52 protein-coding genes and 1 pseudogene (1 of these 53 only partly in view) are annotated in these 56984 nt (G+C 56.2%); 32 read left to right on the forward strand and 21 right to left on the reverse strand.

All coding sequences use genetic code 11. From position 1 onward, the window contains the following. On the forward strand, positions 1-440 hold the 3' end of the coding sequence (locus AC1ME2_RS27660) for a DMT family transporter (protein ID WP_480438423.1). 445 nt of this gene lie to the left of the window's left edge; only the last 440 of its 885 coding nucleotides appear in the window; the start codon falls outside the window, past its left edge; the stop codon is at positions 438-440. A 25-nt stretch (positions 441-465) separates the two neighbouring features. On the opposite strand, the gene AC1ME2_RS27665 is transcribed toward AC1ME2_RS27660, so the two are convergent. The 3 genes and pseudogenes from AC1ME2_RS27665 to AC1ME2_RS27675 all read right to left on the reverse strand — a co-directional run bounded on the left by AC1ME2_RS27665 (position 466) and on the right by AC1ME2_RS27675 (position 3548). Further along, the gene (locus AC1ME2_RS27665) at positions 466-1329 is read right to left on the reverse strand and encodes a methyl-accepting chemotaxis protein (protein ID WP_480442366.1); all 864 of its coding nucleotides are present in this window, start codon (positions 1327-1329) and stop codon (positions 466-468) included. Beyond that, positions 1324-2088, reverse strand: a pseudogene (locus AC1ME2_RS27670) (MCP four helix bundle domain-containing protein); the annotation flags it as partial. The gene AC1ME2_RS27665 and the pseudogene AC1ME2_RS27670, both read right to left, overlap by 6 nt. 131 nt (positions 2089-2219) lie before the next feature. After that, entirely contained in the window at positions 2220-3548 is a 1329-nt protein-coding gene (locus AC1ME2_RS27675) for an MFS transporter (RefSeq protein WP_480438425.1), read from the reverse strand. Positions 3549-4215: 667 nt separating this feature from the next. Here AC1ME2_RS27675 and quiC point away from each other — a divergent pair. Next, a complete protein-coding gene (gene quiC, locus AC1ME2_RS27680) occupies positions 4216-6123 on the forward strand; it encodes a 3-dehydroshikimate dehydratase QuiC (RefSeq protein ID WP_480438426.1) in 1908 nt (635 codons plus the stop codon). 99 nt (positions 6124-6222) lie between these two features. Here the strand turns inward: quiC and AC1ME2_RS27685 are convergent, their stop codons facing one another. After that, positions 6223-7932, reverse strand: coding sequence for an FAD-dependent oxidoreductase (locus AC1ME2_RS27685; RefSeq protein ID WP_480438429.1), 1710 nt, complete (start codon positions 7930-7932; stop codon positions 6223-6225). Between the two features lie 260 nt (positions 7933-8192). Here AC1ME2_RS27685 and AC1ME2_RS27690 point away from each other — a divergent pair, with 260 nt between their 5' ends. From AC1ME2_RS27690 to AC1ME2_RS27700, 3 genes are all read left to right on the forward strand, one after another. Next, positions 8193-8969, forward strand: a complete 777-nt coding sequence (locus tag AC1ME2_RS27690) for an IclR family transcriptional regulator (RefSeq protein WP_480438432.1) — start codon at positions 8193-8195, stop codon at positions 8967-8969. Positions 8970-9185: 216 nt separating this feature from the next. Next, positions 9186-10001, forward strand: coding sequence for a sugar phosphate isomerase/epimerase family protein (locus tag AC1ME2_RS27695; RefSeq protein WP_480438435.1), 816 nt, complete (start codon positions 9186-9188; stop codon positions 9999-10001). 92 nt (positions 10002-10093) lie between these two features. After that, positions 10094-10765: a TetR/AcrR family transcriptional regulator gene (locus AC1ME2_RS27700; RefSeq protein WP_480438437.1), complete on the forward strand. Its 672-nt coding sequence runs from the start codon at positions 10094-10096 to the stop codon at positions 10763-10765. Here the strand turns inward: AC1ME2_RS27700 and AC1ME2_RS27705 are convergent. From AC1ME2_RS27705 to AC1ME2_RS27755, 11 genes are all read right to left on the reverse strand, one after another. Continuing rightward, entirely contained in the window at positions 10707-12458 is a 1752-nt protein-coding gene (locus AC1ME2_RS27705) for an FAD-dependent oxidoreductase (protein WP_480438439.1), read from the reverse strand. The two genes, AC1ME2_RS27700 and AC1ME2_RS27705, sit on opposite strands and share 59 nt — an antisense overlap. 58 nt (positions 12459-12516) lie before the next feature. After that, entirely contained in the window at positions 12517-12837 is a 321-nt protein-coding gene (locus AC1ME2_RS27710) for an NIPSNAP family protein (protein WP_480438441.1), read from the reverse strand. 2 nt (positions 12838-12839) lie between these two features. Further along, positions 12840-14591, reverse strand: coding sequence for an FAD-dependent oxidoreductase (locus AC1ME2_RS27715; RefSeq protein ID WP_480438443.1), 1752 nt, complete (start codon positions 14589-14591; stop codon positions 12840-12842). Positions 14592-14624: 33 nt separating this feature from the next. Continuing rightward, positions 14625-15434: a shikimate dehydrogenase family protein gene (locus tag AC1ME2_RS27720; RefSeq protein WP_480438444.1), complete on the reverse strand. Its 810-nt coding sequence runs from the start codon at positions 15432-15434 to the stop codon at positions 14625-14627. Between the two features lie 338 nt (positions 15435-15772). Continuing rightward, positions 15773-16630 carry a shikimate dehydrogenase gene (locus tag AC1ME2_RS27725; RefSeq protein ID WP_480438447.1) on the reverse strand — a complete coding sequence of 286 codons (858 nt, stop codon included), beginning with the start codon at positions 16628-16630 and terminating at the stop codon, positions 15773-15775. A gap of 5 nt (positions 16631-16635) precedes the next feature. Continuing rightward, complete coding sequence (aroQ, locus tag AC1ME2_RS27730) at positions 16636-17076, reverse strand: type II 3-dehydroquinate dehydratase (protein ID WP_480438449.1); 441 nt, start codon at positions 17074-17076, stop codon at positions 16636-16638. 328 nt (positions 17077-17404) lie between these two features. Next, a complete protein-coding gene (locus AC1ME2_RS27735) occupies positions 17405-18175 on the reverse strand; it encodes an IclR family transcriptional regulator domain-containing protein (protein ID WP_480438451.1) in 771 nt (256 codons plus the stop codon). 358 nt (positions 18176-18533) lie between these two features. Further along, positions 18534-18935 carry a DoxX family protein gene (locus AC1ME2_RS27740; protein ID WP_480438454.1) on the reverse strand — a complete coding sequence of 134 codons (402 nt, stop codon included), beginning with the start codon at positions 18933-18935 and terminating at the stop codon, positions 18534-18536. 17 nt (positions 18936-18952) lie between these two features. Then, the gene (locus AC1ME2_RS27745; RefSeq protein ID WP_480442368.1) at positions 18953-19624 is read right to left on the reverse strand and encodes an alpha/beta hydrolase; all 672 of its coding nucleotides are present in this window, start codon (positions 19622-19624) and stop codon (positions 18953-18955) included. After that, on the reverse strand, positions 19617-20462 hold the full coding sequence (locus AC1ME2_RS27750; RefSeq protein ID WP_480438456.1) for a DODA-type extradiol aromatic ring-opening family dioxygenase: 846 nt from the start codon (positions 20460-20462) through the stop codon (positions 19617-19619). Before AC1ME2_RS27750 ends, AC1ME2_RS27745 begins: the two co-directional genes overlap by 8 nt. 20 nt (positions 20463-20482) lie before the next feature. Beyond that, positions 20483-21112 carry an NADPH-dependent F420 reductase gene (locus tag AC1ME2_RS27755; protein WP_480438457.1) on the reverse strand — a complete coding sequence of 210 codons (630 nt, stop codon included), beginning with the start codon at positions 21110-21112 and terminating at the stop codon, positions 20483-20485. Positions 21113-21221: 109 nt separating this feature from the next. Between AC1ME2_RS27755 and AC1ME2_RS27760 the strand changes: the two genes are divergently transcribed. After that, on the forward strand, positions 21222-22121 hold the full coding sequence (locus AC1ME2_RS27760) for a LysR family transcriptional regulator (protein WP_480438458.1): 900 nt from the start codon (positions 21222-21224) through the stop codon (positions 22119-22121). Positions 22122-22331: 210 nt separating this feature from the next. After that, on the forward strand, positions 22332-22712 hold the full coding sequence (locus tag AC1ME2_RS27765; RefSeq protein WP_480438461.1) for a nuclear transport factor 2 family protein: 381 nt from the start codon (positions 22332-22334) through the stop codon (positions 22710-22712). A gap of 177 nt (positions 22713-22889) precedes the next feature. Here AC1ME2_RS27765 and AC1ME2_RS27770 read toward each other — a convergent pair whose 3' ends face one another. After that, the gene (locus tag AC1ME2_RS27770; protein ID WP_480438463.1) at positions 22890-23813 is read right to left on the reverse strand and encodes a LysR family transcriptional regulator; all 924 of its coding nucleotides are present in this window, start codon (positions 23811-23813) and stop codon (positions 22890-22892) included. Positions 23814-24216: 403 nt separating this feature from the next. On the opposite strand from AC1ME2_RS27770, the gene AC1ME2_RS27775 reads away from it, so the two are divergent. The 23 genes from AC1ME2_RS27775 (at position 24217) to AC1ME2_RS27885 (ending at position 49400) form a co-directional block, all read left to right on the forward strand. Continuing rightward, entirely contained in the window at positions 24217-25875 is a 1659-nt protein-coding gene (locus AC1ME2_RS27775) for a DUF1302 domain-containing protein (RefSeq protein ID WP_480438467.1), read from the forward strand. 33 nt (positions 25876-25908) lie between these two features. Further along, positions 25909-27264: a DUF1329 domain-containing protein gene (locus AC1ME2_RS27780; RefSeq protein WP_480438469.1), complete on the forward strand. Its 1356-nt coding sequence runs from the start codon at positions 25909-25911 to the stop codon at positions 27262-27264. Positions 27265-27396: 132 nt separating this feature from the next. Further along, positions 27397-28512, forward strand: a complete 1116-nt coding sequence (locus tag AC1ME2_RS27785) for a WD40/YVTN/BNR-like repeat-containing protein (protein ID WP_480438471.1) — start codon at positions 27397-27399, stop codon at positions 28510-28512. After that, positions 28512-30911: an efflux RND transporter permease subunit gene (locus tag AC1ME2_RS27790; RefSeq protein WP_480438473.1), complete on the forward strand. Its 2400-nt coding sequence runs from the start codon at positions 28512-28514 to the stop codon at positions 30909-30911. Before AC1ME2_RS27785 ends, AC1ME2_RS27790 begins: the two co-directional genes overlap by 1 nt. A 446-nt stretch (positions 30912-31357) precedes the next feature. Continuing rightward, complete coding sequence (locus AC1ME2_RS27795) at positions 31358-32422, forward strand: methyl-accepting chemotaxis protein (RefSeq protein ID WP_480442370.1); 1065 nt, start codon at positions 31358-31360, stop codon at positions 32420-32422. A gap of 122 nt (positions 32423-32544) precedes the next feature. Beyond that, the gene (locus AC1ME2_RS27800; RefSeq protein ID WP_480438474.1) at positions 32545-34242 is read left to right on the forward strand and encodes a sigma 54-interacting transcriptional regulator; all 1698 of its coding nucleotides are present in this window, start codon (positions 32545-32547) and stop codon (positions 34240-34242) included. Between the two features lie 436 nt (positions 34243-34678). Further along, the gene (locus AC1ME2_RS27805) at positions 34679-35608 is read left to right on the forward strand and encodes a catechol 2,3-dioxygenase (RefSeq protein ID WP_480438476.1); all 930 of its coding nucleotides are present in this window, start codon (positions 34679-34681) and stop codon (positions 35606-35608) included. A 10-nt stretch (positions 35609-35618) separates the two neighbouring features. Then, positions 35619-35912 (forward strand): phenol hydroxylase subunit, encoded by a 294-nt coding sequence (locus AC1ME2_RS27810; protein WP_480438477.1) that lies wholly within the window; start codon positions 35619-35621, stop codon positions 35910-35912. 47 nt (positions 35913-35959) lie between these two features. After that, positions 35960-36952: an aromatic/alkene monooxygenase hydroxylase subunit beta gene (locus AC1ME2_RS27815; RefSeq protein WP_480438478.1), complete on the forward strand. Its 993-nt coding sequence runs from the start codon at positions 35960-35962 to the stop codon at positions 36950-36952. 9 nt (positions 36953-36961) lie between these two features. After that, entirely contained in the window at positions 36962-37231 is a 270-nt protein-coding gene (locus AC1ME2_RS27820; RefSeq protein WP_322179320.1) for an MmoB/DmpM family protein, read from the forward strand. 15 nt (positions 37232-37246) lie between these two features. Beyond that, on the forward strand, positions 37247-38767 hold the full coding sequence (locus AC1ME2_RS27825) for a YHS domain-containing protein (protein WP_480438480.1): 1521 nt from the start codon (positions 37247-37249) through the stop codon (positions 38765-38767). A gap of 66 nt (positions 38768-38833) precedes the next feature. After that, positions 38834-39190 (forward strand): phenol hydroxylase subunit P4, encoded by a 357-nt coding sequence (locus AC1ME2_RS27830; protein WP_480438481.1) that lies wholly within the window; start codon positions 38834-38836, stop codon positions 39188-39190. A gap of 14 nt (positions 39191-39204) precedes the next feature. Continuing rightward, complete coding sequence (locus tag AC1ME2_RS27835) at positions 39205-40266, forward strand: 2Fe-2S iron-sulfur cluster-binding protein (RefSeq protein ID WP_480438482.1); 1062 nt, start codon at positions 39205-39207, stop codon at positions 40264-40266. Between the two features lie 215 nt (positions 40267-40481). After that, complete coding sequence (locus AC1ME2_RS27840; RefSeq protein ID WP_480438483.1) at positions 40482-41942, forward strand: 2-hydroxymuconic semialdehyde dehydrogenase; 1461 nt, start codon at positions 40482-40484, stop codon at positions 41940-41942. Between the two features lie 7 nt (positions 41943-41949). Next, positions 41950-42747: a 2-oxopent-4-enoate hydratase gene (dmpE, locus tag AC1ME2_RS27845; protein WP_480438484.1), complete on the forward strand. Its 798-nt coding sequence runs from the start codon at positions 41950-41952 to the stop codon at positions 42745-42747. Then, positions 42744-43547, forward strand: a complete 804-nt coding sequence (gene dmpH, locus AC1ME2_RS27850; protein WP_480438486.1) for a 2-oxo-3-hexenedioate decarboxylase — start codon at positions 42744-42746, stop codon at positions 43545-43547. The genes dmpE and dmpH overlap by 4 nt, the downstream gene beginning before the upstream one ends. Positions 43548-43571: 24 nt before the next feature. Beyond that, positions 43572-43784 carry a tautomerase family protein gene (locus AC1ME2_RS27855; RefSeq protein WP_480438487.1) on the forward strand — a complete coding sequence of 71 codons (213 nt, stop codon included), beginning with the start codon at positions 43572-43574 and terminating at the stop codon, positions 43782-43784. Then, entirely contained in the window at positions 43781-44695 is a 915-nt protein-coding gene (locus tag AC1ME2_RS27860) for an acetaldehyde dehydrogenase (acetylating) (RefSeq protein WP_480438489.1), read from the forward strand. The genes AC1ME2_RS27855 and AC1ME2_RS27860 overlap by 4 nt, the downstream gene beginning before the upstream one ends. Further along, on the forward strand, positions 44695-45750 hold the full coding sequence (gene dmpG / locus AC1ME2_RS27865) for a 4-hydroxy-2-oxovalerate aldolase (protein ID WP_480438490.1): 1056 nt from the start codon (positions 44695-44697) through the stop codon (positions 45748-45750). The genes AC1ME2_RS27860 and dmpG overlap by 1 nt, the downstream gene beginning before the upstream one ends. Before the next feature lie 58 nt (positions 45751-45808). Beyond that, positions 45809-46564 (forward strand): SDR family oxidoreductase, encoded by a 756-nt coding sequence (locus tag AC1ME2_RS27870; protein ID WP_480438491.1) that lies wholly within the window; start codon positions 45809-45811, stop codon positions 46562-46564. Positions 46565-46623: 59 nt separating this feature from the next. Further along, positions 46624-47052, forward strand: a complete 429-nt coding sequence (locus tag AC1ME2_RS27875) for a tautomerase family protein (protein WP_480438492.1) — start codon at positions 46624-46626, stop codon at positions 47050-47052. Positions 47053-47144: 92 nt separating this feature from the next. Then, entirely contained in the window at positions 47145-47441 is a 297-nt protein-coding gene (locus AC1ME2_RS27880; protein ID WP_480438493.1) for a 2Fe-2S iron-sulfur cluster-binding protein, read from the forward strand. 189 nt (positions 47442-47630) lie between these two features. Next, complete coding sequence (locus AC1ME2_RS27885) at positions 47631-49400, forward strand: acyl-CoA dehydrogenase C-terminal domain-containing protein (RefSeq protein ID WP_480442372.1); 1770 nt, start codon at positions 47631-47633, stop codon at positions 49398-49400. Positions 49401-49462: 62 nt separating this feature from the next. On the opposite strand, the gene AC1ME2_RS27890 is transcribed toward AC1ME2_RS27885, so the two are convergent. Together AC1ME2_RS27890 and AC1ME2_RS27895 are read right to left on the reverse strand one after the other, a co-directional pair. Beyond that, entirely contained in the window at positions 49463-50179 is a 717-nt protein-coding gene (locus AC1ME2_RS27890; RefSeq protein ID WP_480438494.1) for an NAD(P)H-dependent oxidoreductase, read from the reverse strand. A gap of 37 nt (positions 50180-50216) precedes the next feature. Beyond that, entirely contained in the window at positions 50217-51464 is a 1248-nt protein-coding gene (locus AC1ME2_RS27895; RefSeq protein ID WP_480438495.1) for an acyl-CoA dehydrogenase family protein, read from the reverse strand. 128 nt (positions 51465-51592) lie between these two features. On the opposite strand from AC1ME2_RS27895, the gene AC1ME2_RS27900 reads away from it, so the two are divergent. Next, positions 51593-52600 (forward strand): GlxA family transcriptional regulator, encoded by a 1008-nt coding sequence (locus AC1ME2_RS27900; protein ID WP_480438496.1) that lies wholly within the window; start codon positions 51593-51595, stop codon positions 52598-52600. Positions 52601-52729: 129 nt separating this feature from the next. Here AC1ME2_RS27900 and AC1ME2_RS27905 read toward each other — a convergent pair whose 3' ends face one another. From AC1ME2_RS27905 to AC1ME2_RS27915, 3 genes are read right to left on the reverse strand one after another with little or no spacing between them, the layout of a single operon-like run. Continuing rightward, positions 52730-53350: a TetR/AcrR family transcriptional regulator gene (locus AC1ME2_RS27905; protein WP_480438498.1), complete on the reverse strand. Its 621-nt coding sequence runs from the start codon at positions 53348-53350 to the stop codon at positions 52730-52732. Further along, the gene (locus AC1ME2_RS27910) at positions 53337-54188 is read right to left on the reverse strand and encodes a 3-hydroxybutyryl-CoA dehydrogenase (RefSeq protein ID WP_480438500.1); all 852 of its coding nucleotides are present in this window, start codon (positions 54186-54188) and stop codon (positions 53337-53339) included. The genes AC1ME2_RS27905 and AC1ME2_RS27910 overlap by 14 nt, the downstream gene beginning before the upstream one ends. Positions 54189-54198: 10 nt before the next feature. Further along, positions 54199-55380 (reverse strand): acetyl-CoA C-acyltransferase family protein, encoded by a 1182-nt coding sequence (locus tag AC1ME2_RS27915; protein WP_480438501.1) that lies wholly within the window; start codon positions 55378-55380, stop codon positions 54199-54201. 184 nt (positions 55381-55564) lie between these two features. On the opposite strand from AC1ME2_RS27915, the gene AC1ME2_RS27920 reads away from it, so the two are divergent. Further along, positions 55565-56566, forward strand: coding sequence for an AraC family transcriptional regulator (locus AC1ME2_RS27920; protein ID WP_480442374.1), 1002 nt, complete (start codon positions 55565-55567; stop codon positions 56564-56566). Positions 56567-56984: the final 418 nt, after the last annotated feature.

Below are 56984 nucleotides of genomic sequence, written 5' to 3' on the forward strand. Positions count from 1 at the left end.
ACCCGGGCGGCGAGTTGTTCACCCCGGCAGTCCTGCTGCCCCTGGGGTCGGCCATGTGTTTTGCCTGCTACCAGTTGCTGACGCGACTGGTCAGCGCCCACGACAGCCCGACCACCAGCAACTTTTTTGCAGGCTTGTTCAACAGCCTGCTGATGAGCACGCTGGTGCCGTTCTTTTGGCAAACCCCGCAGCTCAAGCACTTGCCATTGATGCTGGCACTGGGCACCTGCGGGATGGTCGCGCATTTGCTGTTGACCCAAGCATTCCGTTTCGCAGCCCCGGCGATGCTGGCGCCATTCGGTTATTGCCAGATCGTCTTTGCCGGACTGTTGGGCTTTCTGGTGTTCTCCCATGCACCGTCGCTCACGGCTCAGTTCGGCATCGTTGTGATTTGCCTCAGCGGTCTGGCCGCTGCATGGCAGCAGCGCCGCAAAGGTTGATCGGGAGTGGCGTGATGGGGTGTTTTCACAACTGGAAGCGCTCGATCATCCCCTTTAACTCATGGGATAACCCGGATAACGACTGGCTAGCAGAATCAATCTGTACGGCGCCCCCAGACGTCTGGATTGATAGGTCGCGGATGTTCACCAGATTGCGGTCGATTTCACGGGCCACCTGCGCCTGCTCCTCACAGGCGCTGGCTATCACCGTATTACGCTCATGGATCAGCAAGATAGCGTCGGCGATTTCATCCAGCGCATTGCCGGCAGTCTGGGCGGTATCCAAGGTTTCCAGAACCTGCTCATTATTGGCCTGCATGGTTTCAACGACTTTCGCGGTGCCAGCGCGGATCGCTACCACCATGTTCTCGATTTCCTGAGTAGAGTTTTGCGTACGGCCAGCCAGCGCCCGCACCTCATCGGCGACTACAGCAAAACCACGACCGGCTTCACCCGCTCGCGCCGCCTCGATCGCTGCGTTCAGCGCCAGCAGGTTGGTTTGTTCTGCAACGCCGCGGATGACGTCAAGAATGTTACCAATGTCCTGAGAGTGAGCAGCCAGTTCTTCGACTTGTCGAGTAGCATCTTCGACATGGTGTCCCATGCGTCGAATTGCCTGAACGGTCAGGTCGACTCGCTGACGGCCCAGCTGCGTGGTAGTGGTGGAGGTATTGGATGCGTCGGCGGTCGATACCGCGTTACGTGCCACTTCCTCAACAGCCGCAGTCATTTCGTTGACCGCTGTCGCTGCTTGCTGGATCTCGGCGTTCTGGTTGTTGAGATCGTTGGAAGTCTGGTTCGTCACTGCCGTCATCTCTTGTGCAGCAGCAGCCAGTTGATGGGAAGAATCGCCAATCAGACGCAACGTATCGATCAGGCTGTTCTGCATCGCGGTTAAAGAACGTTGCAGGTTGGATACTTCGTCCGCCCCCGTGATCTCGATATGGCTGGTCAGGTTGCCCTTGGCAATATTTTCGGCAAACTCGGTGGATTTACGTAGCGGATTGGTGATGCTGCGAACCAGGGTCCAGGCCAGCACCAGTGTGACAATAAACACCAGTATCAACATGCCTACGGTGGTCTGCATGGCGTTGTCATAGACCCCCTTGGCCCCACGGGTGTAGAGCGCGGCCTGCTCGGCATTGATCTTAACCAGTGCGTTGAACAGGTCACCTGTCTGGTTGGATAAATCCTGGATCCCGCCGTTGAGCAATTGAAGCATCGCCGCTGAATCATTCTGCTGAGAGAGCGCCAGGTACTGGGTCAGTTTGTCGTTGTAGCTACGGACCACGCTGTCCATCTTGCTGAACGTGTCAGCGGCTTCCGGCGGCACGATAGGGCGATACTCGGCCATTGCTTTGTTCAACTCGCCGCGAAGAAAATTCATGCGCTCTACTGACAGTTTGAGCAGTGCCGGGTCGCGGTTTAGCATCATCCGCAGGGTAATGACACGGATGCTCAGGGAGTTGTCTCGGATCCTGGCAATGGCGCTGGTGCCAGCGTGTGAAACTTCTTCTGTATGGATGACGGCTTCGCGCATCTTGGATATCTGCGCCATGGAAAAAAGACCTAGCCCTAGGACAAGCAGCAGAACAATGGTGAAACTCAAAAAAGCTCGGGTTGAAAAACGCAGATTGCGGATATTCATTGGGGGGCCTGAAGAGGGAGGGTTTGGTTTTTTTTGCGGGAGTTCAGGATTTTCGAATGTTTTTTTGCGAGTAATGCACCAAAAAAAAGAGGCCTGAATGAAGGCCTCTTTTTTGAATGCTCAAGGGTTGATCAGTCCTTGATAGTTTCGACATTGCGCGGGGCCATGAAGTACATCCAGATCAAGGCGATGAAGTACATCGCAGGGATCATCATGAACAGCACGTTGTAGTTGTTATTCGTAGCGGTCAGCACTGCGCCAACGACCTGGGTCATGAACATCCCGCCAACCGCTGCGCACATGCCACCGAAGCCGAACACGGTACTGATCAGGTGCTTGGGCGTGTAATCCATCACCAGGCTCCAGATATTCGCAGTCCAGGCCTGATGTGCGCCGACGGCCAAGGCGATGGCCAATACTGCGATCCATAATCCGCTGGCGTTGGCGGCGAAAATTACGCTGATAATGGTGACTGCGAATATCAACATCGACAGCAACCGCGACGTAGTAGCGCGCATTCCGCGCCCGATCAGCCAGGAAGACAGGATGCCGCCGCCGATGCTCCCGAAGTCTGCCGTCAACCAGATCAGCATGAGCGGAATACCCATTTGGGTAACGCTGATGCCCAGGTTGTATTGCTGATTGAGAAACGGCGGCAGCCAGTACAGGTAGAACCAGAACACGGGTGCAGTGATCGCATAGGCCAAGGCAAACGCCCAAGTGCCGCGCATACGCAGGATGCGGGAGAACGGTACTTTGACCGGTGCGGGCTCGACGTCCTTGTTGATGTAATCCAGCTCGCTTTGGCGCACGGTTGGATGATCTTCAGGGTTGTAGTACTTCAAGCTCCACAACACCGTCCAGATCAGGCCCAGCAGACCCATGCAGATGAACGCAGCTTGCCAGCCCCACACAGACAGGATGAGCGGAAGGAGGGCAGGGGTCATCATCGCGCCAACGTTGGTCCCGGCATTGAATATTCCGGTCGCTACGGCACGCTCACCGGCAGGGAACCAAAGTCGTGTGGTCTTCACGCATGATGGATAGTTGGCGGCCTCGGTCAGGCCGAGAATGAAACGGCACACCATGAAGCCGACGGCCGAGGTCGCCAAGCCATGAGCGCCTGTGGCGAAACTCCACAGCAACACGGCCAGGAAAAATGCACGCTTGACGCCGACCCGATCAATGAAGCGGCCTTGCAATACAAAGCCGATGGCATAACCGACCTGGAACCAGAAGTTGATGTTGGCGTAATCCATCGCCGTCCAGCTCATCTCTTTGGCGAGAAACGGTTGCATGATGCCCAGGGCGGCGCGGTCGATGTAGTTCAGTGTGGTGGCAAAAAACACCAGAGCGAGCATGCCCCAGCGGGTTTTACCTACAGCCATGGCTCCGCGGATTTTTCCGCCGATACCCGTGTGCGCCACAGCGGCGTGGGAAGTTACTTCTGTATGAAACATGGGTAAGCCATCCGTTCCAAGACTGCGCCGTGAGCGTCAGTCGAACTGAAGATGCAACTCGAATCGAGCGTGAGCCTTGCGCTGTGGGGCCGTGACGAAATCGAAGACTCGATTCTTTGACGCAGGGTCAAGAATGTCGAGGCGACTTATCAGCGGAGCAGGACAAGGAGCCAGCTTTCGAGCGCTGGGTTTAATCAGGCAACAGCGGATCCAGTCCCCGAAAGGTCTGAAGGCAGTCGTCTCCCCAGAGGTTCAGTAATGATGGCGATGGCAGGCAGGAGGCGTTGGTACGAAAGACGTGATGCGCAGGTGAGTGAAGCCGCAAGTGAGTGCATGAGCATTGACCCTATTCTTGAAATTGTTATGAGCTAGCGGGTGACACGACCGCAGACGACTAAAACCCCAAGCTACTGGTTAACGGTGTTTCGGGCTCGTCCTACAATGTGCGGCTAGTGTTGAGCAATGAGCGAAACAGCGTCAATTGGCAAAGGTGGCTTTTGTTCGATAATCGAACACAAAACTAACCAGTTAGTACATGAGGGATTGTCGTGGTAATTTCACAAGCGAATAATTCACCGCAGCACCCACCATGGTCTCGAACAGGCTGATCAATCCGGTGCTTTTACAGTGCGGCCCGCAGAGGTCGCGGTCTTCCAGGAGCTGAAGCATGCAGCGTTCGATTGCCACCGTTTCCTTGAGCGGTACCCTGCCAGAAAAACTGGAAGCCATTGCCGCCGCCGGTTTTGACGGTGTGGAAATATTCGAGAATGATCTTATTTATTACGACGGCAGCCCGCGAAACGTGCGCCAAATGTGCGCCGATCTGGGCATCGCCATCACCTTGTTTCAACCGTTTCGTGACTTCGAAGGCTGCCGTCGTGATCGCTTACAGCGCAACGTCGACCGCGCCGAGCGAAAGTTCGACTTGATGCAGGAATTGGGCACTGACCTTGTTCTGGTGTGCAGTAACACCGCTACGGATTCCGTGGGCGATGAAAATATCCTTCTTGATGACCTGAGCCTGCTTGCCGATCGCGCTGGAGCCCGAAACCTGCGGATTGGCTACGAAGCTCTGGCGTGGGGTCGTCATGTAAACACCTGGCAGCAGGTGTGGAGTCTGGTGCGGCAGATCGATCATCCAGCGCTCGGGGTACTGCTCGACAGCTTTCACACCTTGTCACTCAAGGGTGACCCCAGCGCCATTGCGCAGATTCCCGGCGACAAGATTTTCTTCGTGCAGATGGCCGATGCGCCGCTGTTGGCCATGGATGTTCTTGAATGGAGCCGGCATTTCCGCTGCTTCCCCGGCCAGGGTGAGTTTGATCTGGCAGGCTTCCTCGCGCCAATCCTGCGCAGCGGTTACACCGGCCCGTTGTCGCTGGAAATCTTCAACGATGGCTTTCGCGCAGCACCGCCCCGCGCCAACGCTGCGGACGGCCTGCGCTCGCTGCTGTACCTGGAAGAAAAAACTCGCAAGCTGCTGGAGAAGGACGCCGAGCCCATCAACACCGATATTCTGTTCAACCCGCCGCCTGCGAGCAGCTATAACGGCGTCGAGTTTCTCGAGTTTGCGGTAGACGAAGCTCAGGGGGCGCGGCTGTCCACCTGGCTGGAGAACCTAGGCTTCGCCCGTCTCGGCCAGCACCGCTCCAAAGCGGTAAGCCTGCTGCGTCAGGGTGATATCAAGATCGTGCTTAACGCCGAACCCTATTCCTTCGCTCACAGTTTTTTCGAGGCGCACGGCCCGTCTTTATGCGCCATGGCGTTGCGGGTGGATGACGGCAGTTCTGCGTTGGAACGCGCACGGGTGTTCAGGGGCCAGCCTTATCGTGGCTTAGTCGGCCCCAATGAACGCGAAATTCCCTCCGTGCGTGCGCCGGATGGCAGCCTGATTTACTTGGTGGAGCCGGCTGAGCCGGGCCAGTCGATATACGACAGCGATTTCAAGGTAGATCCGCAAGCGGTTGCCGGTGGGGGGTTGCAGCGTATCGACCACATGGCAATGGCGTTGCCTGCGGACAGCCTCGACAGTTGGGTGCTGTTCTATAAAAGCTTGTTGGATTTCGAGGCCGACGACGAAGTGGTGCTGCCCGACCCCTACGGTCTGGTCAAAAGCCGTGCGTTGCGTAGCCGTTGCAGTACGGTGCGTTTGCCACTGAACATCTCGGAAAACCGTAACACGGCGATTTCCCACGCACTGTCCAGTTACCGCGGCTCAGGGGTGCACCACATCGCATTTTCTTGTGAGGATATTTTTGCTGAAGTTAGCCGCGCCAAGGAGGCTGGCGTGCCGCTGTTGGATATTCCGCTCAATTACTATGACGACTTGGCGGCGCGCTTCGATTTCGACGATGAGTTCCTCAGCGAGCTGGCCTACTTCAACGTGCTCTATGACCGCGACGCCCAAGGTGGCGAGCTGTTTCACGTCTACACCGAGTCATTCGACGACCGTTTCTTCTTCGAGATTCTGCAACGCAAGAATGGTTACGTCGGCTACGGTGCGGCCAACGTTGCAGTGCGTCTCGCGGCGATGGCCAAGTCCCGCACTGGCGCTGCGCGACTGGCCAGGCTTTAGACTTCTATGCCCCGGCCGGGTCCCGTTGCGGGGCAAAGTCCGGGATGACCACCCGCAAGCCGTAACGGGGATGGAGGATCGGTCTGCAAGTCTCCCTCGTCATTGTTCGTAGGTGCTGGCGCCCGCGATATGACGTGCGGCAATGTAGCCAAACGTCATTGCCGGGCCAAGATTGATGCCGCCGGACGGGTAGCAACCGCCCATGATGCTGGCCATGTCGGTGCCTGCAGCGTAAAGGCCAATGATGGGCTGACCGTGGGCATCAAGGACCTGGGCATTACCGTCGGTCTTCAATCCGGCAAAGGTGCCGAAACTGCCGGGTTGCACTTTGACGGCGTAGAACGGGCCTTGTTCAATAGGCGCCACACAGGGGTTACTCCCCGGATAAAGTGGGTCGCCCTGTTTGCGATTGTAGGGCGTTGAGCCGCGGCCGAAAGCGGGATCTTGCCCTTGAACGGCATGCTGGTTGTACACCGCGATGGTATTGACTAAGGCCTGCGGATCAATGCCGCAGGCCACGGCCAGATGCTTGATGCTTTCGGCGCGCTTGAGATAGCCGGAGCGCACCAATGGCCCGACAGGGACTGGCGTGGGACGCGAAAAGCCCAGGCCATAACGACGCTGGAAGCGATGATCGCAAATCAGCCAGGAAGCGACCTCCTGGTCGACAGGTGCTTGCTCGACCATGGCTGCCACGTAGTCATAGTAACCGCCGGCCTCATTGACGAAGCGCTTGCCATTGGACAGCACCCCGATAATGCCGGGCTTGGCGCGGTCGATGATGTGGGGGAAGTGCCCGAAGCTGCCGTTGCGGTAGGGCACTTTGGACACTGGCGCCCACGCCACCGGGGACTTGAGATCGTTGGCCACCTGACCGCCTGCCGACTCGCCGAGGCGCAGCCCATCACCGGAACAGGATTGTGGCGGCAGCGCGAGGTGCTCAAGGCCCGTTGGGGTGCGCGGGAACAGCTCTTTGCGCCGTGCAATGTCATTGGGGAATCCACCCGCGGCAAGAATGACCGCCTTGGCGCGAACGATCACCTCGCCGCTGGCGGTGTTCAGCACTGCACCACGGACCTGACCGTCTTCGATGATCAGTCGCTGCGCCGGTGCGGATTCGAGCAGGCGCACGCCGAGATTTTCTGCTGATTTGGCCAAACGCGCGACCAATGCCACGCCGTTGACCAGATGCATAGCGCGGCCATAGCGCAGAAGGTGATAGAGGTGGCAGCTGAAGCGTTTGACCACATGCAGCGCCGAACGCGGCGAGCGGGTCATGTTGAGGAAGGCGCCGAGGTCGCTACCGGCCATGATCGGCATGCCCATGAACGAGGTTTCGCGCATCGTCTTGCGCAGACGCTGCAACAGCGGACCCACTTCGCGACCGTCATACGGTGCGGCAATCACCTGATGCCCTTGTGTCGCAGCGCCCGGCACATCGCCGTGGATATCGGGGATAGCGTTGCCATCGACAAACTGCAGTGCGGTGTGCTGTTCGAAGAAGGACACCATGTGCGGGCAGGCTTCAAGAAACGCTTCGATTCGCTCGGGCTCATAACGCTCGCCCAATTCGTTGCGCAGGTAAGTCCGGGGTTGTTCAATGTCTTCGACAATCCCGGCGCGCAGGGCCAACGGATTGCGCGGCACCCACATCCAGCCGCCGGACCAGGCCGTGGCGCCACCGAACACCGCTTCCTTTTCCGCCACGACAACCTGTAAACCATGCCAAGCGGCCGTGACGGCGGCGGACAGACCTGCCGCGCCGGAGCCAATAATCAGCACATCGCATTCTTGGGGGGCAGCGGACATCTTGAACTCCTGAGGCGATTTATAACCGGCATGAGAAGAATAAATACCAGTGATTATTTTTATTGGAACGTGGTTCTAGTTTATGAGTATAACGTTCAGGAACCAAGCCAATGTCGGTGCTGAATCGATCGTTTGCCTGGGTGGTCGGAAAAGACTGGTCGATTACCGGTCATTTTGTTTGGCTTCCGGAGTTGGGACTTGCGGTTTCACGAAGCCTCGATTGCCTTTAGAATCCGCGCAACTTCAAAGGGACCACGACCATGGCCGGTAGTCAGATCGAACGCGCATTGAGCCTTCTTGAAAGCCTTGCCCAGGAACCGCACGGGATGCCGATGCAGACCTTGGCTGATAACCTGCAAATCCCCAAAAGCGCCACCCATCGAATGCTGGGTGAGCTTGTTCGTCTCGGTTATGTGCGGCAGAACCCGGAAAACAGCCGTTATCAGTTGTCGACCAAGCTGGTCGCCATGGGCTTTCGCTACCTATCCTGTGCCGGGACGGACATCGTCCAGTCGGTCCTGGATCGACTGGCTCAGGAAAGCAAAGAACTCGTGCGCCTCGGCATCATCAACGACTCCCGCCTAACCTGGATCGTCAAATCCCAGGGCGCACGCTCGGGTCTGCGTTACGACCCTGATATGGGCCGCGACGCACCGCTGTTCTACACGGCGTCTGGGCACGCCTGGCTGGCGCAACTGAGCGACAGCGAGGCGTTGGGAATGGTCGAGCACCAGGGCATCGCTGATCCCGCAGAATTCGGTCCCAACGCGCCGCGCTCGACTGACGACCTGCTCACCTGTCTGCGCCAGGCTCGGGAATACGGCTATGCATGGGTGGAGGAAAGCTCGGCGGTGGGGACTTCGGCGCTCGCCGCCATTGTGCTCAGTCCGGTCGATGGCCGGTGCATTGGGGTCCTGAGCATCGCCGGACCCAGTGCGCGTTTGCCCTTAAGCCGCATCCATGAACTGGCTCCCTTGTTGCTAAGCGCGGCCAGGGAGCTCTCTGCAGCCAGCCAGGCGTCTGAACTGTTCGCCTGACATCGTCCCTGGAGCGCGCTTGCCCGCGATCGGTCGGGGGGTCGCAGGGAAGCCAGCGCCTACGACGATCTCAATCAGGCTCCCTTGGGTCTTACCTCTTGATTAAAAGTAGAACTGAGTTCTAAATATAGGAGTGCGCGATTAAGAAGAGATCACCTGCAGCTCAGCGGGTATCCCAATCCGCGCTCCCTGAACTGATCAATGAGAGTGACAACCATGAGTGAGCAGATCTTTTCCCTTGCGGCCTTGACTGTTCTTGAGCTGTCCCCGCCGGAAACGGTGGAAGTGGCAGCACGCGCGGGATACAGCCATGTCGGCCTGCGCCTGGAGCCGGCAACTCCCGAGGAGCACCATTTTCCGTTGGTGGCCGATGCCGATCTACGGCGGCAGACCCTGCAACGCTTGCAGGACACCGGCATCAAGGTGCTGGATATCGAGATACTGCGCCTCAAACCACTGACCCAGGTCGCGGATTTCGCGGCAATTCTTGATGTCGGTGCCAGGTTTGGCGCCAGCGAATTACTGGTGGCCGGCAACGACCCTGACGAAGCGCGGTTGATTGATAACTTCGCCGCACTGTGCGACCTCGCCAAGCCGTATGGCGTTTACCCGCACTTGGAATTCATGCCGTGGACCGACGCTCGTGACCTGACGCAGGCGCTGCGTATCGTCAAGCAGGCAGGGCGCAGTAACGGTTGTGTGTTGGTCGATGCTTTTCACTTCAATCGTTCAGGTTCGTCGCTGGAGGAGCTGGCTGCAATAGATCCGGCCCGCATGCGTTACGCGCAGCTGTGTGACGTGGCGGGTCCACGCCCGAACGACATGGACGAGATACTCCGTCAGGCGCGCAACGAACGGCGTTTTCCCGGCGACGGCGATTGTGATTTGATCGGCCTGCTGCGGGCGCTGCCGGCAAATATTCCGCTGAGTCTGGAAATTCCCACGCGCCAGTTGATGGAGCAGGGTGTGAGCGCGCTTGAACGGGCGCAATGGGCATTGGACAAAACACGTCAGGTTTTGCTTCAGCGTTGATTCCCGAATCCCGCGATACGCTGGGCTGAGACTTCCTTCCGGAAGGCGCTCAGCCCATAATCGGGCGATTCCAACGTGGTCGTGAGCCCAGAATGACGAAATTCGCAGATCCCCGTACAGCTGGACCTCTCGATGCACTGCACAAGGGCCGCAAAAACAACCCGGAACAAACCCGTAAGGACATCCTCCAGGCGGCCATTGTCGAATTCGTCAGCCAAGGCTTGTCCGGTGCGCGGGTCGACGCCATCGCCGAACGCACGAAAACCTCGAAGCGCATGATCTATTACTATTTCGGCAGCAAGGAACAGCTCTATGTCGAAGTCCTGGAGAAACTCTACGGCGACATTAGGCGGACTGAAAGTCAGCTGCACCTGGCCGAGCTGGAGCCACAGCAAGCCATCCGGCGCCTGGTGGAATTCACGTTCGACCACCATGACCGCAATGTCGATTTTGTACGCATCGTCAGCATCGAAAACATCCACAACGGTGCCAACGTCAAGCAGTCCTCGGTGATCCGCTCGATGAGCCACAACGTCCTTACGGCGCTTGAGGAGACGTTACTTCGCGGTGAAGCCCAAGGTGTTTTTCGTCAGGGTTTGGAGGCAATCGATGTGCATCTGCTGATGACTTCTTTCTGTTTCTATCGGGTATCCAACAGGCATACCTTCGGTGAGATTTTCCAGATCGATCTCTCTGACGAACAGGTCAAGCATCGGCACAAGGCGATGATTTGCGAGGCGGTGCTGCACTACTTGCAAGCCTGACAGTGTCTGCGGCCAGCGCCAGGCCTGCGAGATAGCCGAACGTCATGCCAGGCCCGAGGGTGATGCCGCCGCTGGGGTAATGGCCGGCCATTATGCTGTTCATATCATTGCCCACGGCATACAGCCCTTTGATTGGCGTGTCCTGGTCGTCCAGCACGCGCGCCTCGGAATCGGTGTGTAAACCGGCAAAAGTGCCCAAGCTGCCCGGTATCAATTTCACCGCATAAAAGGGTCCTTGCTCCAGCGCACCCAACGATGGGTTAGGGCTGTGCCGGGCATCACCCTGGCTACGGTTGTAAGGAGAAGCACCACGGTTGAACTGCAAGTCTTCGCCGCGTGCAGCGTACTGGTTGAACGCCTCGACCGTAGCTTGCAGCGGTTCGGCGTCGATCCCACAACGTGCGGCCAGTTCGGCCAAGGTGCGACCCTGGTACAGGTAGCCCTTGTTCACGTAATACCGTGTTGAGAACGGAAACGGCTTGGCCCAACCAATGCCGTAGCGCCGCTGCGCCCGATAATCGCAAATCAGCCAGGCCTCGGCTGCTTCGCCGGTAGGGGTCGCCTGGAACAGGGCGTTCATGAAATCGTGATAGCAGTCGGCTTCGTTGCTGAAACGCTGACCGTTCTTGCGCACGGCAATAAAGCCTGGCTTGGCCCGATCCAGCAGATGCGGGAAGTTTCCAAGGCTGCCGTCCCTGCGGGGTACTTGAGAAACTGGCGCCCAGGCTCCGGCATGGGCCAAGTTGGTTGCGATCCTCCCGCCAACCTGTTCGCCCAGGCGCAGACCATCGCCGCTGTTGCTTGATGGCGCGGCGGAATGATGTTCGGTGCCGCCCGGTGCATGGGCGATCAGTTGCGTGATGCGCTGAGCATCATGCGGGAAACCGCCGCACGCCAGGACCACGCCGCGACGGGTATGAATTTCCACTGGATTGCCAGCCTGCAGCACGACAGCACCGATAACCCTGTCGTCGTTGCTGAGCAAGCGCGACACGGGGCTGTCGATGAGCAGTTCAACATTGCGGTCCAGGGCACTGCGCAGCAGGCGCGCAACCAAGGCGTTGCCGTTGACCAATTGCAGGCCACGTCGGTGCAGAATCAGATCGCGAGCATGCCGCAACAGACGCTTGCCTACATACCAGGTCGAACGTGGAGAACGGCTGGCATTGAAAAAGTGTGCCATGTCCGCGCCACCAGCGATGCCCAAGCCCGCCAGACTGACGATATCCAGTGGCGGGCGCAGTTTGTTGACCCAGTCGCCGAGTCGACGGCCATCAAAGGGCAGTGCACAGAGCGAGCGTCCGCCGCGTGCGGCACCGACAGATTCGTGCATGTCCGGCAGGGTGCTGCCGGAGTAGAACTGCACGGCAGTGTTCTGCTGGAAAAACGCGACCATTTGGGGTCCCTGTTGCAGATAGACGCGTTGACGCTCGTCCAGGGTGTTGGTGTGCAGTTGTTCGCGCAGATAACGCTCAGGTGCGTCGTCGTGCTCAATGTTGCCTTCGGCTATTGCCAGTGGATTACGCGGAACCCATAGCCAGCCGCCGGACCAGGCGCTGGTACCGCCGAGCAGACTTTCCTTCTCCACGACGATCACCTTCAGCCCATGCTGAGCAGCGGTCACCGCAGCGGCCAAGCCGGAGGCCCCGGAGCCGACCACCAAAACATCGCAAGAAATTGTCTCGTGATTCATGCAGGTATTCCGCAGACGTTGATAAGCGCGGCGGCCAGAAACCGCCGCATGGCGTGACCTATTGCAGCGGCGAGAAACCTGTCGGACGCAGTAGGCTCGACTCCAGGCGGACGACTGCGTCGAGTTCCTTGTTCTTGCGACCGAATTCCGCCCAGCGCGGGTCTGCAGCCATGGTGCCGCGTCGGGTGATGCGGTCATCCAGGCTTTCATAGGCCCAGATATGTACCACTTGGTTGGCTTCGCCAAACTCGGTGGTGAAGAAGCCCACCAGATTGCCCAGATGCTCGGTCTGCACAGCCAGGGCATCGCTCTGGTAGAGGGCCAGCCAGGCAGCCAGTTTGGTCGGTTTGATGGTGTAAGTGCGCAGTTCGTAATACACGTTTAATGCTCCACGGTGGTTTTAAGAGGGGCCGTCAGCTTCAGGCGTTGAGCTATGTGGCTGGCGGCGATGTAGCCGAATGTCAGGCCAGGGCCGATGGTGATGCCGGGGCCGGGGTAGGTGCCGTCCATCAACGAGTTCATGTCATTGCCCGCGGCATACAGCCCTGGAATCGGTGCACCGCTGCGGTCCAGAACGTTGGCGTTACGGTCAGTTACCAGGCCGCGTGCGGAGCCGAGATCGCCGGTGTGCAACTGGACGGCGTACCAAGGGGCTTTGCTCAATGGCGCCAGGCACGGATTGGGCAGGTGATCCGGGTCACCCATGTAGCGGTTGTAGCTGTTGCTGCCCTTGGCAAACGCTTGGTCGACACCTTCTCGGGCGTCGGCGTTGTAGCGTGCCAGGGTTTGGCCCAATGCCTGTGGGTCGACGCCAATGGCACGGGCCAATTGCTCTGCGCTGTCGGCACGGTGCAGATAGCCGGCGTTGACCAGTGCCGAGTTGTCGACCGGACTCGGTCGCGCCAGGCCCATGCCGTATCGACTCAATGCCTCGCTGTCACAGATCAACCAACAAGGGGTGCTGCCGGTGGCGAACATAGCTTGAACAAAATGATGGTAGGAGTTGGCTTCATTGACGAAGCGCTGGCCCGCCTGATTTACGGCGATCACGCCTGGCTTGGCGCGGTCGGTCACCAAGTGCGGAAAACGCTCGCGCTCGCCGTTCTTGTGTGTCAGTTCCGAGACCGGCGCCCAGAAAAAGTTGGCTGCCATGTTGTGTCCGAACGCGGCATTGACCGTTTCGCCCAAGCGTATGCCATCGCCGCTGTTACTCGACGGCGACATGCTCAGGTGCGGGCTGCCGGTGTCCGGGCGAAAGTTGGCGGCAAGCTTCCCGGCAGCAAAACCGCCCATGGCGCAAATCACGCCGCCGCGCGCGAGCACTCGTTGCTGCACGCCGTTGCGGGTCACCAGAACACCGGTGACAGTGCCATTTTCAACGATCAGTGAGTCGGTATTGCTGCTCAGCCACAGCGCCACGCCCTTGGCAAATGCCGTGGTGGCCAGACGAGCGATCAAGGCATTGCCGACGGTCAACCGCGTACCGCGATGATGACGGAGGCGATCAATGCCGTAGCGGGCCATTAACTTGAGGCAATGCCAGAGTGACGCTGGCGAGCGCTTGAAACTGAGGAAGTGCTGGATGTCAGCACGGTTGACCATCATGCCGCCGAACAGCAGCATCCCCGCGGGTGGCATCTTCAGCGTCTTGAAATGTTCGCCAAGGGAGCGCCCGTCGTACTCGACCATTTCCAGCGCCCGGCCGCGGTCAGTGCCACCTTGCTCGTCCGGGTAATAGTCGGGCGACAGCGGGCGTATGGCGTAGGCCAGTTCAGTATGCTTTTCGAGCCAGCGCAGTGCTTCATGCCCGCGCTCGATGTATGTGTCCACCAGCTCGGCGTTGTAGCCAGCACCGATGGTCTGCTTCAGGTAGGTACGCATGGCCTCGGCACTGTCATCGAAGCCCGCAGCCTTTGCCTGATCAGTGCCGTAGACCCACACGGCACCCCCGGAAATCGCCGAGGTGCCGCCGAAGGTCTCAGCTTTTTCGATCAGCAGAACCTTGAGCCCATCGCATGCAGCCGTGGTGGCGGCGGCAAAACCGGCGGCACCGCTGCCCAGCACGATGACGTCATAGTGATGAGTCGCAACCTGCAGCGCGGCGGTCGTTGGCGGTTGGGTAAAACTGTTCATGCTGCAAACCTCTTATAGGAATGGTGCTGCGGATCAGATCTGCAGGGGGGTCACACCCATAAAGTGGCCGAGGTTGCCGAGCTGGGCATATGCCATTTCAGGGCCCGTCTGGATCGGACATTGACGGTCACGCGCAAAGGCCAGCAGCGGTGTGATTTCCGGCGAGGTCACGACATCCGCGACCAGGGTTCCGGCCTTCAGGCTGTTCAGCAGGTCAGTCGACAGAGGCAGCTCGCCGCTGCCGCCCATGCCAACCGGCGAGGCGTTGACCACCAGCTCGAAACTGTCCAGCGAGTCGAATTCGGAACTGATGGCGATAGACGGGAAGGCGTTACGCAGCAGATCGACCAGGGCCAGGGCGCGTTCGGCGCTGACGTCGGTGATCGTCAGTTGGCTGACCCCCGCCTGGCACAGCGAATAAGCAATCGCGCTACCGACGCCGCCGGAACCGACCACCAGGGCGCTTTTGCCTTCGGCTTGAAATTGGTGCTGGCGAGCCGCATTTAGGAAACCCTCGCCATCGACGTTATCGCCGAGCAAGCGGCCATCGGGCTCACGACGGATGACATTGACCGAGCGCAATGCAAGAGCCCGTTCACTGACTTCGTCCAGACGTGTCGCGAGCAGTTGCTTGTAAGGCACAGTGACCACGCAGCCGCGCAGATTTTGCCAGCCACGCAGGCTGTCAACGAACGCATCCAAGGCCTGTTCGCGCATGTCGATGGCAATCATCGCCAGGTTCAGCTCATGCCTGGCGAACCAGGTATTAAAGTTTTCCGGGGACTTAACCTGCGAAATGGGCGAACCCACAATTGCCACCAGTTGCGTAGCTCCACCAATCATGCTGATCTCCAAATTGTTGGTGTTGTTGTGGGGCTAAGCGTGCGGGCAGGGGGCAAGACGGACAAGGTGTTTGCGGGCGGATATGGTTGTTTATCGCTTCATTGACGCGATAATCGCATTAAACAGGCAAAATTTTGAGTAGCTCGCTTGAGGTCAGCGAGTTATCGATGTCGGGCAAGAGAGGCGTTTTGAAAGGCTGGCGTAGTGTGCATGCAACGTTAGGCGCGCAAGAACTGCGAGGGCGGGGATTGGAAGGAAGAGGGGAAGGGAGCGTTTCAATCGACGCTGATTGAAACAGGTCGAGCCGAGATGGAAAGCACCGCCTCGGCTCGTTGGGCTCAGCTGTTCATGCTGTGAAAGTGCGCCTGCATGCGCTCGGCGTTGGCGGGGCAATCACTGAACAGTTCAAAGGCCTTGACCGCCTGGAACACCGCCATGGTGCCGCCATCCAGCGTGCGGCAACCCAAGGCGCGAGCATGCTTGAGCAGCTCGGTTTCGAGGGGGAAATAGATGATCTCGGCCACCCACAACTCGGCGTGCAGAAGCGCCACTGGCAGTGGCGTGCCCGGCAGTTTTGCCATGCCCACCGGGGTGGTATTGACCAAACCATCAGCCGCCGCGACCGCAGCGGGCAGATCCAGCCCGACAATCGCACGCCCATGGCCGAAGTGAGCATTGAGGTTATCCACCAGACCCTGAGCGCGACTCGGATCGACTTCAAACACCGTCAGTTGCTCGACCCCCTCAGAAAGCAACGCATGCGCCACTGCCGCACCTGCGCCACCGGCCCCCATCTGTACCACACGGTGACGTGCAGCCTGGGCAAGACCCTGGCGAAAACCTTCGGCAAACCCAAGGCAATCGGTGTTGTGGCCGATGCGCTTGCCATCCTTGAGCACTACCGTGTTGACCGCGCCAATGCCGCGAGCCTCGTCAGAAAGCTCATCGAGCAATGGGAGGATGGCCTGCTTGCAGGGATACGTGATGTTGAGGCCGGTGTAACTCATCTGTTCGGCACTCTTGAGCAGTTCGGGCAAGGCGTTGATGTCCAGTTTCAGGGCATCGAGATCGATCAGCCGATACAAATAACGAATGCCTTGGGCATCACCTTCATGCTCGTGCATGGCAGGTGTGCGCGAGGCCTTGATACCGGCACCGATTAGGCCCGCTAGTACGGATTTTTTGTTCTGGTTCATGGTGATCAGGCTTTCAATAAGTGGGCGAAATGTTCGAGGGCGAGGTGGTAGCCGTTGGTGCCCATCCCGCAAATCACGCCGACAGCAACTGCCGACACAAATGAGTGATGGCGGAATTCTTCACGCTTGTGCACGTTGGACAGGTGCACTTCGATCACCGGTAACTCCGCTGCGGACAAGGCGTCACGGATGGCTACTGAGGTATGGGTCCAGGCCGCCGGGTTGATTAGGATGCCAGCACAGCGACCGCGTGCTTGGTGAATCCAGTCGATGAGTTCACCTTCATGATTGGTTTGCCGGAATTCGATTTGCAAGTCGTGCAATGCGCCAGTGCGTTCACACAGATCAGCGACATCGGCCAGGGTTTCGTAGCCGTAGGTGGCCGGTTCGCGAGTGCCAAGCATGTTCAGATTGGGGCCGTTGAGCACCAGAATTGTATGAGTCATTACAATGACCTCCATTGTTTTTTCGAGCATCGGCAGAGGTAGCCAATCATAGGATGTGAAAATGTACCAGATGGTTAATTTCGTCAACGACCTGCAAGACTGCCTTGAGCGCAAACCAGGGTCATAAATGTATGAGGGCGTAGGGGAGTTGGCTGCAAAGCCTTGAGGACAGAGGTGTTTGGCAGAGTTATTCGGTGTAAGAGAGAGGTTTAATCCATGGAAATTTTGTTCGGTTATCGCCCGCTTTCCCCAACATTGCGCTGCTGGGAAGCTGTGGCTGGATGAAAACCTGCAACTTGATGGAATCAAGAACAGGTTCTTGGCTGTGTCAATCCAGTACCGGTTTGAGCAAAGCTTGCGCTTCGTAAAGAGGCGTGAGATAGCGCCCGCGCATTCCCTCGGCATTCATGCGTGACGAGTGGGTGGTAACCGCCAAGGTGGCCTTGAGCTGACCCGCGCGATTGAGCAGTGGAACACCCAGTACCAGCATTCCCGGCTCGAACTCCTGATCAACACAGGAAAATCCCTGGAGGGCCACTTGCCGTAACTCGGCTCGTAATGTGTCGATATCCACGCAGGTATAGGGCGTCAGCTGCTGCAAGGGAACACGGGTGAAGTAGGCGTCTAGCTCGGTTTCACTCAGCGTAGCCAGCCAGAGGCGACCGCTGGCGGTGCAATACATAGGCACCCGCGAACCCGGGCGGATAGACAGCGAGGTGATGTGGCTGTAGCGACTACGGACGATATGCACGACCTCGTCGCCGTCGCGCGTGCCGACGGACACATGCTCCTGGGTGGTGCGCGCCACTTGCTCGACAATGGGCCGGAGCATGCGCGGCATCTGCGCCGAGTCGACGTACGCCTGGCCGATGCGCAGGGCTTTTGCGGTTAGCCAGTAATGTCGGCCATCGGTCTCGGCAAATTCGTCGTGGACCAACGTCAGCAGAAAGCGCCGCACAGCGCTTGATGTCATCCCGGACAATTTGGCCGCTTGCGGCACGCTCAAACGGGGTTGATCAGCGCTGAACAATTGCATCAGGGCCAAGCCTTTTTGCAGACCGACGATCAGGTCACGCTGATGAATAATTGGCTGGGTCATGACAAGGACTTCCGTTGATTTGCCGCAAAGGGGCGATTATCGCAGCGTCAGCGGGATGCGTCAGATATAAAGCCAGCCCGCGAGACGTCGCGGTGGTTTGGTGTTCTCAAATGAACATTATGATTGGCGCACGTTCTAGGGATTCTCGAACACTCAGGACACTAGGCAAGCGATAACCTCCAAGGTTGTCACAGCCTCTACGCTCCAATCCTTCACAGCGTTTCAGCTACTTAAGCTCTGAGCCTCGAGCAAGAAGACTTGAGTTGCCGGTGGAAGTGGCGCGGGTGAAACCAAGGCAAACACGCCGAAGCGTTAGACTATTACTCTAACGCTTCGGCGTATTCTTTGACGGCGGCGGTTACGCTTTGGAAGAGGACTTTGCAGCAAAAATACCATCACCCAGCAATGCCACAACCAGTGCAGTCACAGACAGGTAGATAGGATATTCCCAACCACCGTTGGCGCTGGTGAAGCTCCAACCATTGCCAAAGTGTACGGTGGCAGCGACGAACAGCTGAACAACGGCGATCGCGGCAACCCAGCGAGTATAGACACCCAATACCAGCATCAACCCGCCAATAACTTCGAATGCCATGACGGGGTAGGCCAGGAAGCCTGGGAAACCTATGGATTCGAAAAAGCCGGCGGTGCCCGCAGGCGTGAACACCAACACTTTGGTCAGGCCGTGAGCAATGAACATGATGCCTAAAGCCAGACGCATAACAAATGCGGCGTAGGGAGCAGTACGTGAATCAATCATGGTGAGTTTCCTTTTGCTCAGTTAGAAAGCGACAGCGTTTTGGTCAGCCAATGCGAGAAGTCGGCCAGTTCTTCAGCGACAATCTCATGAGCCATATTGTAGAAACGTGTTTCGTGTGCGACGCCAATTCGATCCAGCCAGGCGTCAGCCTCTTTTGCCCAATCGACCGGCAAGACGTTGTCCTGATGTCCATGAGCGATGAATGCAGAGACCGACCGGAGTCGATCCGGTGTCGCGATCTGGGGCGCAATTTCTCGGAGCATCCGCCCGCTCAGTATCGCGAAGCCTGCAACTTGCTCAGGTTCGGTCACCCCAAGGCTTGCACTCATGATGCCGCCCTGGCTAAAACCGGCGATCACCGTTGGCAGCTTGGGAAGCGCCTCAATGAAACGGTGCAAAGTTTTCCGGCTGGACTCCGCTTGCTCTTCATTGAACGATGGGCCGTTACTGGTGAAGTTGACCTGATACCAGGCAAAACCTTGTGGGCCGACCTGCAAAGGGCCTCTGAGCAATAGAATCTCCAGGTCTTCCGGCAGGGATCCGGCCAGATCCGTCAGGTTCGCTTCGTTCGAACCCACGCCATGCAACAGAAGCAAGCGAGCCTTAGGGTTCGAAGTGCTGCATGCTTTGCGGAAAAAGAGGCCCGATTCCGGCTCCCGGGCCGGTTGAGAAAAAGTAGTGTCACGCATCATGGTATGCAACGCCTTGGGTGGGTTGAACTGTCTCGAATCCATGGTTATTGGTCGAGGTAAAAAGGTAGCTATCCATTGCCAGTACCCCGTAGGTCACGCCGCCTTCCAAGACGCGTGTTTCATAACTTTCGCCGGCCGCGCCTAACGCGATGAGTAGCGGTAAAAAATGCTCATCGGTCGGGTGGGCGCGCTCTGCTGAAGGTGCGAATTGCTTGTAATCCAACAGCTGATCGGTATGACCCGCTTGAAGCGTTTGGGCCGTCCAGGCAGCAAACTGTTTCACGTAATCAGCGTCTTGGGTGGCAGTACCCCGAAACTCATACAGGTTATGGGTGAGGTTTCCCGATGCCACGATCAACACGTTCATGTCCCGTAGCGGCTTGAGTGTTTGACCCAATTTCCAAGCCTGGCGTGTATCGAGCGTTACGGGCATCGACACCTGAACCACCGGTATGTCAGCCTCGGGAGCTAGATACATAAGGGGTACCCAAGCGCCATGATCCAGACCACGATGGGGGTCGAGTCGAGATTTCCAGCCCGCCGTCTGCAGCAGATCTACGATATGTGCTGCCAGAGCTGGCGCTCCTGGTGCGGGGTAGTTCAGTTCATACAGTGCTTCGGGAAAGCCACCGAAGTCATGGATGGTTTTAGGGGCGGTGCTCGCTGTAACGCTGACTTCGCCACGTGTCATCCAGTGAGGGGAGAGGACGACGATGGCATCAGGTCGAGGCAGTTCGCGACCGAGCTCAGCCAGCCGTTTGCCAGCCAGGCCGGGCTCGATTGCGAACATTGGAGCACCATGAGACGCAAACAGCAGGGGGAACGAAGTGTTCATGGTGAATGCTCCGAATTGAATTACTTGTTAAGCCAGACGGGGGCGATGGAAGTGCCCAGGCCTGCGCCGTATCCGAGATAGATGTTCAGGCCTGCCAGTGGCTCGAGGTAACGGGCATTGATAAGCCCGCCAGCGTCCACCGTATTCCAGCCCATGCTCTGGGCAAGCGAGATAGCGGTCTGTTTGGCACGGTCATTGTCACCAGCGACAAAAACACTGCCAGTTTGGTTGTCAGCGAACGCAGGGCCATCGGCGAGTACTTGAGCGAACAAGGTATTGAACGCTTTAACCACGTGTGCTTGAGGCACCGCTTTGGCAATTTCTTCCGAGGCGCTGGTTACGTGACCGATCGTCAACGACATGTAGTCAGCGCTCAGCGGGTTGGTGATGTCGATGACGATTTTGCCCGTCAGATCACCCAGGCTTTGCAGTGCTGCAGCAGCATCACTGTAGGCAGTCGCAACGACAACGACGTCGCTGTCACCTAAGGCCTGCGCCGCGGGATAGGCGCGGACATTTTCAAACTGGTCAGCCAGGGCTTGGGCCTTACTGATGTCACGGCCGGTGATTCGAACGTTATGCCCGGCGCTGGACAGTTGTTTTGCGAACGCCGAACCCATGTTCCCGCTACCCATTACTGTGATTTTCATAGCGACCTCGTGTACGTTGACTTGCGTTTCGGTGGGCCTAGTTTATAGGTTGCGGATTTGAGATAAATCGGGCTGAATGCGATGAATAGTTCCACTGGGTGAGACAATAATGGATCGGGCATTGGAGATGCAGGTCTTCTGCATGGTCGTCGACAAGGGCAGCTTCGTAGGGGCCGCTGAGCCGCTGGAGCTGTCCAAGGCGGCAATTTCACGCTATGTGAGCGGGCTCGAAGAGCGCTTGGGCGCGCGGTTACTGCAGCGCACCACTCGCCGACTTTCGTTGACGGAGGAGGGGCGGCAGTTCTACCACCAGGCGCGGGAAGTGCTGGCGCTGATGGATCAGGCGGAGGAGGCTGTTTCGTCGGCAGCGCCGGAGCCCAGCGGGGTGCTCAGGGTGAACGTCCCGGTCAGTTTCGGTGTGTTACACCTGGCTCCAGTGTGGGCTGACTTTATGAAGGCCTACCCTAAAGTCGAATTGGACATCAGCTTGAATGACCGGCTGGTGGATCTTGTAGAAGAGGGGTTTGACGTAGCTGTTCGCATTGCGCGTATGGAGAACTCTTCTTTGGTGGGGCGACGTTTGGCCGGCACTCGGATGTGCCTGTGTGCCTCACCCGCCTATCTTGCGAGCCACCCACCCGTGCGCACGTTGTCTGATCTGACAGAGCATGGGGTGGTTGCCTATACAAACTTTGCAAGCGGGAATGAATGGCAATTTCAGGGGCCTGATGGCAGTGAAAGCGTGCGCACACGTTCGGTTGTTCGCTGCAATAATGGCGATACCTGTCGCAGCATTACCTTAGCGGGGGGAGGGATTTCTTTGCAGCCTAGCTTCATGGTGGCTGAGGATTTGCGCAGTGGAGACCTGGTAGAAATTCTTCCTGATTATCAGTCTGTCGAACTGGGGATCTATGTGGTGTATCCGTCACGCAAGCACCTGGCACCCAAGGTTCGCGTACTCATTAATTTTTTGGCGGAACGATTTGCCCGTCCTCAGTGGGAACATTAATGGGCGTATTTCGGAAAAAATCCCTGCTGATAAATGGGTGCACTGCATTCAGTCGGGTCAGAAAGTTTTTCGGTTTCAAGCTGGGGGCTGTTCCTTTTGCCTCCTCTGGTCGATCCTAATCCTGGCTGGCATGCTGAGTGGTAAAGGTAACGCAAGCTAGAACAAGCGCCATTGGCGCGGCCGTATTCAAACCTCGACGATATTTTTCCCATGAACCTAGACCGAAGCACCGAACACCTGATCCGCGCTCTCGAGGCGCAGCGCTACGAGGCTATTGCTGCCGGCGACTTCGACCGTTTCGCCGAATTAGCCCATCCCGACCTGATTTACACGCACTCCAACGGTCTTGTGGACAGCCTCGACAGCTATCTGAGCAAATGCCGGGAGGGGTACTACGTTTACCATTACATCGAGCATCCGATTGACGAGATCCGAATCCTAGGCGATGTCGCTTTGGTGCTGGGGGAGATGAATGCCAGTATCACCTCCGGCGGTACATTGAAAACTCTTCGCAATAAGTGCCTCGCAGTCTGGGCCAAGTCAAATGGGCAATGGAAGCTAAGCGCATACCAGCCCACGCCGATCAAGTAGTTCCATCTCATAAAGTTCTATCTAATAACCGAGAGCGCTTGCACTCGACGCTGTCTTACGTGAGTCCGATGCAATACGAGAAAAGCAGGCAGGTCATGCAGCTTCAGCAAAGCAACCCATGACACTGGTTATGGGGTACGTATTTCGGGGGCAAGATCAATTGCAGTGATGGCATGCTTATTTGGTTTCATCAGCCATTGCCCTGCCAATGGCTCTATTGCGAAAATCTCGAACTATGTCTAGGAATGAATTAAGGATCGGAGAACAGTCATCGGCCCTATAAATGCAGCTCAAATCGACTTGGGCGTTGTCGGGTGCCTCGCTCAGTGCGCGGTACACTACGCCAGGCAGAGCAAGGACTGAAGCCGACTCAGGAACCAGGCAGACGCCAAAGTTACTGGCCACCAAGGCCACTCCGGTCACGGTATCACCCACCTCCTGTGCAACCTGTGGGATGAACCCCGCTTTTTCGCACATGCTCATCACTTTATCGACAAAGTTTGGACGCGAACCCGTGGGAAACAAGATCAATTGATGATCGGCCAGCCGGTGAAACGGGACGATGGTTTCGCGTGCTAGAGGATGATTTTCGTTGACCGCCAGCAACAGTTTTTCCGTGATAACAAGCTCATTGGCAATATCGGGTGAAGGAGTGATGAATCTGTTGAAGCCCGCGTCAATTCGACGTTGACGCAAGGCTTCAATTTGTTCGTCCTTATTCATGTTGTGCAAAACAATTTTTACGTCTGGATGAGTGTTGCGGAATGTTAATAGCAACTTAGGGATGGTACCGAGAATTCCCGAGCCAAAGATTCCGATATCGAGCTTGCCCAATTTTCCCTGACCCGCTCTCTGCGTACGCTCGGTTGCCTGCTCGACCACTGAGCGAATATTGCGTGCCTCAGCGAGGAACAACTCCCCGGGCTGAGTCAGTTCCATGCCGCGTGGCGTGCGAATGAATAATTGTACGCCTAACTCATCTTCCAGTTGCTGGATCTGTCGAGTCAACGGAGGCTGGGAGATGTGTAGACGGGTGGACGCTCGGCGCATATTCAGCTCCTCCGCAACAGCAATGAAGTAGCGAATATGGCGTAGGTCCATGTGAGGCAAACCTTTCGGGTGATTGCTCAGTACGCGGGAGGCACTGAAGGGAGGCGCTCATGGTATTGGAGTCCCACGCATTCAACTAATAAATTTTTCCCCGATCGCATTGGCAGGTTGAGCGCGCTTGAAGAACCATCAAGCATGCTCCGTCAGTGTTGATCAGCCGATCCTCCTGATCCTGCGTTTTGCCGCAGCCCACTCCTGAGTTGGAGACCTTCCGTTGCGGGCAGGCACAGCGAGCATAGAGATACCTAATAGGTATCAGGTGGGCAGGTTTATGGTATTGGACGGTAACCCTCAAGAACAATAGTTTCGTGCACATCGTCTGTCGGTAAGCGCGAAGAAAATGTTCACGGCGTCAGCACGAAAATTATAAAAACAAAAAAATCGAGGAGACGATATGGGTAACAATACCTATCAACCAAATGCTTTCTTTAGTTATCGGTCGGCCTTGGCATTTGGCGTACTCGCTGGATTGTCGATGAGCAGTGCAACCTATGCATTTCAGATCGATTCCGGTAATCCTGACATCCAAATGTCATTGGATAACACCGTAAAATACAGCGCTGCATGGCGGGTTCACGGTGCTGACTCCAAGGTCGCTAATAATTCAACCGGTGTTCAGGCCAACACCAACGATGGTGATCTCAACTTTGACCGTGGGCTGATTTCCGACCGCCTTGATCTGCTGTCTGAGTTCGATCTGCGATTCAAGCGTAACTTCGGTCTGCGTCTCAGCGGTGCCGCTTGGTATGACGATGTCTATAACCAATCCAACGACAACCCAGGCGCGCTCAATGGGGCGCTGGTGAATTCCCGCTCTGCCAACTACGACCATTTCACTCACGCTACCCAGACACTGGAGGGGCGTGACGCGGAGATGTTGGACTCGTTCGTTTACGGTAGTTTTACCCCATCGGATATGCAACTCAACGTTAAAGCGGGTCGTTTTACCCAGCTCTACGGCGAAAGCCTGTTCTTCGGTAGCAACGGTATCGCGGCGGCGCAAACGTCGCTCGACTTGATTAAGGCGCTGTCAGTTCCCAACTCTCAGTTCAAGGAAATTCTCAGGCCGATCGATCAGCTCTCTGGACAATTGCAGATTAATTCAAACGTCTCTGTTGGCGCCTACTACCAGTTGGAGTGGCGCAAGACTCGTTTGCCAGCCGCGGGTAGTTATTTCAGCTTTGCCGACTTCATTGATGCTGGCGGCGAGTCGCTGATCCTGGGGCCGGGGGTCTCGTTCTCCCGGGGTCGTGATATTGATGCCAAAAACTCGGGGCAGGGCGGCGTCCAACTAAAGTTTAGTGCTGGCGATGTCGAATACGGTATTTACGCGGCGCAGTTCCACGACAAGATGCCTCAGTTTTATGTTCACCCCGATACCGGCTCTTACGAGGAGGTCTTCGGCGAGAATATCCGTACGATAGGCGCTAGCTTTAGTACCTTGATCGGTGAAGCCAACGTTGCTGGAGAGGTTTCTTTCCGTGGCAACATGCCGTTGGTAGCCTCCGGGAATACAGTGATCGTGCCCTCTAGCGTGGGCGCAAATGGCGACAGTAAAGCGGCCTACCCTGTGGGTCGCACTCTGCATGCCAACTTGTCAGCGATTGATGTTCTGGCCGCTACGCCGTTTTGGGATGGCGCATCCGTTATCGGTGAACTTGCCTTTAACCGACTCTTGAGCGTCACTGAAAATCGAGATCAGTTGGACCCTTCGGCAACGCGTGACGCGAGTGCGCTGCAATTCATCTTTACCCCCGAGTATTTTCAGGTTGCCCCAGGGCTGGATCTGCAGGCCCCGATCGGTGTGAGCTATGGGATTTCTGGCCGTTCTGCAGTCAACGGCGTGCTAATGCCCTCAGAGCATGGTGGCAACGTCACCGTTGGGTTGAAAGGTGATTACATGAAAACCTGGCAGACCAGCCTCAACTACACGCATTACTACGGACCTGCCGGTTCAGTTATCAAGTACGACACTGCCGTTCCCGAACTCTCCTACAAAAACTTCGAAGGCGACCGCGATTTCATTTCGTTGTCGGTTCAACGCACCTTTTAAGTTTGAATTTCTTCCCGCCTGAGGGGCATCACAATGTATAAGAAAACCGTTTTATGGGCGGCTTTGGTTGCCAGTTTTATAACCACGCAGATGGCACACGCTGCCGTGAGCGCAGACGAAGCAGCGCAGCTTAAAAGCAGCCTGACACCGCTCGGCGGAGAGATGTCGGCAAATAAGGATGGCAGTATCCCGGCCTGGAACGGGGTCAAAGGATTGTCTGCTTCCAGTGAGAAAGTCGGTGATATTCCCGTCAAGTTGTTTGCGGATGAGAAACCACTGATCAAAGTGACGGCGCAGAACATGGGGCCGTATGCGGATAAGTTGTCCGAAGGGACTCAGGCATTGCTGAAAAAGTACCCTGATACTTTTCGCCTGGATGTTTACCCCACTCATCGTACGGCGGCAGCGCCGCAGTATGTCTATGACAACACAATGAAAAATGCCACCCAGTGCAAGGTTCAAGACAATGGCATGTCCTTGCAGGGTTGCTATGGCGGCGTGCCATTCCCAATTCCAAAATCCGGTGTTGAAGCTATTTGGAACCACCTGTTGCGGGTCGAAAGTGAAGCCACTGAAGTCTCCAACTTCAAAAACATCATTTTGACTTCTGATGGCTCGCGAGCCATGGCGACGATGAACGATCAATCCAACCAATACCCGTACTACTACAAGGATGGTTCGGCAGACAAGTGGAGCGGTGAGTACTTCCTGCAGCGTTTCAGCACCATTGCACCGCCCTTCAAGGCAGGGGAATCTCTGGTGTTTCGTGACAGCATTAACGTCAGTCAGGCACGTCAGGCATGGCAATACCTGGTTGGCCAGCGTCGTGTGCGCCGAGCACCGACAGTGGCGTATGACACGCCTGACTTCGTGGCGTCAGGTGCGAACTACTTCGATGAAGTCATGGGCTTGATGGGGCATGTCGACCGCTATGACTGGAAGTTGGTGGGTAAGCGGGAGATGTACGTACCTTACAACACCAATGAAGTGGTCACCGCTTCGCTGGATCAGGCCTATGGCAAGCACCATTTGAATCCTGACAAGGTGCGCTGGGAACTGCACCGCGTGTGGGAAGTGGAGGCGACAGTTGCTGCTGGCAAGCGCCATGCGGTGCCCAAGCGTCGTTACTACCTCGACGAAGACTCCTGGATGGTACTGCTGATGGATGGCTATGACAGTGAAGGCAAGCTGTGGCGTACCACTCAGGTGACGCCGTTCGTGTTGCCATCAGTGCCGATGCTGGAACTCAAGCCCGCGCATGTATTTAACTTGCAGGCCAATACCATGAGTTCATCGCAATCACTTAATGAGGCCACTTTCCATGTGGTCGGACGCAAGCCCGAGACCTACTTCACCGGCGACTCGGTAGGTGCCGAAGGCGTACGTTAAATCACGCGTTTGCAGTGTCGCTACTGAGCCCCTTGGCACAGTGGCGACAGTCTCTTCTCATCATTTTTTTGCCTTATCGATGCAGTGCTTAACGCTGTTATCCGGGCAGAGGGATGTATTCGAGTACGTCAGATGCACATGTTAAATGCACTCAAAAGGTGGACGGCCTTTGCCGTCGCCGCACTTTGTCTTTCCTGCCTGGCCAGCCTTTGCGTTGCAGCAGGCCAATCGGTCGTGCCCGATGTGCTCGACCTTCCTGCACAACAAAACACACGGGCCCAACAGGGTTTGTTACTGGCCGTGGCCCAGGCAGGCCAGCGCCTGGTCGCTGTCGGCGAGCGCGGCAGCGTTCTGCTTTCCGACGACGATGGGCATTCATGGCGTCAAGCCCGGAGTGTTCCGGTAAGCGTGCTACTGACCGATGTTGACTTCCCAACGCCAACCCAAGGTTGGGCGGTGGGGCACAGCGGTGTGGTCTTGCACAGCACCGATGCAGGCGAAACCTGGCAGCGTCAGCTTGACGGCCAAAAAGTCGCGCAGGTGATTCTCGACGATGCCCGACAGCGTGCCGATGCTGGCCAAGAGGGCGCCGCCGCAGAGGTGCGTAGTGCCGGGTTCCTGGTCAGCGATGGTCCGGACAAGCCTTTTTTGAGCGTACGGTTTAGTGATGAGCGGCATGGCTATGTGGTGGGTGCTTACGGCATAGCACTCACCACTGCAGACGGTGGCCAGAGCTGGCAGTCGCTGGTTGGACGAATCCCTAACCCACGTGGCAAGCACCTCTATCAGGTGCAGATCAATAATCAACAATTGCTGATCGCCGGTGAACAAGGCGTCTTATTTCGCTCAATAGATGGTGGCAACCATTTCAGTGAGATCTCCACACCCTACAAAGGCACCTTCTTCGGTGTACTGAATCTCGAGGGCGATACGCTGCTGGCCTACGGTCTACGCGGCAATGCCTGGCGCAGTCCGGATCACGGGGTCAACTGGCAGCGGGTGGCGCCAGAACAATCGGTGACACTTACCGCCGCAAGACGTCTGCACGACGGTTCTTTGCTGCTCGCTGACGAAAGTGGACGACTGTTACGCAGTACTGACGACGGCCGCAGTTTTGTGGCGCTCAAAACCCAAACGCAAGCAGGGCTCAGCAGTGTCGTCGAGTCGGCGGAGGGTGCTCTGATCATTTTCGGCGCGCGCGGGCTGTCCCGGATTGAGCCGGACACATTAGTTTCGGGAGTTCAATAATGAATCATGCGCAGCTTATTCCCTCGGAAGCTGTGATAAGCGACCTGCAGGCGTTCGATAAACAATCAGGAACACTCTGTGAACGGTTGCTGTTCAACAACCGCATAGTGATCGTTGCACTGTGTTTGTTTATCACGCTGTTGCTGGGTTATCAGGCGCGTGGGCTTTCGCTCAATGCCGCATTCGAGAAGATGATCCCTACCGGTCATCCTTATATTGTCAACTTCCTGGAAAACCGAAAGCAGCTGTCTGGCATGGGCAACACGCTACGCATCGCGGTGGAAGCCAAAGACGGTAATATCTTCAATGCCGAGTATCTGGAAACGGTACGCAAGCTTAGTGATGAAGTCTTCCTGCTGCCGGGTGTCGATCGCCCTTACATGAAGTCGCTGTGGGCGCCAGCTATACGCTGGACAGGCGTGACCGAAGAAGGTTTGGACGGCGGGCCGGTTATTCCCGATGACTACGATGGTTCTGCGCCAAGCCTTGAGCAGGTCCGAATAAACGTCGAGCGCTCGGGTGAGGTTGGCCAGTTGGTAGCGGCGAACTATAAGTCGAGCATTGTGCTGGTTCCTCTCCAGGAAAAAGTCTCTGAAACTGGCGAGCGGATTGACTATCACGCACTCTCCCTGCGTGTTGAGCAATTGCGCACCAAGTATGAGTCGGACAAAATTGCAATCCACATTACCGGCTTCGCCAAGGTAGTGGGTGACCTGATTGATGGTCTAAGACAGGTCCTGGTGTTCTTTGCCGCAGCCATCGTCATCTGCACCGCGGTACTTTTTTGGTACACCCGCTGCCTGCGTAGCACCTTGTTGGTGGTGTTCTGTTCGATGGTCGCGGTGGTATGGCTACTGGGGCTTTTACCTACGCTTGGTTACGAGCTTGATCCTTACTCGATCCTGGTGCCTTTTCTGGTGTTCGCTATTGGCATGAGCCACGGTGCGCAGAAGATGAACGGCATCATGCAGGACGTCGGGCGTGGGACGCACCGATGGGTGGCTGCGCGCTATACCTTTCGACGCTTGTTCCTCGCGGGCATGACCGCGTTGCTGGCCGATGCAGTCGGTTTCGCTGTGTTAATGGTGATTGATATCCAGGTCATACGGGATCTGGCTATCACGGCGAGTATCGGTGTCGCTGTGCTGATTTTTACCAACCTGGTGCTGCTGCCAATCCTGCTTTCTTACACGGGAGTCAGCTCTGCGGCAGCGAAGCGCAGCCTCAAGGCAGAGCTGTCGGAAAACAACGATACACATCACAGAAAGCACCCGTTCTGGGCATTCCTAGACCTGTTTACGCGACGCTTCTGGGCGACCGTGGCCGTGGCCGTGGGCCTGGCTTTAGGCATCGTCGGTCTGGTGGTGAGCGCCCATCTGAAAATTGGCGATACCGATCCTGGCGCACCGGAGCTGCGTGCGGATTCGCGTTACAACCGTGATAACGCCTTTATGGTGGACAACTATGCGGCGAGCAGTGATGTGTTCATCATCATGGTCAAGACACCGCAATACGCGTGTGCTCACTACAGCACGCTGATGGCTGTCGATGCGCTGTCGCATGAATTGCAGAAACTGCCTGGGGTTGAGGCCATCAGTTCGCTGGCAGGCATCGCCAAGGTGGCTAACGCAGGGATGAACGAAGGCAGTCTCAAATGGTTCGAAGTGCCACGTTCGCAAGACATGCTCAACGCCATCATTACTCGCGCACCGCGTGAGATGTTCAACCAAAACTGCGACTTGCTCACGGTGTATGCCTACCTCAAGGACCATAAAGCCGATACGTTGACCAGCGTGGTCGGCGTGGTGGAAGGCTTCGCGGCTAAATACAACAGCGATGACATCCGCTTTCTCAATGCTGCGGGCAACGCCGGCATAGAGGCCGCCACCAACATAGTGGTGAAAAAGGCCAACGTTCAAATGCTGTTCCTGGTCTACGCGGCGGTTATCGTGCTGGCGTTCATTACCTTTCGCTCATGGCGTGCGGTTGTCTGTGCGGTGGTGCCGCTGATGATTACTTCAGTACTGTGTGAAGCGTTGATGGTGTGGCTGAACATCGGCGTCAAGGTTGCTACGCTGCCGGTGATCGCCCTCGGTGTGGGTATAGGAGTGGACTACGCGCTGTACGTGATGACCGTGACTCTGGCGCGGATGAAGGAGGGTATGTCGCTCTCTGAGGCTTACTACAAGGCGTTGATCTTTACCGGCAAAGTGGTGGTGTTAACCGGTATCACCTTGGGGATTGCGGTAGCTACCTGGGTCTGGTCGCCGATCAAGTTCCAGGCTGATATGGGTATTTTGCTGGCGTTCATGTTTGTCTGGAACATGCTCGGAGCGCTGATCTTGTTACCAGCGCTCGCCCACTTTCTGTTGAAGCCCAAGCAGGGCGTTGCGATCTGACCGGCGAGAAGGGTGCATTGACTATGAGCACTATATGGAGCGGTCATGGCCGTGATCTGATCAATACGATTTTTCTGGCAACTGGCGCGATGCTTGGAGGGTTTGATGTAGGCGGACTGCATTGGCTTTGGGCCATTTCGACGGCGCTGGTTGCGTGGGTGCTGCTAAGTGGCAGTTCGCGGCGTGAACGAGCGATCGGGGCTGCGCTTAACAACACCCTTGTGATGCTAGCGGATCCTCAGCCCGCACCGACAAGCATGCAGGATTCAATGGCGCGCTTGCTGGTGGTATTACAAGGCAAGGTCGAGTCGGTTCAGCGCATGAATGTACTGGCCTCGGAACTGACGATTTCGGCAGGCACATTGGTCTCGGGTTTCACGGAGGCCATTGGCACTGCGGATCGGCAGTCGGAGCTGGCGGTGAACTCAATGGTCGAAGTCCAAGGTATGGCTGAGCGCGCTCGGGCCACGTCGGGCGAAGCCATTGCACTGGCCTCGGCCACTACCGATGCTCGTAATCAGGTGTCTGGTGGTGGCGAGCAGGTGCAGCAGGTGGCTGCCGCGATGGTCGATCTGGCCAATGTGGTGGCAGGAGTGGGTGAGGAATTTGATGGTGTTCGTCATCAAATTGCACGCATCAGCGAGATCGTTGCCATTATCAGGAGCATCGCAGGGCAAACTAATTTGTTGGCACTCAATGCCGCTATTGAGGCTGCCCGAGCGGGTGAACAAGGCCGGGGTTTCAGTGTGGTCGCTGATGAAGTCCGTAAGCTGGCGGAGAGCACAGGCGACGCGACACTGGGTGTTGGAGAAATTATCGCTCTGATCGGCGACGGTATTGACCGCCTTGAACAGCGCCTGGCTCAGGCTCGCCAGGAAGCCACCGAGGGTGTGAAACAAGCTGACGATGCTTGCGGTGTGTTGAGGGGTATCGCCGGCACTGCGCAAAATACCGTTAGCTCGGTGCAGGAGATTGCCCAGCGTGCCAGTGTCGAAGTGCAGAAGACCGGGCAATTGCTGGAAGATTCCGGGGGTGTGGCCCGCTTGGCCAGCGAGCTGGATAACCGGGTCAACGACTGCAATGCGGGTTTACGCCAATTGATGTTGGGCCTGGTGGATCTGAAGGTATTGGCGAACAAAATAGATGTCAGTCGTAATGCGCTGGCATCCATGATCGATGCAATCGAAGAAGTTCGTGCTCACAACATAATGGTTTTGAATGCCCGCGCGACCTCGCAGATGCTGCCGCATATAGAGCGGATACGCTCTCTGGACACAGAAATCGATCACCTGCTGGGGCGTGCGCAATTGGATGGCGGGGCAGGGGGTGAAGCACGTAAAGCTCATTTTTCCCGTTTGCGGGATGCTTTGGACAGCTATCGTGTGCTTCGTGACGAACTGCTCAATGCGGCCCAAGGCGGGAAGCTGAAACAGATACGTGAGCGCACGACTCCTTTGATCAGAAGCGCCTACCTAAAAGTCAAAGAAGCGTGTGTCACGTTATCCGCATAAACTAAGACCCATGCAGCGAACGTTTTAGATCGCACGCACAATAATAAACGCAATCGATTTTGGTGAGTTTTACCGTCCTCAAGATCGAAAGGCTCGTGCTTCGTTACGCTTTAGGAATGTTCATGATCGAGCAACCCCTTGCCGAACGCTTCAATTTGCGTTCACGGCTGCGCTTTAATATCGAGAGCGGGCAGATCTGGCTCGACGAAAACCGCATGCTGCTGCTTCACGCCAAGGCCTTCGGGGCCTTGCGCCAAGAGTTGTTTGAGTCGCTTGGGGCCAAGCGCGCCAAAGGACTTTTGTTTCGCATGGGTTTTGCAGCTGGCCAGCATGATGCTGACCTCGCGCAAAAGCTCTATGGCGCGGGTGACGACTTTGATGTTTTCAAGCTCGGCCCTGAGCTGCACGCGTTTGAAGGGCTGGTTCGGTCAACAATTACCGAAGCTAAAATAGACTGGGAAAAAGGGACATTTTTTGGCGAAGTGAAATGTGAAAACTCATGGGAAGCTGAATCGCATTTGCAATTATTCGGCGCTGGCGATGAGGTCGCTTGCTGGCATCTGTCGGGCTATGCGTCGGGTTATACCTCTCGATTCTTCAAGCGTTTCATCGTTTTTCGTGAAACCAAATGCGTGTGTTGTGGTGACGTTAACTGCGTGCTGGTTGGCAAACCGGTGGAAGACTGGGGAGATGAGGCTTTCCTCGAACACTGTCTGGAGGCAAAGGATAAGGAAACCTCTTTTGAACAGTTGCAAGAGGAGCTGTGGCAAGTGCGTGGTCGTCAGCGCGAACAGCGCCCACCCGGCAAGCTGGTGGGCAGCTCCCCAGCGTTTAGTGCCGCTTTCAGTTTGCTCAGCAAGGCAGCCAGCAGTCCTATAACGGTTTTACTCTTGGGTGAAACCGGGGTCGGCAAAGAAGTATTTGCCCAGTGGCTGCACGAAAACAGTGAGCGTGCAGATAAACCGTTTGTGGCCATTAACTGTGCAGCGATTCCTAACGACCTGATCGAATCAGAGCTTTTTGGTGTGCAGAAAGGGGCCTATACCGGCGCACAGAACTCACGTCCAGGCAAGTTCGAACGAGCCGATGGTGGCACGCTATTCCTTGATGAACTGGGGGAGCTTTCTCCTTCGGCCCAAGTGAAGCTCTTGCGGGTACTGCAAACCGGGGAAGTCGAGCGACTGGGTGATGATAAGCCCCGCAAGGTCAGTGTGCGGCTGGTTGCCGCCACCAACGTCAATTTGCAACAGGCCATCGTTGATGGTCGTTTTCGCGCCGACCTCTACTATCGCCTGGCGACCTATCCATTAGAGATTCCTCCCCTGCGCAAGCGCAAATCGGATATTCCGGTGTTGGTCTCGGTGCTTATCGAAAAATACTCACCGCTCTATCACAAGACTATTAACGGTATCAGCGATCTGGCGATGCAAGAGCTGATGGCCTATAACTGGCCGGGCAATGTCCGTGAGCTTGAAAACCTGGTTGAGCGTTCTGTTTTGCTTGCACCCTCGGGGGGGCAAATTGATGTAGAGCATCTGTTCCCTGGTATGGCCCCGGTGACGGCGCTCGGTGCTGTCATTGACAGGCAGGGGAAGGTGGGCAATGCGGATGAAGCCAAGAAAGATAAGCTTTGCGAAAGTTTACTTGATGAGGGCTTCGATCTTCAGGCACATGAAGCTCGACTTTTGAAACTCGCTGTTTTGCGAGCCAATGGCAACCTCACCCACGCGGCACGTCTACTCGGCATAACCCGTCGTCAGTTAGCGTATCGGGTGAAACAGGTGTTGGGTGATATCGAGCAGTCTCCGAATAGCGCCTGACAAAAACGTACACCTATCAATCCATAGGCGTTCTTTAATTCAGGTATTTCTTTGACATGACCGCGAAGGCGGTGGGAATACCTGTTTATTGAGAAGTTTTATGCCAAACACGTCGCTCGACGTGTTTTTTTTGCCCATTTAGCAGTCACTCCAGGCTCATTTGCCGAGGGGCGGACATTGTTTGGCTTGGAGCATCGCGTTTTGCTGATGTGCAGCCTTACGTTTTTGTAAGGCGCGAGTGGCGAATGGACAGAAACGTCATCCAGAGAAGGGTGCATACTTTCTGTTTATTTTAAAAAACCATAATTAAATCAAGTTGTTATCATTGTTGGCATCCTCTATGCAAAGTTAGATTGAGACTGTAAGTCCGGCTTGTCGCTAGCCCGAAAGGGCACACGTAGAGCCCATCTCATCTAGCCAATAATGGAGACAACAAATGGCGATGACAGGTGTATTGCGTCCAGGGCATGCCCAGGTACGCGTGTTGAACCTTGAAGAAGGCATTCACTTTTACCGCAACGTATTGGGCCTGGTGGAAACCGGGCGTGATGATCAGGGGCGCGTATATTTCAAATGCTGGGACGAGCGCGATCACAACTGCTACGTGATTCGTGAGGCGGACACCGCTGGCATCGATTTCTTTGGTTTCAAGGTGTTGGACAAAGCCACTCTGGAAAAGCTTGATGCTGATCTGCAAGCCTATGGCTTGGTCACTACCCGCATCCCGGCAGGTGAAATGCTGGAAACCGGCGAGCGCGTGCGCTTTGAATTGCCATCCGGTCATCTGATTGAGTTGTACGCGGAAAAAACTCGCATCGGTAATGGTATTCCCGAAGTCAACCCGGCCCCGTGGAATGCTCAGCGCGAGCATGGCATTGCTCCTGTCCAACTGGACCATTGCTTGCTGTATGGCCCAAACATCGCCGAGGTGAAAAAAATCTTCACCGACGTCCTGGGCTTCTTTCTGGTTGAGCGAGTACTCAGTCCCGACGGTAACAGTGACATGGGCATCTGGTTGTCCTGCTCGCACAAAGTCCATGACATCGCCTTCGTCGAGTATCCGGAGAAGGGCAAGCTGCACCACTGCTCGTTCCTCCTCGAGTCGTGGGAGCAGGTGTTGCGTGCTGGCGACATTATGTCGATGAACGAAGTGAACGTGGATATTGGCCCTACCCGTCATGGCGTAACCCGAGGCTGCACCATCTATGCCTGGGACCCCTCCGGCAATCGTTTTGAAACCTTCATGGGTGGCTACCACCCTTATCCGGATTACGAGCCGCTGTCCTGGACCTACGACAACTTCGCCCAGGGCCTCGACTACCCGCAGCGCAAACTGCACGAAACCTTTTTGACTGTAGTGACCTGAGGGCACGTCCATGACTTCGCCCGATGAGTCACTGGAAATGCAGCCGGCCGACCTGGATACGAAAAAGCGTTTTGTGCGGGTCACCGGCAGTCGCGGAAGCCGCTTTGTCGAGTTCGACTTTGCCATCGGCGAACCCGGGTTGTTCGTTGAAATGATCCTGACTCATGAAGCCTTCGCCGAGTTCTGTGCCACCAACAAGGTTGCGTTGATGCCCGCGCCGACCGAAGCCACAGACGAGGAAGATGCTTCGGCTGGATGGGGTTGGCGACTCGCTGACGCCACACAGGTTCGTTTCAAAAACTAATCGAATTGGGCGTTTCACCTTAGGTGAAACGCTTGTGGGAGATACACATGCATATAGATCTTCGCACGGTCAGTATTCAGCCATTGCGGCAGACGTTTGATCACTTGGCCCGTCGTTTTGGCGACAAGCCCTCGTCGCGATATCAGGAAGGCAGCTACGACATCCAGCCCGAGGAAAACTTGCACTACCTGCCGACCTGGGACCCGGAGCAGGCGCTTTACGACGCCAGCATCACCAAGATCGTTATGCGCGACTGGTACGCACTGAAAGACCCGCGTCAGTTCTACTACAGCACCTACACCTTGGCGCGCGCGCGCCAGCAAGAAAACACCGAAGCGAACTTCAACTTCGTCGAAACCCGCGGCCTGGCCGACATGCTTTCGGATGATCTGCGCAGCTCTGCGCTCAATCTGCTGGTGCCGCTGCGCCACGCTGCCTGGGGCGCCAATCTCAACAACACCTTTATCTGCGGCTACGGCTACAGCACGGTGTTCACCCAGCCGTGTATGTACCACGCGATGGATAACCTGGGTTCGGCTCAATACTTGTCGCGTATTGGCCTGCTGCTTGGTGGCACGGAAGCCCTTGAAGAGGGCAAGGCCGCCTGGATGGAGGGAGAAGCCTGGCAAGCGCTACGTCGTTATACCGAGGATTGCATGGCGGTACGTGATCCGTTCGAGCTGTTTGTTGCGCAAAACGTGGCCCTGGATGGCTTGCTCTATCCGCTGGTGTATGGGCGCATCGTGGATGACCGGTTCGCGGCCAATGGCGGCTCGGCAGTGGCCATGCTGACTCAATTCATGAGCGACTGGTTTGATGAAACCCGTAAATGGGTCGACGCGGTCATGAAGGTAGCGGCCGCTGAATCCGAGCAAAACCGCGAGCAGTTACAGGTCTGGACAACCGTTTGGCGTGATCGCGCTGCCGCAGCCTTGCTGCCGGTGATTGGGCAGGTCTTTACGGACCAGGCCGATGAGGTCATGGCTGAACAATTGGCAGCCTTCAAGGTTCGCTTGGACAAAACCGGTGTCGTGGCTTGAGAGGCTTTTATGTCAACTGTATTTATTGCATTGCAAACCAATGAAGAGACTCGCCCCATTATTGAGGCGATAGAAATAGATAACCCCGAGGCCGTGGTCAATCGTGAACCGGCAATGGTCAAGATCAATGCGCCTGGTCGCCTGGTCATTCGCCGAGAAACCATTGAAGAACAGATGGGCCGCAGCTTTGATATGCAAGAGCTGAATATCAACCTGATCACGCTCTCCGGCAACGTCGTTGAAGACGAAGACTCCTTGACCCTGACCTGGGGCAACTAAGCGAGAATATTTAGCATGGACATGAAAGCAAATAATAAAAAAATGAATGCGAAAGAAAAGTACCGCTTGTTGACGCGCGACCTGGCATGGGAGCCGTCTTATCGCACCGAGGAAGAACTTTTTCCCTACATTGCTTATGAAGGGCTGAAGATCCATGACTGGAACAAGTGGGAAGATCCGTTCCGCTTGACCATGGATGCGTACTGGAAGTATCAGGCGGAAAAAGAGCGCAAGTTTTACGCGATTATTGACGCCCATGCGCAGAATAACGGCCATCTGAATATTACCGATGCACGCTATCTGTCGGCCTTGAAAATATTTCTGCAGGCCATCAGTCCGGGTGAGTACGCCGCGCATAAAGGATTTGCCCGTGTGGGCCGTGAGTTTCGCGGTGTGGGGACGCAAGTGGCCTGTCAGATGCAGGCAATTGATGAGATTCGCCACGCCCAGACGCAAATCCATGCACTGTCCAATTACAACAAGTTCTACAACGGCTTCCATGCGTTTGCTGATCAGCGTGACCGCATCTGGTACACCTCCGTGGCGCGTTCGTTCTTTGACGACGCGATGTCTGCCGGTCCGTTCGAGTTCATGATTGCCATCGGCTTCTCGTTCGAATACGTGCTGACCAACTTGCTGTTCGTGCCGTTCATGTCCGGCGCAGCCTACAACGGTGACATGGCCACGGTGACCTTCGGCTTCTCGGCCCAGTCGGATGAAGCACGGCACATGACCTTGGGGCTTGAATGCATCAAGTTCATGCTCGAGCAGGATCCGGACAACCTGCCCATCGTTCAGGGCTGGATCGACAAGTGGTTCTGGCGTGGTTTCCGGGTTCTCGGTCTGGTCAGCACCATGATGGATTACATGCTGCCCAAGCGAGTTATGTCGTGGCGCGAGGCATGGGATATTTACGGTGCCGAGAACGGCGGTGCGCTGTTCAAGGATCTGGCGCGCTACGGTATTCGTCCACCGAAGAGCTGGGATGACGCCGAAGCAGGCATCGACCACATGTCGCACCAGTTCATGCTGGGTCTTTACCAGTGGAGCTTTGGTACTTCCTTCCATGCATGGATCCCCTCGGATGAGGACCTGCAATGGTTATCTGCCAAGTACCCCACCACGTTCGACAAGTATTACCGGCCACGCTGGGAACACATCAAGAAGCTGGCGGCCGCAGGTACGCCGTTCAAGAACTATGGCCTGGCTAAACTGTGCCAGTGCTGCCAGTTGCCGACGGTATTTACCGAGCCAAATGATCCGACGCTTACTTGCCATCGTGAAGTTGAATACAAAGGCGATAAGTACCACTTCTGCTCTGATCATTGCCTCGAAATCTTCAATAATGAGCCGGAGAAATATATCCAGGCCTGGCTGCCCATGCCTGCACTCTTCCAAGCGCCGCTCAATGGTGATCTGGCTGCCTGGATGGATTGGGTTTCGCTGAAAGATGGTCAGGACAATGGTGATTTTGCCGACTCCCAGGACCGCCACAACTTCGAACTGTGGCGTGGTCTGGCAACGTCTAACCAGTAAGCCTCTAAAGGGGGGTGGTCGTTAGTTGAAGCGACCACCTCTCAACACAATAATAAGGAGAACAAAATGCCTGTAGTAGCCCTTAAAAAATACGTAGGCGTTGCCCGTGATCGCGTTGAGAATTTCAACGGAAAACAGCTGATTTACGTCAGTTGGGATCACCATCTGCTTTTTGCTGCCCCGTTCCTGCTTTGTCTGCCGCCGCAGACTACCTTCGCCGAGTTGATTCAGGTCGTCCTCGAGCCGCTGCTGCAAGCGGATCCGGACACCGCAACGATCAACTGGCGCGCTGTCCAGTGGCTCAAGGGCAACCGTCCTTGGGTGCCCGACTTCGATCTCAGCCTGGCCGAAAATGCTATTGGCCACAAAGATCAGCTGCGTTTCAGTACGCCGGGCCTCAACACTATTTGCGCAGTTAGCTGAAAAGGGGACAGGCTATGAGTTACGAGCTGACGATTGAACCACTGGGTCAGACCATCGAGATCGAAGAAGGTCAGACCATTCTCGATGCGGCTCTGCGGGCCGGCATTTACCTGCCTCACGCCTGCTGCCACGGCCTGTGTGCGACCTGCAAAATTCAGGTGGTGGATGGCGAAATTGAACACGGCGAGGCCTCCAGCTTTGCCCTGATGGATTTTGAGCGCGAAGAGAAGAAATGCCTGGCCTGCTGCGCTACCGCTGAGAGCGACTTGGTGATTGAGGCGGAAATCGATGAAGACCCGGATGCCGAGAATCTGCCAGTACGCGACTTCGTCGGCACGGTCAGCCGCATCGAGACCCTCACGCCCACCATCAAGGGCGTATGGATCAAGCTCGACGATCCGGCTGGAATGCACTTCCAGGCCGGCCAATACATCAATCTGCAGTTGCCTGACGGTATTGGCAACCGGGCATTTTCGATTGCCAGTGCGCCTACGGAGGGCGGCGAGATCGAGCTGAATATTCGTATCGTGCCAGGCGGTCGTGGTACGGGTTATGTGCATGAGCAGGTGAAGGTCGGCGAGCGCATGAGCATTACCGGCCCCTACGGTCGCTTCTTTGTGAAGAAGTCGGCGCATATGCCGGTGATCTTCATGGGCGGCGGTTCCGGGCTTTCCAGCCCGCGCTCAATGATTCTGGATTTGCTGGCGGAAGGCTTTGAGCTGCCGATCACCCTCATCTATGGCCAACGCCATCGTGGCGAGCTGTATTACCACGACGATTTCCTCGCCATGGCTCAGCAATACGCGAACTTCAACTACGTGCCCGCGCTCTCCCATGAGCCGGAGGACTCTGGCTGGGAAGGCTTCCGTGGCTTCGTCCATGACGCCGCCAAGGCACACTTCAAGAATGACTTCAGGGGGCACAAGGCTTACCTGTGCGGTCCGCCTCTAATGATTGACTCCTGCATCAGCACGCTGATGCAGGGCCGCCTGTTTGAGCGCGACATCTATACCGAGAAGTTTATATCGGCGGCAGATGCTCAGCAGGTCCGCAGTCCCTTGTTCAAGGCTATCTGATCGCGCCGACAAGCTCCCGCTATAGGTGAGTTAAGGGAGCTTGTGTGGGCTGATTTTGTTACCTCAGTGTCAATACCCTGTAGGTATCAGAGTTGGCAAAATAAAGTATTAGCCGGTATTGCCTGGCTTTTCTAGACTCGCTTTCAGGGACTAATACCCGCTGACCTGAGCAAGGTGCAGCGGGTAGTCATACAGAACAACACCCCGGAGCTTCCATGCGCCAGATTGAAAATTTCATCGCCGGTGAGTTTGTCAGCGCTGCCAGTGGCAAACGTTTCGACAAGCGTTCACCGGTCGATAACCGTGTTATTTGCTCGATCAGTGAAGCCGGACGCGGCGAGGTAGATGCCGCCGTAAGCGCTGCGCGTAATGCCCTACAGGGCGAGTGGGGTGGTCTTACCACGGATCAACGTATTGAGCTGCTCTACGGCGTGGCTAACGAAATCACCCGCCGCTTCGACGACTTCATTGAGGCCGAGATGTCCGACACCGGCCAGCCGGAACACGTCATGAAGCACGTGTTCATCCCGCGCGGGGCGGCCAACTTCAAAGTGTTCGCCGACGTGATCAAGAACGTCGCCAGCGAATCCTTCCAGATGGAAACGCCTGATGGTCGCGGCGCCTTCAATTACTCGATTCGCCGCCCCAAGGGTGTGATCGGCGTGATCTGTCCGTGGAATGCCCCATTCATGCTGATGACCTGGAAAGTAGGTCCGGCGCTAGCCTGCGGTAATACCGTGGTGGTCAAACCGTCCGAAGAGTCGCCACAAACGGCGGCACTGCTGGGTGAAGTGATGAACGCAGTGGGCATCCCCAAGGGTGTCTACAACGTAGTGAACGGATTCGGGCCCAACTCCGCTGGCGAATTCGTCACTCAACACCCGCACGTCGATGCCATCACCTTTACCGGCGAGACCCGCACTGGCGCGGCCATCATGAAAGCCGCTTCCGAAGGCATGCGCGATGTGTCGTTCGAACTGGGTGGCAAGAACGCCGGCATCGTATTTGCCGATGCGGACTTTGATGCAGCAGTTGAGAGCTTCTCACGCTCGGTATTCCTCAACTCGGGCCAAGTCTGTCTGGGCACCGAGCGGGTGTATGTCGAGCGTCCGATTTTCGAGCGTTTTGTCCAGGCCCTGAAGGTCAAGGCGGAGGCGGTCAAATATGGTCGTCCAGATGATCATCATGCCAACTACGGCCCGCTGATCAGCCAGGAGCACAAGCAGAAGGTGTTGTCTTACTACCGTAAGGCAGTGGAAGAGGGCGCCACCCTGGTGACGGGTGGCGGCGTGCCTGACATGCCGGCGGATCTGGCAGAAGGTGCCTGGGTGCAGCCCACTATTTGGACCGGCCTGCCGGAAACAGCTTCCGTTGTGCAGGAAGAAATTTTCGGGCCGTGCTGCCACATTTCGCCGTTCGACAGCGAGGACGAAGTTGTGCAGAAAGCCAACGCGACCGATTACGGCCTGTCGACCACCCTCTGGACCTCTAATTTATCTCGTGCCCACCGCATGGCGGCGCGGATCGACGTTGGCATCACCTGGATCAATAGCTGGTTCCTGCGCGATTTGCGCACCCCGTTTGGCGGTTCCAAACAGTCGGGCATCGGTCGTGAAGGCGGCGTTCATTCGCTGGAATTCTACACCGAAACCCGAAATATCTGCGTGAAACTCTGAGGCCCTTATGGACAAGCAAAAGATCGAGCATTACGGCGATGAGCTTTACCAAGCTTTCGTCTCCCGTCGCGCCGTTGCACCACTGCTCACCCGTGAGCCAGAGATCACCATTGAGGATGCTTACCGTATCCAGGAGCGCTTTGTCGCTCGGCGGCTGGCGGCGGGTGAAACCATCGTCGGCAAGAAAATCGGTGCGACCAGCAAGCCTGTGCAGGACTTTCTCGGCGTCTATCAGCCGGACTTCGGCATGCTCACTTCGGCCATGGTGTTTCAAGAGGGCGACACCATCGACCTCAGCCAGTTGATTCAGCCGAAAGCCGAAGCCGAGCTGGCCTTTGTGTTGAAGCACGATCTCAAGGGGCCAGGTATCACCGCGATGGATGTGATCCGTGCGACCGACTACGTGGTGCCTTGTTTCGAAATCGTCGATTCACGCATTACCGACTGGCAGATCAAGATCCAGGACACCGTTGCGGACAACGCCTCTTGTGGTGTGTTCGTACTGGGTAAAACCAAGGGCGATCCGCGCAAGCTCGATATCACCCTGGCAGGCATGGTGCTGGAGAAGAACGGCGAGTTGTTCTCTACCGGCGTGGGTGCTGCGGTGCAAGGTTCACCGGCGAATGCTGTGGCCTGGCTGGCCAATACCTTGGGTGCATTGGGTATTCCATTCAAGGCAGGCGAGGTGATTCTCTCGGGCTCCCAGTCTTCGCTAGTACCGGTGACAGATGGGGATGAGTTGGTGTGTACCGTCGGCGGCCTTGGCAGCTGTCGGGTCAAATTTTCCGGGAGGAGCACAGTATGAGCAGCAACCTGACACTGTTGCGTGAGGACATCGTTCGCCTGTGCGAGCGGGTTGAAGGGGCGCAGACCCGCGCCTACGCCATTCCCAAGCTGACCGACGAATACCCGAACATGACCATCGCCGATGGTTATGCCGTGCAAAGCGAACTTCGTCGTCGCTTCATCGAAAAAGGCCACAAGCTGGTGGGCTGGAAAGCCGGGCTGACGTCAAAAGCCAAGATGCAGCAGATGGGTGTCAATGTGCCCTCGATCGGCTTTTTGACCGATCGCATGGCCCGCCCCGAGAGTTCGGCCATCTCCACTTCAGACCTGGTGCATCCACGGGTTGAATGCGAAGTGGCTTTTGTTATGAAGAGTGACTTGCAGGGGCCAGGTTGTACCGCCCAGGACGTCTTGGCGGCGACCGACTACGTCCTCCCCGCAGTCGAAATCATTGATTCTCGATTTTCCGGATTCAAGTTCGATCTGGCCAGTGTGATCGCCGACAACGGCTCTTCCGCGCGCTTTGTCGGGGGTGGGCGGGCACGTTATGTCGAGGATCTGGACCTCAAGACCCTTGGCGTGGTGATGGAGAAAAACGGCGAGATCGTCGCCATGGGTGCCTCTGCGGCAGTCATGGGACATCCGGCCGAAGCCATCGCCATGCTGGTGAATATCCTGGCAGAGATGGGCGAGATACTGCCGGCCGGCAGCTTCGTGATGAGTGGTGGCATCACCGAGGCCCTCGCGGTGAAACCGGGAGACAGCATTGTGGCTCGCTTTCAGGAGCTAGGTACCGTGTCGATGCGTTTCGTTGAATAACGACAAAAACGAAGAGAGTCAAGCATGCCAATTATCGAAATGCACATGGTCGAAGGCCGCACCGCTGAGCAGAAGAGCCGCGTTGCAGCAGCCGTCACCACAGCGGTTTGTAACAGTCTGGAGTGTGCTCCAGAAACAGTGCGCATCCTCATCACCGAGCACGGTAGCGACGAGTTTTACGTCGCAGGTATGAGCATGGCACAGCGCGCTGCGAAGAATAAGGAACAATCTCAATGAAGAAGATCAAATGTGCACTCATAGGCTCAGGCAACATCGGCACTGACCTGATCTACAAAATCTTGCGCAGTCCAGTGCTTGAACCCGTCTGGATGGTCGGTATCGACCCCGAATCCGAGGGCTTGGTGCGCGCTCGTGCCATGGGTTTGAAAACCACCCATGAAGGCGTGGATGGTCTTCTGCCGCACGTGCTTGAAGATGGCATTCAGATCGCCTTTGACGCTACCAGCGCCTATGTACATGCCGAAAACAGCCGCAAGCTAAACGCCCTTGGGGTGTTGATGATTGACCTTACCCCAGCGGCTATCGGCCCGCTGTGCGTGCCACCGGTGAACCTGCGAGAGCACGCAGAGAAGCTGGAGATGAACGTCAACATGATCTCCTGCGCTGGCCAGGCCACTATCCCGATCGTCAATGCCGTCTCGCGTATTCAGAGCGTCGAGTATGCCGAGATTGTTGCCAGCCTGGCGTCCAGGTCGATTGGGCCGGGCACCCGTGCCAATCTGGATGAATTTACCAACACCACCTCAAGTGCCATTGTGAAAGTCGGTGGTGCTCGCAAGGGCAAGGCGTTGGCCATTATCAACCCGGCCGACCCACCGATGATGATGCGCAACACCATCTACTGTCTGACGGATGACGAGCCGGATAGAACCCGAATCACCGAGTCGATTCTGAAGATGATCGTCGAGGTGCAGAAGTACGTACCGGGCTACCGCCTGGTCAACGGACCTGTTTTTGAAGGCAAGAAAGTCTCCGTGTTCCTGGAAGTGGCGGGCCTGGGCGACTACCTGCCGACCTATGCCGGCAATCTGGACATCATGACGGCGGCAGCTACCCGCACTGCAGAGATGTTTGCCGAGGAAATTCTCGCCGGCAAGATTCAGCTTAAAGCTTCGGAGGTCGCGTAATGAGTCAGTCCCCCCGTTCCAGCCTCAAGGGCCGAAAGGTAATCCTGCACGACATGTGCCTGCGCGACGGCATGCACGCCAAGCGTGAACAGATCAGTGTCGAGCAGATGGTCAAGGTCGCTACCGCGCTGGATGACGCTGGCGTGCCTTACATTCAGGTCACCCATGGCGGTGGTTTGGGCGGCAATTCACTGCAGCATGGTTTTGCCCCTCATACGAATGAGGAGTACATCAGCGCAGTGGCACCCAAGATGAAGCAGGCCAAAGTATCGGTCCTGCTCATTCCAGGGCTTGGCACGATGAAGGAGCTGCACTCGGCGTTCGACTGCGGTGCGCGGAGCGTGCATGTGGCCACCCACTGTACCGAGGCGGACACCTCGCCCCAGCACATCGCCTATGCCCGCAAGCTGGGGATGGACACCTCCGGCTTTTTGATGATGGCGCACCTCAATGATCCTGCCGGCATCGCCAGGCAGGGAAAGCTGATGGAGTCTTACGGCGCGCAGACGGTGTATGTCACCGACTCTGCCGGTTACATGCTGCCTGACGATGTAAAAGCACGTATTGGTGCCCTGCGAGAGGTGCTCAATCCAGAGACCGAGATCGGTTTCCACGGCCATCACAACCTGGGCATGGGCGTGGCCAACTCCATCGCCGCCATCGAAGCGGGCGCGAGCCGCATTGATGGTTCCGTGGCTGGCTTGGGCGCCGGTGCTGGCAACACGCCGCTGGAAGTGTTTGCCGCAGTGTGCGAACGCATGGACATCGAAACCGGCACGGACCTGTTCAAGCTGATGGACGTAGCAGAAGACATCATCGTACCCATGATGGAGCACATCGTGCGGGTTGACCGTGAGTCGCTGACTCTCGGCTATGCAGGTGTCTACTCGACATTCCTGTTGCATGCCAAGCGCGCAGGCCTGCAATTTGGCGTCCCGGCGCGCGATATTCTGGTCGAGTTGGGCCGCAAGAAAATGATCGGTGGCCAAGAGGACATGATCTTCGACACGGCAATGACCATGGCCAGGGACCGCGGCGTTGTTCTTCCCACCTGAATAGACTTCGGGGCATGTGGTGCATGCTCCGAACCCGAAACTTAACGGCAGGTGGACGATGAACTCACGTAATGAATTAGCGGTGGTAGTAGGGGCAACTGGCGCCTTTGGTAAACAGATCGTTGCGCGTCTGTGCGCCAACGGATTGGACGTCGTCGCAGTGGCCCGCAGTTCGGCGGCTCTTGATGAGCTGACCCGCATTCATCCAGGGGTCATCCCTTGCGTTGCCGACATTTCTGCCGACGAGTCCATTATGCATATCCGAAACGTGCTGGATCGGCCGGTGCGGATGATTGTCCATGGCCCCGGCGTGGCGGTCGTAGGCGGCGTTCTTGACGCCCCTACGTCTGCGCTGGCAGATGCGGTCAATATTAAAGTCGGCGGTCTGTTGCGCCTGACCCGTGCTGTGGATGCGAGTCTCGTGAAAGGATCTCGTCTCGTCGCTATCGGTGGACACTACGGTTTTGAACCCACTGCATACGCGGCCTCCGCTGGCGTTGCAAATGCGGCCTTGGCGAACGCGATACGTCAGCTCAGTTTGGCTTATGGTTCGCGAGGTGTGACGGCGCATCTTATTGCGCCGGGGCCTGCGGATACGGAACGTCTGCACAAAGTAGCAGCGGACCGGGGAAGGCAGCGTGGTGTCAGTACTGAAACTGTTCTGCAGGAGATGTGTCTTGAATCCTCCATCGGTGCCTTCACGACCCCAGAGCAAGTGGCCTGGGCCGTAAGTTTGTTGCTAGCGCCCGAGGCTGACGCGATGACCGGATCCACGTTGATGCTGGATTCTGGACGACGTCGCGGTTTGCCCTGATGTGTTTTGGGTCGAGTGAATAAAAAATAAATATAAGAAATATGTATGAGGCCTCAAAAATGCCGGTAGTGAATTTTCACCTCGTTGAAGGGTATTGTTCTGCTGAACAAAAAGTGCGTTTGCTCCAGGATGCCTCACATCTTTACAGCAAGGTTTTGCTGTCACCGATGGAGCGGGTGCGGGCGATAATCACCTTGCATGCAGCAGATGAATTTGCCGTTGCCGGGGACTGTGTCAGTACCAATCGACTACATGCGCCATACTTCGAGTTCATCGTGCTCGAAGGGCGCCCATTGGACGAACGTCAGAAGTTAATGACCGGGCTTACTTCCTTGCTGGTCGAAATATTAGCAGTTGATCGGAACTTTGTGCGGGGTAGGTGCATCCGGGTTGAACCACAGGACTGGTCGATTGGCGGCATTGGCGCAGATGCCTTACGCGAACAGGAAATCTGCGCGCGTGCTGCAAAGCTTGGCGTTGTCGGGTGAGTACTGAAGAACAAGACCAGGTTTGTGCCACTGCGGCTTTAGAGGCTCCTGGACGTTTGCCGATAGTCACTTCCACTGAGTGAGAACGGGCCATGGAATATCAAGTATTGATCGAAGACACCGGAGAGCATTACGCCTGTGATGAGCGTGAGTCGGTTCTGCATGGCATGGCTCGTCTTGGCCGTCGTGGCATTCCTTTGGGATGCCGTGGCGGTGGATGCGGTATCTGTAAGGTTCAGATTCTCAATGGCGCCTTTGAGGTAAAGGCAATGAGTCGCGCACATGTCAGCGTAGAAGAACTGGCCGCTGGCACGGTATTGGCTTGCCGTGTAACGCCTCAGAGTGACTTGTGTGTACACGTTGTCGGAAAGATGAAAAAACAGTTTTAACGCATTGCGGTGGTTTGGCGAAAGACCACCATTCCTCAAGTGGAAACGGTGAGGGCGCCTTATCGTGAGTGTATTAATCACACACTCCATAATGAGTCACGGCGCTTAACGCTTTCGCTATACGCTGACTAACGTTATTTGAATTTTTTACACCCGCGACATGCGGGTGTCTGTTTGAGTCGATATGTGATGCCCCACTATAATGCTCCGCTGCGAGATCTTCGCTTTGTACTGAACGAAGTGTTCGATGCCCCTGGTCTCTGGGCGCGCCTGCCGACACTGGCTGAAACAGTCGATATCGATACCTCTGCCGCAATTCTTGAAGAGGCAGCGAAGGTTACCGGTCAGCTCATCGCTCCGCTCAGCCGCCACGGTGATGAGGAGGGTGTCAAGTGGCATGCGGGTGCCGTTACAACTCCGTCTGGGTTTAAACACGCTTACGCCACCTATATCGAGGGTGGTTGGGTTGGGTTGTCAGGCAATCCCGCATATGGCGGTATGGGCATGCCCAAGATGCTTTCTGTGGCCTTCGATGAAATGCTCTACGCGGCCGATTCCAGTTTCGCTTTGTACTCCGCGCTGAGTTCCGGGGCCTGCCTGGCTATCGACGCACATGCTAGCGACGCGCTCAAAAGCATCTATTTACCGCCCATGTACGAAGGCCGTTGGGCGGGCTCTATGTGTCTGACCGAGGCTCATGCGGGTAGCGATCTCGGCATGATTCGCACCGGTGCTAAAGCTCAGGAAGATGGCAGCTACAGCATTACCGGAAGCAAGATATTTATCACCGGGGGCGAGCAGGATCTGACTGAAAATATAATCCATCTGGTGCTGGCCAAGCTGCCTGGCGCACCCGCTGGGGCCAAGGGGATTTCACTGTTCCTGGTGCCCAAATACCTGGTTAATGCTGACGGTAGCTTAGGCGTGCGCAACGCTGTTAGCTGCGGTTCGATCGAACACAAAATGGGCATTAATGCCTCGGCCACCTGCGTGATGAACTTCGACGGCGCAAATGGGTACTTGATCGGCGAAGCTAACAAGGGGCTGTCGGCGATGTTCACCATGATGAACTACGAGCGATTGTGCATTGGCATTCAAGGGATAGGTTGCGCGGAGGCGTCCTACCAAAATGCGCTGAGTTACGCTCGCGAACGTATTCAGAGTCGTGCACCAAGCGGTCCGGTGGTGCCGGGTAAGGTTGCTGATCCAATCATTGTCCACCCGGATGTGCGCCGTATGTTGCTGAGTATGAAGGCTATGACAGAAGGTGGTCGCGCCTTTGCGTGTTACGTCAGTCAGCAACTTGATCTCGCCAAGTTCAGCGACGACGCTGCTGAGGTAAATAAGGGCGAAACACTGGCGGCCTTGCTGACTCCGGTGGCCAAGGCTTTCTTTACTGACACTGGCTTGGAGAGCTGTATTCACGGCCAGCAAGTGCTAGGTGGACATGGCTATATTCGCGAGTGGGGGCAGGAGCAGTTGGTCCGTGACGTGCGTATTGCGCAGATATATGAAGGCACCAACGGCATTCAGGCCCTGGATTTGCTAGGACGTAAAATTGTCGGCAACGCCGGCATTGCACTACGGATTTTTGCTCAAGAAATACGTGCTTTTGCTGCCAGCAGCATATCCTTTACCCATCAACTGCTGGAGGCTCTAGACCGCCTGGAACGCGTTAGTGATTGGTTGCTCAGACAAGCCAAGCGAAACGCGAACGAAGTCGGCGCGGCTTCGGTGGAATACCTCCATCTATTTGGTTACGTTGCCTATGCCTTCATGTGGGCACGAATGGCATCGGTAGCGCAGGCTAAACTCAGCGAAGACGAAGCTTTCTATGGCGGGAAACTGGCCACTGCAGAATTTTTCTTCGCTCGTCTGTTGCCGCGTACTTTGGGGCTTGAAGCTAGCATCCGTGCTGGTAGTGCTTCACTTTTTAGTCTGGCGGCTGAGCAGTTCTAAGACAGTTGAGCGTTTACGCGGCAATCTTATATTGAGACGGTGCTGATGAGCCATTTGAATATCTACCAGGTATTCGGATCAGTGATCGGATGCATTTTTTCGTCGAACTGATTGAGCGATATAGGCGGCAGAGCGTGCAGTGTATCCAGCGAACGCAATCGCTGTCGATACTGATCTAGGACAGAGGCACGTGCCTGTTGAGAGATGTACGGCACGTGATGCGCAACAAAGGGTGGCAGCACTGTCATTCCGATATAGGCCAGAGTACCGCGCAGGATGGGGCGGAGCATATCGTTGAGCTCTCCATGCACGCCGTCCCGGACTAGCATGTGTGGCTGACTGCCGATGGTGATGGCAAGCATGGCCTTCTTGCCAACCAAACCTCCCTGGTCGTAAAAACGCTTACCTCCGTAGCAAACGCCGGAAATCAATACTCGGTCTATCCAGCCTTTCATGATTGCTGGCATCGAGAACCAATAAACTGGGAAGTTGAAGATCACAAGATCCGCTTTCAGCAACTTGTTCAACTCCCCCTGGATATCAGGGGCTAGCGTTTGCTGCAGGTGATTGTGGCGCTGTTCCAGCGCATAGGTCACGTACTCGGAATTGGAACGACTGCCAAAATCCGCTGCACTGGCGACCGGATTCCAGCTCATGGCATACAGGTCAGAAACTTCAACCGCATGCCCTTGCGCAAGCAGTTCCTCGACGGCCAGATTTTTCATGGCTGCATTGAATGACTGCGGCTCGTTGTGCGCATGAACAATGAGAGTATGCATTGGGTAGGTCTCCAGTGAGCGCGGGTTAGCAGCCAAATCAGCCTGTGATGTCTTTACCAAAGATGGCGCGCGCAATTACCAGCTTCTGAATCTCATTGGTGCCCTCATAGATTTCGGCGATCTTGCAATCGCGGTAAATCTCCTCGACGCGGTAGTGCGAACCATCCGCCGCGAGTTCACGCATGAAGCCGTATCCGCCAAAGATCTGTACGGCATCACGGGCGAATTCACCGGCGAGGTTAGTGCCATACCATTTAGCCATCGCGGCCTCGGACTCCGGGAAGGCATGCCCCTCGTCCATGCGTAACGCGGCTTTGAGATACAGGTTGCGGGCGTTCTCGATTTCAGTGGCACGCTCAGCCATCTTGAACTGCCAGTGCTGGAACTGCGCGATTGCTTTTCCGAAAGCCCTGCGGGTCTTGAGACGCGCGGCACTGTGATCAAACAGCGCCTGGGCCATGCCTGCCCCACTCGCAGCAATGCCAACCCGTCCGTAAGTCAGCGTTTGCAATGCTATCTTGAGCCCTTGACCCGGTTGGCCAACAACGTTCTCCACGGGCACCTTGACGTTATCGAAGTAGATATCAGCCGTCAGTTGGCCGTTATTGCCCATTTTCTTGTCTGGTTCGCCGACACGAACACCAGGCCAATTCAATTCGACCACTAGCTCGGTCATGCGCTCTCCGTCTACACAGAGCAGCACAACAAAGTTGGCGACTGGGGCGTTTGTGATGTAGCGCTTACGGCCATTGACGATGTAGCCACCCTCGGTACGCGTGGCGAGGGTGCGCATTGCTTCGATGCTAAGGTCGGTACTAGCATCCGGCTCGGTAGTGGCGAAGCTGCCAATCTTTTCACCGCTGAGCAGAAGCCTGAGATAGCGTTGCTTGATCAGGTCTGACCCGTGTTTAAGCGCATTGCCTGCGAGAATGCAGTGCACGTCGACGATGGCGGCTACCGAATTTGAATGGTAGGCCAGCTCTTCGATCATCACCGCGGTGGCGGTGGCTGGGTACTTGAGCCCGCGTCCGCCAACGTCGGCAGCAAAGGGAATCCGGAACAGGCCAGCTTTGGCCATCTTGGCGAACAAATCACGAGGGAAGGCTGCGACAGACTCCTCAGTGTGGCCAATTGCATAAGCTACGGGTGCAACATGTTCATCCGCGAAACGGCGAACCTCCTGCCGAATGGCCAGGATTTCCTCCGGCGTATTCAGGTCGTGATACAGGCTGTCCTGATAGCGGGTAATAGTCGAGTTGGTGGGCGCATCAGCAAAACTTGTCATAAGTGATCTCTTATGTAGGTTGGGAATAAACCTGGCGATAAATATAACGAGCCTCAGGTGATGGTGTAATAGGCAAAAATGACAGTAATTGTGCGAATATCGCCAAGCCCACTTAAAAAGGTTCCGCCATGCCTACCGTTGCGATTCTGGGATTTGACGATTCCTATGCCTCCGTAATTGGAGGTTTTGCTGACATGCTTCAGGTCGCCAATGCGCATATGTCAAAGCAAGGGATGCCATCGGTCGGGCTATTTGAATGGCATTTCATTTCGCAGAATGGGCTACCTGTTCGTGCCAGCAACGGACTTGAGCTTTCCATGCGCCCCCTGCCGGAAAACCGGTATTACGATCTGGTCTTTATTCCCAGCGTGCATTATCGAGGCTGGCAGCATTTCCAGAATTTCCTAGAAAATCAGCTGGCCGTACGTGCCTGGTTGATTAAGCAATGGAAGCATGGCGCATGGCTTTGTGCGAATTGCACGGGCACCTTTCTGCTCGCGGATACGGGTTTGCTCGATAACAAAATGGCGACAACCACTTGGTGGCTGGAGGGGCATTTCCGCGAGCGATTTCCTCAGGTCGATCTGCAAATGCGTCCGATGGTGACTGAGTCTGAGCGTCTGGTATGCGGTAGCGCACATGCCACATTTTTGTTGCAAGCTGTTCACGTGCTCAACAAATTTGCGGGAAAGGCCATAGCCATGCAATGCGCTCGCAGCATGCTGATCGATTTGACCCAAACGACGCAGACTCCACTGCAACCGCTTATTGCCGACAAGACACACAACGATCCCTTGATTCAACGCGCACAGAAGTGGCTTCAGGATCACCTGGCGGAACAGGTACGTATGACAGATCTGGCACAGAGGTTGGCAGTCAGCGAGCGAACCTTGATACGCCGCTTCAATAGGGTGCTTGAGCAGTCACCGCTAACCTATTTGCAGAACTTGCGCATCGACACGGCGCGCGCGTTGCTTGAGGCCGGTGACCTGAGCACCGAGCAAATCGCCCACTACATTGGATATAGCGACATCAGCTCGTTTTCGCGCCTGTTTCGTGAGCGAGTTGGATTCACGCCGGGAGCCTATCGAGCACGGTTTCAGTTACTGGAGGCTGATCAGCTGATCGTTTTGTAGACGCAGATAGATGACTGTATAAGGACTCGGTCTTACGATCACGATGAGGTTGGTAACGGGTATCTGTAGAACCACTCCGCGCCACTTACGCAACATGACGTTGAATCATGAATTTGCGATGCCCGGCCTTCAGGCTACTGACGCCCGAAGACCGTGCGTTCTTGGGTTGCGTGTAGCAAGCAGCCGCTCAATAGCCCCCATCATCAAGTCTTCCATCAGTTCGTCGCGTTCCTGGTCGTCAAGGGTGCGCTGTGCCAGCCAGGAGGGTGCGCTGCTGAGCAATGAGGCAATGGCGTGCCCGGCGGCTTGAAGCCGATGCGGGGTCAACAGTGTTCTATACCCCAGTGCCACTAGCAGCTGGCGCTCATATTGTTCGCGTAAACGGCTGACACGCAGTTGTTGTTCTTCGTTCAGACAACAACTGTCGCGTTCAGCCAGGCGAAAGTGCAACGGCATTTCCCGGTACAGCTTCAGGTGTGCCCGAATAATGACTTGCAAGGTGTTCACCCCGTCATCAGGGCTTTGCTCTATTAGACGTACAGTGGTCAGCAGTTCTTCGTAAAGCTCCTCGATCAAGTCGAGGAGCAAATGCTGTTTGCTTGGGTAATGATGATAAAGCGAGCCAGGTGTGAGCCCGAGATAGGTTGCCAGCTCGCGCATGCCAACCTGGCCGAATCCCTTTCTGGCGAACAGATCCAGTGCCTTGTCACGGCTCTGAGCGAAGCGTGAGCAGTGTTCAGGTATAGACATGGAAGCCGCGCCCGCTTTTGCGGCCCAGATAACCTGCCGCGACCATTTCTTTGAGCAATTGAGCTGGACGATATTTCGGGTCATTGAAGCCATCATGGAAACTCTCCATGATGGCCAGCATGGTATCCAGGCCAATCAGATCAGCCAGGGCAAGCGGGCCAATAGGGTGATTGCAGCCCAATTGCATGCCGGTATCGATGTCCTTGGCGTTGGCCAGGCCCTCCTGCAAAACGAAGATCGCTTCGTTGATCATGGGGCACAGAATGCGATTGACTACGAAGCCCGGGCTGTTGCGAGCCGTGACTGCACTCTTGCCAATGTGTTCGGCGAGTTTCAGCGCCAAGGCATGGGTGGTGTCCGACGTTTGCAAACCGCGGATGACCTCCAGCAATGCCATCATCGGGACAGGGTTGAAGAAGTGCAGACCAATGAAGCGAGCAGGGTGTTTGACCACTGCCGCCAATTCGGTAATCGACAGCGATGACGTGTTAGTTGCGATGACGCAGTCATCACTCACGGTGTCATCGATTCGTTTGAGAATGCGTTTTTTAAGCTCTAGATTCTCGGTTGCCGCTTCGATGACCAGCTCGGCTCCATTCAGCGCTGTGTAGTCGGTGCTGAGGGATATCCGGTCGAGAGCACCTTGCATCTGCGCCGCTGTAATCGTTTCTTTGCGTAGCTGGCGATCAAGATTCGCCGTCAGCGCTGACAGACCTTTTGCGAGCGCCTCATCGGAAATATCAATCAATGTCACGTCTATGCCGGCAAGTGCACACACCTGGGCAATCCCGTTGCCCATGGTGCCTGCGCCAATGACTGCTAGTTTTTGAATACTCACTTACAACCCCTCAAACGCGTTCGAAAATGGCAGCGATACCTTGACCGCCACCGATGCACATGGTCACCAGCGCATAGCGCCCGCCGATGCGGTGCAGTTCATGGATCGCTTTGGTCGCAATAATCGCGCCGGTAGCCCCGACCGGGTGACCAAGGGCAATGCCCGAACCGTTCGGGTTGACCTTGGCCGGATCCAGATTCAATTCCTGATTCACAGCGCACGCCTGCGCGGCGAACGCGATATTGGCTTCGATAACGTCCAGATCAGCGACAGTCAGACCCGCACGCTTGAGCGCAAGACGCGTGGCCGGGATCGGGCCGAGGCCCATCAATTCGGGCTCGACACCCGCATGGGCATAAGCGACCAGGCGGGCGAGGGGACGCAAGTTATTGGCCTTGACAGCGGCGCCGGTAGCCATCACCAACGCGGCTGCGCCGTCATTGAGACCGGATGCATTGCCAGCGGTCACCGATCCGTCCTTCTTGAAGGCCGGCTTCATTTGCGCCAGTTGTTCCAGCGAGGTAGCACGGGGGTGCTCGTCGATATTGAACAGTTGGGTGCCTTTGCGGCTGCGAATTTCAACGGCAGCGATTTGTTCGATAAAGCGGCCTTCCTCGATAGCACGAAACGCCCGTGTCTGGTCCTCCATGGCCAGGGCATCCTGCATCTCGCGGCTAATGCCATTGCGTTCGGCAATATTCTCGGCGGTGATGCCCATGTGAAAACCATGGAAGGGGTCGTGCAGAATGCCGAGCATGTAGTCAATGGCCTGGGTGTTGCCCATGCGAGCGCCCCAGCGAGCGGCGGGCAGGATGTACGGGCCACGGCTCATGGACTCGACCCCCGCGCCAATGGCGATTTCAGCGTCGCCCAGCAGCAAGGTTTGTGCAGCCGAGATGATTGCCTGCAACCCTGAACCGCACAGGCGGTTGACGTTATAGGCGGGTGTTTCCTTCGGGATGCCGGCGTTCATCGCCGCGACTCTGGATATATAGGCATCCTGCGGCTCAGTCGGAATGACATTGCCCATCACGACATGTTCGACCTGCGTCGGGTCGACGCCACTGCGTTGCAAGGCAGCCTTGATGGCTGTGGTTGCCAGATCGGCCATCGGCACGTCTTTGAGCGATCCGCCAAAGGTGCCGATCGCAGTGCGTGCGGCACCAACAACGTAAATATCAGGGGTGTTCATGGCGGGTGTCCTCGTCTGGATGATGGGCTTTCAAGCGGCCTTACCGAATTCAGATAATGGCGCCGCAGCCGACATCTGGGATAATGCTGGTCAGGTGGACAGTCTAAGGGGCGAGCAGGCGCCGGGCCTATGCCAAAACCGCTCAGCAAACCTGCTATTTTTTGCCATAGGCGACCCAGGATCCATGAACGAAAAACACTCCGTTTCTTCCTACTTCGCCAAGGCGCTGCTCTATCAATTTAGTGGACGGCCGGTGGAGACTGGTCGTCTTTTAGAGCAAGCAGGGTTCGCGGAGCACTCGTTGGATGAACTACCTGAACGGGTAGCCGCGACAAACTTCGCCGCGCTTTGGCTGGCCGTAGTGAGGGAGCTTGACGACGAGTTTTTTGGTTTGGACTCCCACGGGATGCCCCTGGGCAGTTTCGCCCTGATCTGCCGAGGATTGATCCAGGTCCCGACGGTGGAGAAGGCGTTAAAGCAGTCGCTGGATTACTTCAAACTGTTCCTGCGTGACATTGAATGCGAAGTACAGGCTCGCGGTAAACGCAGGGTGGTCGTCATGCGTTGTACCAGCAAAGATGAACATTTGCGGGCCATTGTGATTGAGACCTTCATGGTTCTGATCGTTGGGCTGATGTGCTGGCTGGCTGGCAGGCGCATGCCCATCAATCGAGTGCAATTCGAACATTCGTTCCCGGGGCACGGTGATGAGCACTTGTTGTGGGGTGCTTACGTAGAGTTTGACGCAAATACAACGGAAATCGAACTGGATCCGGAATGCTTGAAGCTTCCGGTCATTCAGGATCGACAATCGCTGTACACCTTTTTACGTAACGCTCCGCAGTCGGTATTTATCCGTTTTCGTAACAGAGAGGGGTACAGCGCCCGAATTCATCAGCGCTTGAAATCCTGCGGCTACGATCACTGGCCAACGCTCGAGCAGCTTGCTGCAGAGTTTTCGATTAACCTCAGCAGCCTGCGGCGTGCGTTAGAGCGTGAAGGTTTTACCTACCAACAGATCAAGGACGAAATGCGTCGATCCATCGCCTTCGAACGATTGCGAACGACGTCCATGAGCATCGCCGAAATCGCTCAAGAGGCGGGGTTCCGTGAACCCAGCGCGTTCCATCGAGCGTTCAAGCAATGGACCGGGGAGAGCCCTGGAGTTTTTCGTCATCGATGGTGATGGTGATGGTGATGGTGATGGTGATCGATGCTGGAGCTTAAGAAGGGCGCAGCAAGCCCATTCCGGCCAACAAAAGAGCGCTTAGACAACCGCGGGGTGATAGTTTTACGCCGCATGAACAATAGCTCAACTAAATACTCATTTAGTTGAGTTAGCTAATGACCTCCACACGAAGGGGCTAGGGCGCCTTTGGCGGTTGGTTGCGCTTAGACTATCAGCACATATATCTCGTCAGACATGGTGCTTCATGGCGCTCTGGTGTGGTCCAACCTAATCTTGCGGGGTGCCAAAAAAATGGAAAGTCCGTTGATTTATGCGTCTCAGCTAGACGTTTTATTGGTAGAAAAGGAGGGACAACACCTTCCGAAACCGATGATTACAGTCACGGCTGACAGAGCAACGCGAGTGATAATAAGTG

The sequence above is a fragment of the Pseudomonas sp. ASL9 genome (genome assembly GCF_056680335.1).

What these genes read in the sequence shown, in the direction of transcription:
- AC1ME2_RS27810 (WP_480438477.1), top strand. Translation starts at nt 35,619, where the DNA reads ATGACTTCGCCCGATGAGTCACTGGAAATGCAGCCGGCCGACCTGGAT.
- AC1ME2_RS27715 (WP_480438443.1), bottom strand. Translation starts at nt 14,591, where the DNA reads ATGAACAGTTTTACCCAACCGCCAACGACCGCCGCGCTGCAGGTTGCG.
- AC1ME2_RS27835 (WP_480438482.1), top strand. Translation starts at nt 39,205, where the DNA reads ATGAGTTACGAGCTGACGATTGAACCACTGGGTCAGACCATCGAGATC.
- AC1ME2_RS27875 (WP_480438492.1), top strand. Translation starts at nt 46,624, where the DNA reads ATGCCGGTAGTGAATTTTCACCTCGTTGAAGGGTATTGTTCTGCTGAA.
- aroQ (WP_480438449.1), bottom strand. Translation starts at nt 17,076, where the DNA reads ATGACTCATACAATTCTGGTGCTCAACGGCCCCAATCTGAACATGCTT.
- AC1ME2_RS27915 (WP_480438501.1), bottom strand. Translation starts at nt 55,380, where the DNA reads ATGAACACCCCTGATATTTACGTTGTTGGTGCCGCACGCACTGCGATC.
- AC1ME2_RS27780 (WP_480438469.1), top strand. Translation starts at nt 25,909, where the DNA reads ATGTATAAGAAAACCGTTTTATGGGCGGCTTTGGTTGCCAGTTTTATA.
- AC1ME2_RS27755 (WP_480438457.1), bottom strand. Translation starts at nt 21,112, where the DNA reads ATGAAAATCACAGTAATGGGTAGCGGGAACATGGGTTCGGCGTTCGCA.
- AC1ME2_RS27775 (WP_480438467.1), top strand. Translation starts at nt 24,217, where the DNA reads ATGGGTAACAATACCTATCAACCAAATGCTTTCTTTAGTTATCGGTCG.
- AC1ME2_RS27870 (WP_480438491.1), top strand. Translation starts at nt 45,809, where the DNA reads ATGAACTCACGTAATGAATTAGCGGTGGTAGTAGGGGCAACTGGCGCC.
- AC1ME2_RS27855 (WP_480438487.1), top strand. Translation starts at nt 43,572, where the DNA reads ATGCCAATTATCGAAATGCACATGGTCGAAGGCCGCACCGCTGAGCAG.
- AC1ME2_RS27760 (WP_480438458.1), top strand. Translation starts at nt 21,222, where the DNA reads ATGGATCGGGCATTGGAGATGCAGGTCTTCTGCATGGTCGTCGACAAG.
- AC1ME2_RS27735 (WP_480438451.1), bottom strand. Translation starts at nt 18,175, where the DNA reads ATGACCCAGCCAATTATTCATCAGCGTGACCTGATCGTCGGTCTGCAA.
- AC1ME2_RS27895 (WP_480438495.1), bottom strand. Translation starts at nt 51,464, where the DNA reads ATGACAAGTTTTGCTGATGCGCCCACCAACTCGACTATTACCCGCTAT.
- AC1ME2_RS27905 (WP_480438498.1), bottom strand. Translation starts at nt 53,350, where the DNA reads ATGTCTATACCTGAACACTGCTCACGCTTCGCTCAGAGCCGTGACAAG.
- AC1ME2_RS27750 (WP_480438456.1), bottom strand. Translation starts at nt 20,462, where the DNA reads ATGAACACTTCGTTCCCCCTGCTGTTTGCGTCTCATGGTGCTCCAATG.
- AC1ME2_RS27900 (WP_480438496.1), top strand. Translation starts at nt 51,593, where the DNA reads ATGCCTACCGTTGCGATTCTGGGATTTGACGATTCCTATGCCTCCGTA.
- AC1ME2_RS27770 (WP_480438463.1), bottom strand. Translation starts at nt 23,813, where the DNA reads ATGGACCTACGCCATATTCGCTACTTCATTGCTGTTGCGGAGGAGCTG.
- AC1ME2_RS27745 (WP_480442368.1), bottom strand. Translation starts at nt 19,624, where the DNA reads ATGCGTGACACTACTTTTTCTCAACCGGCCCGGGAGCCGGAATCGGGC.
- AC1ME2_RS27825 (WP_480438480.1), top strand. Translation starts at nt 37,247, where the DNA reads ATGGACATGAAAGCAAATAATAAAAAAATGAATGCGAAAGAAAAGTAC.
- AC1ME2_RS27830 (WP_480438481.1), top strand. Translation starts at nt 38,834, where the DNA reads ATGCCTGTAGTAGCCCTTAAAAAATACGTAGGCGTTGCCCGTGATCGC.
- AC1ME2_RS27685 (WP_480438429.1), bottom strand. Translation starts at nt 7,932, where the DNA reads ATGTCCGCTGCCCCCCAAGAATGCGATGTGCTGATTATTGGCTCCGGC.
- AC1ME2_RS27820 (WP_322179320.1), top strand. Translation starts at nt 36,962, where the DNA reads ATGTCAACTGTATTTATTGCATTGCAAACCAATGAAGAGACTCGCCCC.
- AC1ME2_RS27795 (WP_480442370.1), top strand. Translation starts at nt 31,358, where the DNA reads ATGGCTGAGCGCGCTCGGGCCACGTCGGGCGAAGCCATTGCACTGGCC.
- quiC (WP_480438426.1), top strand. Translation starts at nt 4,216, where the DNA reads ATGCAGCGTTCGATTGCCACCGTTTCCTTGAGCGGTACCCTGCCAGAA.
- AC1ME2_RS27805 (WP_480438476.1), top strand. Translation starts at nt 34,679, where the DNA reads ATGGCGATGACAGGTGTATTGCGTCCAGGGCATGCCCAGGTACGCGTG.
- AC1ME2_RS27890 (WP_480438494.1), bottom strand. Translation starts at nt 50,179, where the DNA reads ATGCATACTCTCATTGTTCATGCGCACAACGAGCCGCAGTCATTCAAT.
- AC1ME2_RS27840 (WP_480438483.1), top strand. Translation starts at nt 40,482, where the DNA reads ATGCGCCAGATTGAAAATTTCATCGCCGGTGAGTTTGTCAGCGCTGCC.
- dmpE (WP_480438484.1), top strand. Translation starts at nt 41,950, where the DNA reads ATGGACAAGCAAAAGATCGAGCATTACGGCGATGAGCTTTACCAAGCT.
- AC1ME2_RS27695 (WP_480438435.1), top strand. Translation starts at nt 9,186, where the DNA reads ATGAGTGAGCAGATCTTTTCCCTTGCGGCCTTGACTGTTCTTGAGCTG.
- AC1ME2_RS27675 (WP_480438425.1), bottom strand. Translation starts at nt 3,548, where the DNA reads ATGTTTCATACAGAAGTAACTTCCCACGCCGCTGTGGCGCACACGGGT.
- AC1ME2_RS27740 (WP_480438454.1), bottom strand. Translation starts at nt 18,935, where the DNA reads ATGATTGATTCACGTACTGCTCCCTACGCCGCATTTGTTATGCGTCTG.
- AC1ME2_RS27690 (WP_480438432.1), top strand. Translation starts at nt 8,193, where the DNA reads ATGGCCGGTAGTCAGATCGAACGCGCATTGAGCCTTCTTGAAAGCCTT.
- AC1ME2_RS27725 (WP_480438447.1), bottom strand. Translation starts at nt 16,630, where the DNA reads ATGAACCAGAACAAAAAATCCGTACTAGCGGGCCTAATCGGTGCCGGT.
- dmpG (WP_480438490.1), top strand. Translation starts at nt 44,695, where the DNA reads ATGAGTCAGTCCCCCCGTTCCAGCCTCAAGGGCCGAAAGGTAATCCTG.
- dmpH (WP_480438486.1), top strand. Translation starts at nt 42,744, where the DNA reads ATGAGCAGCAACCTGACACTGTTGCGTGAGGACATCGTTCGCCTGTGC.
- AC1ME2_RS27880 (WP_480438493.1), top strand. Translation starts at nt 47,145, where the DNA reads ATGGAATATCAAGTATTGATCGAAGACACCGGAGAGCATTACGCCTGT.
- AC1ME2_RS27800 (WP_480438474.1), top strand. Translation starts at nt 32,545, where the DNA reads ATGATCGAGCAACCCCTTGCCGAACGCTTCAATTTGCGTTCACGGCTG.
- AC1ME2_RS27665 (WP_480442366.1), bottom strand. Translation starts at nt 1,329, where the DNA reads ATGCAGAACAGCCTGATCGATACGTTGCGTCTGATTGGCGATTCTTCC.
- AC1ME2_RS27790 (WP_480438473.1), top strand. Translation starts at nt 28,512, where the DNA reads ATGAATCATGCGCAGCTTATTCCCTCGGAAGCTGTGATAAGCGACCTG.
- AC1ME2_RS27705 (WP_480438439.1), bottom strand. Translation starts at nt 12,458, where the DNA reads ATGAATCACGAGACAATTTCTTGCGATGTTTTGGTGGTCGGCTCCGGG.
- AC1ME2_RS27720 (WP_480438444.1), bottom strand. Translation starts at nt 15,434, where the DNA reads ATGATTGGTGGAGCTACGCAACTGGTGGCAATTGTGGGTTCGCCCATT.
- AC1ME2_RS27920 (WP_480442374.1), top strand. Translation starts at nt 55,565, where the DNA reads ATGAACGAAAAACACTCCGTTTCTTCCTACTTCGCCAAGGCGCTGCTC.
- AC1ME2_RS27785 (WP_480438471.1), top strand. Translation starts at nt 27,397, where the DNA reads ATGCACATGTTAAATGCACTCAAAAGGTGGACGGCCTTTGCCGTCGCC.
- AC1ME2_RS27860 (WP_480438489.1), top strand. Translation starts at nt 43,781, where the DNA reads ATGAAGAAGATCAAATGTGCACTCATAGGCTCAGGCAACATCGGCACT.
- AC1ME2_RS27815 (WP_480438478.1), top strand. Translation starts at nt 35,960, where the DNA reads ATGCATATAGATCTTCGCACGGTCAGTATTCAGCCATTGCGGCAGACG.
- AC1ME2_RS27700 (WP_480438437.1), top strand. Translation starts at nt 10,094, where the DNA reads ATGACGAAATTCGCAGATCCCCGTACAGCTGGACCTCTCGATGCACTG.
- AC1ME2_RS27885 (WP_480442372.1), top strand. Translation starts at nt 47,631, where the DNA reads ATGCCCCACTATAATGCTCCGCTGCGAGATCTTCGCTTTGTACTGAAC.
- AC1ME2_RS27765 (WP_480438461.1), top strand. Translation starts at nt 22,332, where the DNA reads ATGAACCTAGACCGAAGCACCGAACACCTGATCCGCGCTCTCGAGGCG.